The organism is Lewinella sp. W8 (genome assembly GCF_004375085.3).
GTDB lineage: Bacteria > Bacteroidota > Bacteroidia > Chitinophagales > Saprospiraceae > Neolewinella.
The window spans coordinates 113,845-171,515 of record NZ_SNAQ03000014.1; the positions used below are offsets into that span (position 1 = coordinate 113,845).

The following is a 57,671-nucleotide window of genomic DNA, read 5'->3' on the forward strand; positions in this document are numbered from 1 at the left end:
CCTCAATGGTCTCCGTCAGGGAGCCGATCTGGTTCACCTTGATGAGGATGCTGTTGGCGCTGCCCTCGTTGATACCGCGAGAGAGGCGCTCGGTGTTGGTCACGAACAGATCGTCGCCCACCAGCTGGCACCGGTCGCCGATGCTCTGGTTCAGGGCGGCCCAGCCGGCCCAGTCGTCCTCGTCCAGTCCGTCCTCGATGCTGAAGATGGGGTACTTGTCCACCCAGCCCTTCCAGTAATCCACCATGGCGGCGCTTTCGATCTTGCGGCCGTCGGATTTGTGGAAGTGGTAGACGCCTTCCTCGGCGTTGTAGAATTCGGAGGCCGCCGCGTCCATGGCGATCATGATCTGCTCACCGGGCTTGTAGCCGGCCGACTCGATGGACTTCAGCACAATCTCGATGGCCTCGTCGTTGCTCTTGATGTTGGGCGCAAAGCCTCCTTCGTCGCCCACGTTGGTGCTGTAGCCCTTGCTCTTCAGTACCTTCTTCAGGTGGTGGAAAGTTTCCACGCCCATCTGCAGGGCTTCACTGAAGGTGTCTGCCCCCAGGGGAAGGATCATGAATTCCTGGAAGTCGATGCTGTTGTCCGCGTGGCTACCGCCGTTGAGGATGTTCATCATCGGCACGGGCATGGTGTGGGCGTTCACCCCACCGACGTAGCGGTAGAGAGACATATTCTGCTCGATGGCTGCGGCCTTGGCGCAGGCCAGGCTCACGCCCAGGATGGCGTTGGCGCCCAGCTTACCCTTGTTGGGCGTGCCGTCCATGGCGATCATCGTCTCGTCGATGTAGCGCTGGTCGGTTACGTCCACGCCGAGGAGTTCTTCGGCGATCTTTTCTTCCACGTTGGCCACGGCCTGGGTCACGCCCTTGCCGAGGTAGGTGTCCTTGTCGTTGTCCCGCAGTTCCACGGCTTCGTACTTACCGGTACTCGCACCGGAGGGAACGGCCGCCCGGCCCAGCGCGCCTTCACCGGTCACCACTTCAACTTCAACGGTGGGATTGCCCCGGCTGTCCAGAATCTGGCGGGCACGGATGTCAAGGATAGAACTCATAATGCAATAGTTTTCACGTTAGTAGATGGGCTTCGGTCAGGGGGTGGGAATTGGGCGACGGAGCGCAGGTGCAGGGCTACTCGGTAAGGAGCGTGGCACCTGCGGTGATCGCCCTGATTATTTCTTTCTTGCGCGGATGGCGTCCACGAACTGGTCAAACAGGTAGGCCGCATCGTGGGGTCCCGGGCTGGCCTCGGGGTGATACTGCACACTGAAGGCGTCTTTGCCCTTGATGCGGATGCCCTCGATGGTGTCGTCGTTGAGGTTCCGGTGGGTCACCTCCACCACGTCCAGGTTCTGCTCGATGGCCTCAGGACTCACGCCGAAGCCGTGGTTCTGGCTCGTGATCTCACTCTTGCCCGTGATCAGGTTCTTCACGGGGTGGTTGATGCCGCGGTGACCGTGGTGCATCTTGTAGGTGGGGATGCCCACCGCGCGGGCCAGAATCTGGTGACCAAGACAAATGCCGAACATCGGCTTGTCTTCCTCCAGCATCGCCTGGGCGGTTTTCACGGCGTAGTCCATCGCGCCGGGGTCCCCGGGACCGTTGCTGATGAAGAGTCCGTCGGGCTGGAAGGCCATAATTTCCTCCATGCTGCTCTTGGCCGGAAATACCTTTACGTAGCAGTCGCGCTGCAGGAAATTGCGCAGGATGTTGCGCTTGGTGCCCAGGTCCAGGACCGCCACCCGGTGGGGAGCATTTTCCTCGCCCATGGTGTAAGCCTCCTTGGTGGTCACGTAGCTACTCAACTCCAGACCGTCCATGTCGGGGGCGGCCGCCAGCTGCTTCTTCAGATCGTCCAGGTCAAAGTTTTCGCTGGAGATGATGGCGTTCATGGCACCCTTGTTGCGGATGTGGCGCACGATGGCGCGGGTGTCCACGTCGCTGATGCCCACAACACCCTCCTCCTCAAAGTAATCCTGAATGGAGGCCTCCGCCTGGTGCCGGCTGTAGGGCACCGTAAAGTTCTTACAGATCAGTCCGGCAATCTTCACGCTATCGGATTCGGTGTCCTTGTCCGCCGTCCCGTAGTTCCCGATGTGGGCGTTGGTGGTAACCAGGAGCTGGCCGTAATAGGAAGGATCGGTGAAGATTTCCTGGTATCCCGTCATGCCGGTATTGAAGCAAATCTCACCGGTGGTCGTGCCGATCTTACCGGCGGCCTTGCCTTCGTAAACGGTTCCGTCTGCCAGGAGCAGGATTGCGCGTTGTTGACTCATAATTATGGGGCGGGGGTGGTCAAATTCACGCAAAGATAAGCAACCTGAGCACATCGGATTAGGTCCGCAGGATTATGTTTCGTTTAAGACACCGATGGCCCGGACGCCAAGCCTCCCCGCTCCACGCCCGGGAAGGGCCATTGCGCTACTCCCCGTCTCCCCCGCTGCCCTCCACGGCAAACTTGTGGAAATCAAAAACCAGCGGGCCGCCGGTGCTGGAATTGGTGAAGATGATGTACCCCATTTTCAGGTCATCGTACACCTCAAACTGGCAACGGAAATCTCCGTTGTTTCCGCCGTGGCCGAACACCATACCGTAGGGCGACTCCCGCAGCGCGATCCCCAGGCCAAATCCGGTCGGATAACCGTTGAGGAAGTTTTCTTCCTTCTCCAGCGTCTGCATGGTAAACATCGCCTCGGCCTGGGCTTCGGTCAGCCCTTTCCTTTCCAGCAGGGCGAGGGCAAAGGGGGCAAAGTCCTGCGCGTTGGTGTGCATACTGAAGGCCATGCCCGGCCACGCATCGTAAGATTGGCGGGTGGGCCGTCCGTCATAATGCCCGGACACCCCACGTTCCCGGAGCTGCGGATCGTCTTTGAAGTAGGTATTGGTCATGCCAAGGGGCTCCAACAGCTCCTGATCCAGCAGGCGCTGGATGGAATCCGGCAGGTGTGGGCCCACCCCTCCGGCAACCACCTTCTTCAGGTACTCAAAGCCCTCACCGCTGTACCCAAACTGGGTTCCCGGCGGGTGGAGCAACTTCGCACCCCAGTTCGGAAGGCCCGAAACGTGGGTGAGGACGTGGCGCGCGGTCATCTTCTTGTATTCCGGATATTTTTCCAGCTCCGGAAACGGAAACTGCTCGTGGAGCGGACGGTCCAGATCAAAATCGCCCCGCTGCGTCAGGCGGTTCATTACGTAGGCAAACACCGACTTGGTGATGGAAGCGGCCTCAAAAACCGACTCCATGCGCACCGGCTTCCCGGTCATGGCGTTTTCCACCCCGTAGGTTCGGTGGTAGACGAGTTTGCCATCCTGAATCAGGCCCACTGACACCCCGGGGATGTTGTAGTAGTCCATGTAGGTCCGGATGTACTCGTCTACGCGCTGGGCGGTGCCCTTGGTAAACTTCTCGTGAAGCACCCCCTTCTCTGGAGGGGCGGGCTGCGGCTCTACGGCGACCATCAGCGGGGTCGCTACGTTTTTCTCCACGTCCCGCACCCGGATGTTCACGGGGTTTCCGCCAACCATTCGATCCAGATCAAACCAATTGTTCCAGTGGTACTGCGGACGGATGGACACCTCGTAACTCATGACGGGGACGGTGAGGGCGTAATTGCCCAGAGAATCCGTGCGGGCCGTGAGGCGGAACGGATGCTTACCCCGGTGGGTGAGTTCTACCCGTTCGGGCATCCCCTCCTTCGCCATACCCACCTTCTCGATCCTCCCGGTAACCTCACTCAGCAGGGTACCCTCGCGGACCAGCACGAGGTCGCCCAGCCGGTCATTGTTGCTGAATTTCTCTCCGCCCGGGCCCCACTCCAGCGATACCGAATTCTGGCTTTCGTCCTTGTCGAAAATAACGTAGTCGAAACCCAGCGCTCGCGGCACCTCCAGGGTATCCGGCAGAACGATTTTCCATTCGTAGTTGGTCGTCCCCCCTTCCCGGAGAATTTTCACCGTAACGTTATCCCAGTTTGCCCGGGCCAGCTCGGGGTACCAGGGCATGTCTTCCTGGTGCACGATCTTGCGGTGATCCTCCGTCAGCTCGTAGGCCAGCACCCCCGATCCAGCCGGATCATGCTTGACGTCCAGGTAGAGCACCTGGAGGTCATGGGAGGCGTAGTGGTCATCGTCGGGGGTGCGTACGTAATCGTCATCCCGGACCGACACGAACACGTAAATAGCATTCTCGGCCAGGTTATGGCCCGCCATAAAGAAGGCATTGGCGTCATCCGGGTGGTCCGCCCGCGCACCGTAGCGGTAGCCGTTGATGGCATACTTTTTCAGGCCGGCAGGCCAGTCATCCATACGACCGTCAACCGTGATGTTTTTTATGGGGAAGGCAAAGGCCACCTTGCCGTTATTGCTCCACAGCGGGGTCGACGACAGGCTCGACAGAAGTACCAGTAGGGTAACGGTAGAAGTCAGTCTCATGAACTCGGTAGTTTAACGATAAAGTCGCCTCAATACGCGAAAACGTTGCAGGGCCGTCAGGATTTTCGGCGCGCTTTTAGCCACCGCATCGGCGCAGGAAAAGTCTACACCGGAAGTCCCCGGCCCCGCAACTTCTCCCGGGTTTGCTCGGGGGTTTTCATCCGGATGGCGTCCAGCCCGGCGGCGCGAGCGGCCAGTACGTTTCGTTCGCTGTCGTCGATGAAGATACAACCGGAGAAGTCGCCGAGGGAATACGTAAGGCGTAGGTGTTCGTAGATTTCCGGGTCCGGTTTTTTCATTTTGACTTCCCCCGACACCATGATGTCCTCGAAGAGTTCCAGAAAATCGAAGTTCTCCCGCGCCCAGGGAAACAGTTCCGCACTCCAGTTCGTGAGTCCGAGCAGACGATAATTCCCGGCGGCGTGCAGGCGTTTGAGCAGCTCCACGTTTCCGGGGATGGGCCCGCTGAAGTGTTCGGTCCAGCGATCGTAATAGATGCGAATTTCCCGTTCCCATTCGGGGTACTGCCGGACGAGCAATTCGGTGGCCTCGGCCACCGGTCGCCCCCGGTCCTGCTCTTCGTTCCAGTCCAGGGTGACGATGTTGTTGACGAACCAGTCCGACCGCTCCGGATCATCAAAAACCTTGTTGTACAGCAGGCGGGGATTCCAACCGATGAGGACGTTGCCCAGATCAAAAATGACCGTGTGGATGGGAGTACTTTGCATGACGCAAAGGTAGCAAGGAGGTGGGAGGATGGCGCGGGACGAACGCTAGATCAATACTTCATCCAACCGGCGACGTCCTGAGTTTTGCGATACTCGTCGGGATCGATGATTGTAGGGCACGGCAACGGAGTATCGGCCGAGCGCGAGGGTCACGACCTTTTGGCGTAGACGCAGGTGCCGTGCGATAAACCTTTCGGCAAAGTAAATCCGTAAGGGAAGGAAAAACCTGGCTTGGCGTAACGCTTGTCCGTTTTTTCGGCATAAACGGTCAAAGCATCTTCCCATGCGTTGGCTTATCTGCCTGATTTGCGGTTGTTTGGCCGCGCAAATGTCCGCTCAGGATTTTGCGCCGGAAACGGTGGTTTGCCGGCGGGGCAGCTTTACACTTTCCAGTCCGCTGACGGATGGTGTAGCTTACCAGTACGCCTGGGAACGGTCCTTTGACGGGGGCGTAAGCTGGCAGTCCACCGGGGACAATGCCCCGACGCTGACCATCAGTAGCCCCCACAGTGGCATCCGCTACCGGATGCACTATGCCCCAGCGACCGCCTGTCTGCGGGACCCCGGCTGCCGACAATCCACCACGGCTACCCTGCTTACCGTACGGATACCTTCCTATTCCCAGGGGGTTCAACTCTGCCGGGGAGACACCCTCAGGGTGGGGACGGACCGCCTGACCACGGGAGGGCTCCACCAGACGGTCTTGTCTACTGCGGGTGGTTGCGACAGCATCGTGGACACCTTCATTGACCTGCTGGAAGCCCACGAGGAGCGCTTCTTTCTGGAGTTATGTCCGGGAGAACAATTCCGGGGGCTCAGCCTCGCCGCAGATACCAGCCTGATCTATAACCTGACCAGCGATCAGGGTTGTGACAGCCTTCTGATCTACGACATCAGCATTGCCGGCGCGGAAAACTTCAACATTCGGGGGAACACCCTGATCTGTGCCGGAGAAAGCACCCGGCTTTCGGCTCCCGGGCAGTACGTCGCCTACCGGTGGACGACCGGCGAAACGAGCCGGAGCATTGAGGTTGCCGAAGCGGGCACCTACGGTTTGACCCTCACCGACCTGACCGGCTGTGAACGGGTGCTCACCGTAGACGTTGGGCGGAGTGACCTTAACATCAGTGCCGTGGACATTACACCGCCCGGTTGTCCCGGCGGTGCGGGTGCCGCAACGATCAACCTCCAGCAGGAGGGGCCGATGCTCTTTTCCTTTGACGGGGGAAACACCTTTGGGCAATCGGCGAGCAATCGCAATATGGTGGCGGGCAACTACCGGGTGGTAGTTGAGAATGACGATGGATGCAGGAGGGATACGACAATCGTCATTCCCCCCGCCCCTGCGCTCGCCCTCACCCCCATGACCGCCACCCGGCAGGAAATTGAACGGGGGGACACCGTTTCGCTGGCCGTCGCGGCCAGCTTTCCCGTAATGCACTACACCTGGTCATCACCGCAGTGGTTGAGCTGCACCGACTGCCCCGACCCCGCAGCCGCCCCACCACAAAACATGGTGTATGAGGTTACGGCCACGGCCGCCGGGGGATGCAGTGCCACGGCCACTTTTGATCTGCGGGTGAAGGACCACCGGCGGGTCTACGCTCCGACGGCCTTCAGCCCTAACGGCGACGATCAGAACGATCGCTGGCAATTATTTACCGGCCCCCGGGCCGTGGCGGTCAGCGGACTTCAGATCGCTGATCGCTGGGGTGGCGTCCAGTTCGAACAACCCGCGGCCAGCCTTCCTCCCGAAGATCTTGCCCTCCGATGGGACGGCACCCGGGAGGGAATCAAGTTGCCTGCGGGGAGCTATTACTACGCTGCCTCCATTCACTTCGCTGATGGTTCCGTGCGCCCAATACGGGGCAAGATCAGCCTCATCCGATAATCATCCCTCATTCATAAATCCCAACACCATGGCCTCTGCGATACTTCTCTGCACCCGCGCAACTGCGCCCAAAAACGCCATCTGGCTCCCTGACCAGCGACGAGCCTCCGCTCACTGGCTACTCCTACTGTTGCTGCTTTTGGGTTTTTACACGGCCGGACTTTCCGGTCAAAGCTTGAGCCAGACCGTAATTGGCAGCACCGGCACGTACTACTCGGTGGCCAACACGGGCAACCTCCATTTCACCGTCGGGGAACTCGTCGTGGACCGCACCACCAACGGATTCGTGCTGGAGCGCGGATTTCACCAGGGCTACCAGGACCTGCTGTCTACGGCCGTCTGGCTGGCTCCCGAAATTGATTTGAGCCTGCGGGTCTACCCCAACCCGAGCCTCGGCCCCGTGGTGCTGGAAGGCAGCTGGGACCCCGAAGACCGTGCCGTGATTCGGGACCTGTTCGGCCGCCCGGTACAACAACTGGTCCTTCCCCCTAACCGGGCCGAGATTGATCTGAGTTCCCATCCGGCGGGCACCTACTTCCTCACCATCTTCCGTGGCGGACGCCCCCTGGGCGGTATTCGACTGATCCGTCAGTAACAACTATCCCTCCATCCGCATAAACCCATAAATCATCATCCCATGCAACCGCTACTAAACCAATTTCAACGTCGCCTCTGCCTGTTAACCCTCCTGGCCATGCTGGCTGCGGGCAGTCTGCTGGCCCAGGCCCCCAATGGCTTTAAATTTCAGGCCGTTGCCCGCGATGCCGACAACAACGCCATGTCCGCGGAAAACATCGCCGTACGGATCAGTCTATTGCGCGACGGCGCAGCGGGAACCGTCGACTACAGCGAACGCCACGAAGTGACCACCTCCGATCTAGGCGTCTTCGATCTCCACATCGGTAATGGTGTCCAGCTCAGTGGAGACTTTACCACCATTGACTGGGGGGCTCACCCCTACTACCTGAAAGTGGACATGGACCCCGACGGCGGCACGGCCTACGTTAACATGGGGGCCAGTCAGCTGCTATCCGTTCCCTACGCCCTGTACGCAAAAGAAAGCGGAGACGGCGGCGGCGGAAACCCCACGGACGAGCTGCAGAACCTGATTTACGACCCCAACACCCAGACGCTCACCCTCACCGACGGCAACTCCGTAACGCTGCAGGTGGGCGGTGGTGGCACCGACGATCAGACGTTGAGTCTCAGCGGCACCACCCTGCAAATTGAGGACGGCAACAGTGTAGACCTTTCTTCGCTGCAAGACGGTACGGAAGACGCTGACGCCGACCCCAACAACGAAATCCAGACCATCAGCCTCAGCGGGAATCAGGTGAGCCTGAGCGGCGGCGGCGGATCCATAACGCTTCCCGCCGGGACCGTCGACACCGATGACCAGACGCTGAGCTTCAGCGGCACTACCCTCCAAATTGAGGACGGAAACAGCGTAGACCTTTCATCACTGCGGGACGGTACCGAGGACGCCGACGCCAACCCCACCAACGAATTGCAAAGCCTTTCCCTGAGCGGTAATAACCTATCCCTCAGCAACGGTGGTGGTACGGTCAACCTTAGTGGTATCGGGGGCAGCAGCCTCTGGACGGCGGCCGGATCCAACATTTACCGGAATACGGGAAATGTGGGGATTGGCACAACCAGTCCGGAAATGGACTTTAACCTGGTGGGCAATATGCTCCTCCAATCGAATATCGGCGCCTTCCACATTGGCTACCCCAACAATGGCAACCGCTGGCGGGTATCCACGACCAATTCCGGGGCAGATTTGTTGTTCCGGTCCAAGGTGGCCAACAGCTCGACCTTTAACACACGCATTGCCTTCCGCCAGACCGGTGAATTCCAGGTGGGCAACATTGGCACTCCGGAAGCTTGGGCCCATGTCCTCGGCAACACGAATATTGGCAAACCTCACATGAAGCTGGAGGAGGTTGGGAATGATTACGCACGCCTGGAGCTCGCGAATACTGTATCCAGTAGCTTCTGGCACGTTGCCGGACTTCCCGCTTCCAGTGGTGCAAGCGCACGATTGAACATGTTCTACGGCACCAGTAGTGGAGGTACTGACTTCATGACAATTACCGGTGACGGAAGAGTGGGCATTTATGGCAGCCCATCTGCCCGTCTGGAACTCTACCAGCGGGGGCAACAGGTAGGTACCGGCCTGCGCTTCGACGACGGCACCGCCAACCAGGACTGGGACATCACCCACGGCTTCTCGCTGCGCTTCCACTACGGTGGCAGCCTGCGGGGTTTTATTAACGCCAATACGGGAGCCTACACCCAGTCTTCGGACGAGTCACTGAAAACGGCCGTTGCGGGGATCGCTCCGGTAATGGACAAACTGCGGAATCTGAGGATAAAAACCTACCGGTATAAGTCCGCCGACAAGCCCGAGATGACCATTGGGCTACTGGCCCAGGAGGCCCAGGAATTGTTTCCGGAACTGGTCGCTTATTCTGCGGCCGATGAACTCTACGGCGTCAACTACGCCGGGTTCAGCATGGTGGCCATCAAGGCCATTCAGGAGCAGCAGGAAACCATTGACGCCCAGACCGAAAAAATTGAAGCCCTGGAGGCCAGGCTGGCCCGACTGGAGGCCCTGTTGAGTCCCGAAAAAGAGTAAGAATTATTTTTACGATAGCTGTTTGTTCCCCGCATCCGTTTACTGGATGCGGGGATTTTTTTGTTTCGGGGAAGGATTTTTGACCATTCAGCACACAATTCATACCACTCAGCACAAAGCGAATTAATTATTAGGTGGTCAAACACCTAATCCCATATCTTGACAATTGTCTTTATTCGAGAGATTAAGATCTATTCACCACGATAGCCAGTTTTCCTCCCCACATTCTTCGGAGTGTGGGGAGTTTGTTTTTGGTCATTTACTGTATTAAAACTGCGTGCCGAACAACTTCGGGGCTTTACCCGTACGCGGTGGACAACCCCAGCGTCAGCTAACGGTTTGCGGCGGGTTAGTGATTGGGGAGGACCGTTGGCGGAGGGGATTTCCCCATCAAATTTTCGCCTTTTTTCGACTAAGTCTACAAGTAGACTTAGTCGACAGAATTTGGCTTTTTCGTCCCGCGCTCAATCCCCGTCAGCAGCATACACAGCAGGGCGTAGCCCACCATGACCAGCATCCACTGACCCACCCCTACGGAAAGTCCCCAGGTGAAGACGATGGGCGCTGCCGCGGAAGACAGGACGACCAAAAGCCCTACCGCACTTTTGATCGCTCCCAAGAAGCGGGGGCCGTAGCGCTCCGCCCACAGGGCGGGGACCGTGACAGTCATCATCCCCGAACTGATTGCCGTCAGGCCGAAAAGAACCGGCACCGCCCAGGTGGTGGGGAACAACACAAAGCACCCGATGCCAAGGGTAGCCGGAATGAGCAAAAAGGCAAGTACCCGCCCCGGCCCCAGACCATCCACGATGAAGCCCGCCGTGAACAAGGTCACCATCCGCACAAAACCGTAGATACTGAGTCCGATGGCCATCAACTCCACGGTGTAGCCCCGCATCTCCGCCACGACACTCTGGTTGAAGACGAAGCCGGTAAACACAAAGGGGATAAACAGCAAAGTCGGCACAATCAGCTGAAACCGACGGTCGCGTAAGACTTCTCCGCGGGTCCAGGAGGCTTCCTGACTCTCCGCGCTAGCCGCCGCCACGGTGGCTGCCTTCTGGAACAAGTCCCGGCGATCAATCAACCACCAAATGAGGGGAATAAAGATCACCGCCAACATTCCCGCAGCCACCAGCCACATACTGCGGTAACCCTCTTCGGCGATGAAGGAGGTAGCAAAGGGAGGGATCACGATCTCGGCGAAACAAATCCCCACCATCGAAATCGACAGGGCCTTACCCCGGCCGGCCACGAAGAAGCGGCCGATGGTAGTAGAGCCCGTTAAAGCCAACACCCCCTGCCCCCCCAATCGTACCGCCAGGATGCCGGCCGCCAGCCACAACCAGTTGTGGGTGTAGGCCAGGATCAGACACCCGCCAATCATGACCGTAGCCGTCACCGTCGACACGTATCGCACCCGAAAGCGATCAATCTGCCGTCCGATCAGCGGCAGGCAAAAAGCAGCCACCAGCGTGACGGTGGAGTAGATGCCGGAAAAAACCTCCGTTTCCCAGCCGCGCTCCGCCGTGATGCCGGCCACAAACAAGCTGATGAAAAAGGTCTGCCCCACAAAGCTGAAGAAGTAGTGCAAAAAGCCGAAGGACAGGTAGCGCGGGTGGGTGCGCAGGAGCTGGGCGAAGTTCATTAGGCAGAATCTCTTATGGAGTGAATGTCCGAAGGCCTAAATAGTTAAGGAGCACAAAAATCTATTTTTATCCAGTTAATCATGGTGTACTTTCGGTTTTAGCCTTTTCCCCTTAACTCCGTACCGAATCCCACTTTTATGAGATTCATGCTACTCCTGTTCGCCTTGTATTCTTCTGCACTTTACGCCCAGGGCCGCACCTCCCTCGACCTGTTTGCCGCCACTGGCTTTTCTCAGGAATACAACTCCTTTCTTCGCTCCAATGGCTTTTTAGAGGGCCGCCAGATTCTCCAGGTTTTCCGGGCCGGAGCTGGAGCCACTAAAGTGCTCGGTCGGCATTTTCACCTCCGGATTGGTCTTCAGTACGCCCAGTATGGCTTCCGATTTCAAGACCGGCTTCAAATAAACAGCCCTGATCAGGGTGACCGGAGAATTACGTTTGACCAGCGACACCACTATTTGGAAACCATGGTGGGGCTCCGGTACCAGATACAGACCAGGGGAAGTTGGTCGCCCTTCGTTGAGCTCGGCACCAACGCCGCCATCTTCACGCACGCAACTGCGAAAACTACCGTTGAGCCAGAACTCACGGGACTAACCATCGGAGACGACAACCCCGATGGTGAACTCTTCAACGCCCTCAGCTTCGTAGGCCGCGCGGGTTTAGGTGCCGAGTTTTTGGTCAGCCCGCGCCTCGCTCTCTACACCATGGTCGGTTTTCAGCACCACCTGACGAAAATTCACGCCAACCCCGAAGCCCGTATCCTTCCCTGGCAGGCATCGGTGGAAGTAGGCGGAAGAATCTTCATTGACTAAGCTATCACCCCTAAAACTGCCCCATGAAAAACCTATTACTCGGTTGCCTTCTTTTGTGCCTAACGTCCGGCCTTTCCGCCCAGTGTTTTGCCTCCTTCGAAGCCCACGGGGCGCTCGGAGCATCCAACGCCGTAGTCTCTACCTCCGGCGGAAACGGCCAGTGGGGGTTCAACAATCGCTTCGGGATCGGTGGCAGCTACCGGATCAGTCCGCTCAGCTGGATCAAGGTCGGCTTCCAGTTCAACGGCTACCACATCCGGAACGCCGCCCTCGATAACCTTCGCTGGGGTACCCAGCACGACGGGCAGGGAGGCTTCGACCCCAATGCGCCGAGTGGAGAAGACTTTGATCTTCCCATGCTCAATCACCGCTACGTAGAAGGAATGGTCAGCCTGCGGCGTTACTTCAGTCAGTACGTCAGTCCCTGGTCGCCCTACCTGGAGGGCGGCATCGTCGTGGGAGGGTACGGCACCACGACCACCCAAAGCACTACCCCCGGCGACCCTCCCCGGAGTCGTCGCGACCCGGACCTCAACGGCACCGCCCTCATCGGAAGGGCGGCGGTGGGCGTTGACTGGCAGGTCAGCGAAATCTTCAGCCTCTACGCCCAGCCCACCCTGCAGTATCACCTTCGGGACATCAACCAAGCATCCAACCGCCGCGAATACCCCTACCAGCTCAGCCTCGAAATCGGGATGCGGCTTTTTGCCGTGCGGTAGGATCGGTGCCGGGCGCTCGAAGACCGACTTTTCGCGCCGCGCTTGAAAACCCGGCGCTTCGAGACCCTAGCCAGTGAATTCAAGGTCGGTGTCCAGCATTCGGGCCAGCGGCACGTCGGTTTGGTGGGCGGCAAAAAAGGCTTGGCGGCCACCAAATTTCTGAAACCCTAAGTCCACGTCGATGAAACTTTCAACCTGCGGGTTGCTGTATTCCTGATATGAAGTCCACCGGTAGTATCGAAAATCGGTTACGGCCCCGTGTTTGACGGGATTGCGATGGTGATAGACCACCAAATGACGAAAATATTGAGCGGAGGTGATTTCCTTACGCTCGTAGCTTTTCTCAAAGAGTCCACTCACCGTTCGGTACTTCTTGTTGAAGTACATCGCGTAGGCATTTTGCAAATGACCGAAAGTGTTCCCCAAAGTGTGGGGCTTCCGCAGTAGCTCCGGTGGCAGCTTCGATGTGGCGTACATCCCCACCGTCAGGTGGAAATGGTCACGCATCAAAGCGTACGAAAACACCTGTCCCACCGGCTCCATCCACTTTTTCAGTAGACTCCAAAACCTCAGGAAATCATCCTCTTCCCTGAAGATTGTCCGACGGTTAACTCCTCGGTTGTAAATATGATAATAAGTATTCGGCCGAATAATTGTTTTCGGTGGAGCGGGCATTGATTTCAGGTGTTTGATAGCAAGCTCAAGATAAGCACCGGGTCTCGAAGCGCCCGCAGGGTCTTCGAGCGCCCGGTTGCGAGCATGGCAATAGCATGTTTTTTCAGCCTCCGGCGCCCGTTCAGCGCCCGGTCGCTCGAAGACCGACTTTTCTCGCTACGCTTGAAAACCCGGCGCTTCGAGACCCTAGCTGGCAAACATGCGAGCGCCCGGTACCAAAGACGGTACCGGGCGCTCAATAGGAGTGAAATCCTCCAATAGTCAGCTAGACTACTTCCCAAACGGACTCAACTCCGCCGCCATCGCTTCCGCTTTGAATTTGGCGTAGTCGTCGTCCATGAAGGCTTCCACCTTCTCCATAAAGTCTTCGGCGGCAGCCTTGAACTGGGCCAGGGTTACCCGGGCCATCTGGCTGGCTTCTCCCTCGACCTGCCCGACGTAGCGGCGGGCGCTGAACATCTTCGACTGGAGGTTCGTCGGGTTCCGCTGGATGCCCTTGAGCCCCTCCGGCTCGGTGTAGATTTCTTCCAGCTCCGCAATGGCCTTCGTCAGCTCCTTGGCGTGCTTGCTGAGGCTGTCCTTGACGGCTTTGGGCGCATCGGCCATCAGCATCTGCACGTTTTTGATGCCCTTCCGTGCGGCCCGTAGGTCCTCCCAGGCGGTCGTGAGGTGCACCACGGTGGAGTCCATCTCCGCCTGCAGGGCGTTCCGGTCGTCAAAGCGGCCGTTGGCGTCGACGTCTTCACGGGGGTCGGCGTGAATCGTCACCGTCGTTTCGTCGGTGTGCCCCGCGTAGGTCATGATGATCTTGTAAACTCCGGGCTCCACCTGGGGCCCCGTCGGGGCGTCCGCGTCGGCGGGCCGCTCGCGGCGGCTGGGGAAGGAAACCCCGTCGCGGCGCATGTTCCAGGTCGTCCGGTTCATCCCCCAGTTGACGCGGGTGGTGTAGGTGCGGATGGTGTCGCCGGACTGGACGTCCACGACCTGCACCTTGGCCTTCTTCTTGGGACGATCATCCCGCTTTTCGTCGGCCATGGCCATTTTCTCCATGCTGTTGGCGGAGGAACCGTAGAAGCGCATACTACCCACGTCGTCCTTCTTCTTTTTGCCCTTCTCTGCTTCGGGCATCACCCAGAAGGTCAGCATCGCCCCGCCCCAGCGGTCGCGGCCCTGAAATTGCCCCTGGGCGTAGAAACGCACGCCCTGGTAGGAGCGACGGCTCCACTGGTAGGCATCGGGAGCGGGGAAGAGCTTAAAGGTATCCTGTAGGGCCTCCGCGCCTTCCTTGGCCAGGGCCCGGAAGGGACGAATGTCGTCCAGAATCCACGCCGCCCGGCCGAAGGTAGCAATGATCAGGTCATGCTCGCGGGGGTGAATTTTCAGATCCCGGGTGGAGACGCCGGGGAAGGTCCGGTTGTAGTGCGTCCAGGTATCGCCGTAGTCGAGGCTAAACCACAGGCCCTGGTCGGTGCCCAGGAAGAGCAGGTTCGGCTCCACGGGGTCCTGCACGATGGCGAGGGCGTGGCCCTCGACCTTTTTGTCGTCCACCAGCAGGCGGAAGGTTTCTCCGTAATTGTCGGTGTGGTACACCATCGGGCGACGGTCGTTGCGGCGGTAGTCGTTGACCACCACAAAGGCCTCGGCGGCATTGTGCGGGCTCGCCTCAATGTAGGGGATCCAGCTACCGGCCTTCATGCCGGGCAGGCGGTCGCTCAGGTCGGTCCAGCTCTCCCCGTCGTCAGGACTAAGGTGCAGGCGGCCATCATCGGAAGACACCCAGAGTGCCTGGGGGGTATTCCAGACGGGCTTCGCGGGCACAATCGCCAGCAGAGTCGTGTGGTTCTCCGCCTGGGTGGCGTCAATGGTCAGACCTCCACTTTCCATCTGGCGCTGCTTGGTGGAGTCGTTCGTGGTCAGGTCCGGACTGATGATCTCCCAGTTCAGGCCACAGTCCGTGCTCTTGTGCACGAACTGGCTGCCCATGTAGATGGTGCAGTCACTCTGAGGACCCTGAGCGATGGGCGCGTTCCAGTTGAAGCGCAGGAAGGTGCCGTCGGGGTGCACGGGTTTGATGAAGGTCGTCTTGCCGGTGCGGCGATTGACGCGCCCCAGCGAGCCCCCCTGACTGGCCGCGTACACGGTATTGGGGTCACCGGGCTTGAAGATCAGGTCGAAGCCGTCGCCGAAGTAGACTTCCTGCCAGTCGGCGTCGGTGATTCCGCCGGACTTCAGTCCCTGGCTGGGCCCCACCCAGCTGCCGTTGTCCTGCATGCCACCGCCCACGTTGTAGGGGTAGCTCATGTCGTAGTTGATGTGGTACAACTGCGCCAGGGGGAGGTTGGCGGCAAAGCGCCAGGTTTCCCCGGCGTCCCGGCTGATGTTCAGGCCACCGTCGTTGCCGTCAATGAGGAACTCCGGATCATTGGGGTCGATCCAAAACGCGTGGTGGTCGGGGTGAACCGAGTTGCCGTAATCGGCGATCTCGCGGAAGGAGCGGCCGCCGTCGGTACTCTTGGACACGTAAGTGTAGATGTTGTAGATCGTATTTTCGTTGGTGGGGTCTACGTAGAGCTCGGCGTAGTAGAAGGGGCGGTTACCGATATCCTTCTTGCTCACCAGACTCCAACTGGCACCCCCGTCGGTACTCTTGTAGAGACCGTTTTCTTTGGCCTCTACCAGGGCGTACACCACGTCGGGATTGCTGGCGGCGATGGCCAGTCCGATCCGGCCCAGGTCCCCCTTGGGCAGTCCGTCTTTGGCCGTGCGACGCGTCCAGTTATCCCCCCCGTCGTGGCTCACCCAGATGCCGGAGCCAGGGCCGCCAGAGTTGAAGAAATCCGGGTCTCGGTCGAAGGTCCAGGTGGCGGCGATGAGTTTGTTCGGGTTGGTGGGGTCCATCACCATTTCGGCGATGCCCGTACCCTCGTCAACGTAGAGTACTTTCTTCCAGGTTTTACCGCCGTCTTTGGTGCGGTAAACGCCCCGTTGCTTGTTGGGACCCCACATGGAACCCATGGCGCCAACGTAGGCCACGTCGGGGTCGGTAGGGTGCGGAAGCACGCGGTGGATGTGGCGGGTGTTGGTCAGTCCCATGTGCTGCCAGGTACGGCCACCATCGAGGCTCTTGTAGATTCCGCCGCCGTAGTTGGCCGAATTCCGGGGGTTTCCCTCGCCGGTACCGGCCCAGACGATGCTGGGGTTGGCGTCGGAAACCGCCACGGCACCGATGCTGAGGTACTGTTGTTTGTCGAAGACGGGATCAAAGCTGATGCCGCCGTTCTCGCTCAGCCACAGGCCGCCACTGGCGGTACCCGCGAAGATGCGGTCGCGGTCCGTTGGGTCCACGTCGATGGCGGTGACCCGGCCACTCATGCCGGCGGGGCCGATGTTTCGGGGGGCAAGTGCGTCCCAGTACTTCAGGTCGATTTGGGCGTGGACGCAGGTGCCGAGTATTACTCCGAGGAGCAATAGCGTGTAGGTTCTCATGGTCTTTTTGGCTTCTTGTTTAGGACGCCCAAGATACGTATCCCCGAACAAGAACCTAACCAAAAGGCGAGGAGTGGCCGAATCCGCCTAGGGAAGGCAGGCCAGGCGCTCCCGAATGAGCTGCCGATCCTGGTACACCCGGTAGGTAACGCCCAGACATGCCAGTACGCAGAGTAACATGATGTGGTGGGACTCCCCCGCCGATAAAAAGCGGTACCAGTATGCGGCGGTGGCGATACCGGCGCCGATCCAGCCCGTCCACAGGGCAGTCGTGTAAAAGCGAAATTGCCGGCGTAGTGAGGTTGCTTCCGAAGGCATAATGAATGGGTGCTGGTGATTGTCCGGCAAGGTGGTACCAATCCTGCTTCCCCGCCCCACCGCTCCGACGAACCCGGAGAATTATTGGACCAATCCATCCCGCAGCACCGTCCCACCCGCCCAAAAACGGGCGGGCGTGGCTCCTCCCCCACTGGCCCGGCACCTGCGGTCCCCGCCCAAATTCAACTCCCCCCTACCCCTTATTTTTTGCCCCGGGGGAAGAATCGCCCCCATTTATCTCCACAATTTTCCTCATTTTGCCACGGGGAACCGCCAACATTGAACTTGCCGCGTTCTAAGGCCTTACATAAGGGCGTATCAAAACCACAAGCACCAGCACTAATATGGAACACCAACTGTATGACTTTGGCATGATCGGCCTCGGCACCATGGGCCGCAATTTTCTGCTCAACGTGGCCGACGATGGCTTTGCCGCCCTGGGCACGGACATTAACGAAGCCTCGGTTAAGGCGCTGAACGAAGAGGGAGAAGGCATGCGCGTTCGTGGGGTGCACACCCAGGAAGAGTTCGTCAGCCTGCTCAGCAAGCCCCGCAAAGTCATGCTGCTGGTGCCCGCCGGCAAAATCGTCGATAAAGTCATCGAGGGCCTCCTTCCCCTGCTGGACGAAGGAGACATCATCATCGACGGCGGCAACAGTCACTACGACGATACGAACCGCCGCTACGAATACCTGAAAGAAAAGAACATCCGCTTCCTCGGCACGGGAGTCTCCGGCGGCGCCGAGGGCGCTCGCCGCGGCCCCAGCATCATGCCCGGCGGAGACCGTTCGGCCTGGAACGACGTCCGGGCCGTGCTGGAAACCGTCGCCGCCAAAGTGAACGGCGACCCCTGCGTGACCTACATCGGGGAGAGCAGCTCGGGCCACTACGTAAAGATGGTCCACAACGGCATCGAATACGGACTGATGCAGTTGATCGCCGAAGCCTACGACCTCCTGAAGCGGGTGGGCGGCATGGATAACGACAGTATGTCCGCCCTGTTCGACCAGTGGAACAAGGGGCGCCTGAACAGCTACCTGATCGAAATCAGCGCGGACATCCTCAAGCAACGCGATGACCTGACGGATGGCCACCTGATTGACGCCATCCTGGACAAGGCCAAGCAAAAAGGAACCGGCAAGTGGACCAGCCAGACGGCCATGGACCTCGGTGTCCCCGTGCCCACCATCGACAGTGCCGTGACCATGCGGGGTATTTCGGCCTTTAAGCAGTTCCGGGGGGAAGCCGCCAAGGTGTTCCCCGTCCTCCACACGGACGAGCCCCGGCTTTCGGGAACGGCCTTCGCCGAAGCCGTGGAGGAAGCCCTCTACTTCAGCTTCATCATCTGCTACGCGCAGGGTATGCACCTGCTGGCCGAAGCCAGTGAGGAGCTGAACTACGATCTGGACCTGGAGGGCATTGCCCGCATCTGGCGAGGAGGCTGTATTATCCGGGCCGAACTCCTGGAGAAAATCCGCCTGGCCTACCGCGGTGACGACCAGCTCCGTAACATGATCATGACGGAGCAATTCAGTACGTTGCTGAACGATTGTCGGGAGTCCGTGGGGTCCGTGATCCGCCTGGCCTCCGAACGGGGCATTCCCACCATGTGCATGTCGTCGGCCTTCCAGTACTTCGAGGCCTTCCGCAGCGCCCGCCTGCCCCTAAATATGGTGCAGGGCCAGCGCGATTACTTCGGCTCGCATACCTACGAGCGCGTGGACCGGGAGGGGATTTTCCACACGGAGTGGGGCAAGTAAGCCCCGAGCATCGTCGCGATTGCCGTTTGACGGGGGCAAAAACGGCCTTTTTCGTTAAAATTTGGTGTACATACACGAATTCGGGCAAGAAAATGCCCCCTTCACTTAACAAGTGGCGGTTTCCGGCGTTATTTCCGTCGTTAACCAATGATCGCCAATGTAGTTGGCGACGTAAAATCCTTACTATGAAACGCTTTTTTTATCTCCTCCTCGCAGCGGTAGTTACCGCCTGCGGAGGTCCTGAAGGCACCAAAGTTGATTCTACCGAAGCGGTAGAAGAGGCCGACGGTATGGTTGCCTCGGCCCAGTACGTCGTAGATCCCGCCGCCAGTGTCATCAACTGGGAAGGCGCGAAGATTGCTTACAGCCACACGGGCACTATGCCCATCTCCGAAGGGAAGATGATGGTTGCCGACGACAAGATCGTCGGTGGTATGTTCACCATCAACGTGGCCGGCATGGAAAATACGGATATTGAAGATCCCGAAAAATCCGCCAAGCTCGTTGGTCACCTGAAGAGTGCTGACTTCTTCGATACGGAGCAGTACCCCGTGGCTACCTTCAACATCACCAGTGTGTCTCCCGCTCCCGAAGGGTCAGACTTTACGCACAACGTGAGCGGTAACCTGACCATCAAGAACACTTCCCGCAACATCAAAATTCCCGCTACCGTAGAAATGGACGGTGACATGGTGAAGGCCACGACGCCTCCCTTCGTTATCGACCGCTACCAGTGGGGCGTGGAGTACGGCTCGGGCAACCTGGCGGATATCGCCAAGGACGACATCATCAATGACGAAGTCGGCCTGACCCTGACGCTCGTTGCTAAGAAGCAGTAAGCGCTCGTAACTTTTGAAACGAAAAAGCCCCCGTTGCCGTCGTGCAGCGGGGGCTTACTTTTTTGGGCAAACGAAGATTACTTCGAAGAGTCTTCTTTCTCCTTGAGGTAAATTTCAATGACCCCGGCTGCCGCCTGCACGCCGTACATAGCCGTCTCACTGGGGTTTTTCAACACCCGGACCCGGCGAATGTCCCGGGGGTTCACGGCATTGTAGATGTTTGCGTATTCGTATCCCTGCTTGATGCCGTTGACGACGAACAGGGGTTTTTGCTGACCGTTGAAACTGATGGGACCGCGAATTTTGATTTCCGCGTTGGCCCCGTTACCCCGGACGGTTACCCCGGATACCCTTTCGAGGAAATCGGTCAGATCTACCGGATTGGTAACCGATTCGGACGTTACCTCGTTTTCGTTGAAGTTGTCGCCGGCCACCGTTCCCGTGCGGGTACCCGCACAGGCCAGGGTGAGCATGAGCAGCAATACGTAGCCGCCAAATAGTGATTTTTTCATAGTTACTTTTTCTTTAGGTAAATTTCAATAACGCCATTCCCTCCCCGGATTCCATACTCGTTGGTTTCGCTGGCGGTTCTCAGAACCTTGACTTTATCAATTTCATTGATGTCGACGGTCGAATAAACCTGCGCGAAACTATTTCCGAGAATGGTACCGTTCACTACAAAAAGTGGGGTGGTATCCCCCTGAAAACTAATACTGCCGCGGATTCGGATCACGGCCGAGGGGCCAGAGCCTCTGACCATCACGCCCGGCACTTGCCGAAAGTAGGAGGTCAGGTCAAGACTGGCGTCTCTGTCCCCCACCTTGACGGTATTGGTTTCATTATCCCGCTCCATTTTCATTCCGTCATCCATGGAGGTTGATTTCGTAGTGGAACACGCGGGGAGCAATAAAAGCGATAGTATGAAGAGCAGACAGAAACGCATGATCAAAGTTTTCAGTGGTTTAACCCGTGAGGTTGCTTTTCGTGGTATCACGAAATAATTCAAAGCACTTAAAGATACGGTTAATCCTTCACTACCTTTGCCCCCCGTAACCGCCTTCGTTCGTAGGAAGGCAAACAAATGACAAATGATAAACATAACTTTCCCCGACGGTAATGTCCGTCAGTACGAAGCCGGCGCTTCCGCGCTCGAAATTGCCAAAAGCATTAGCGAGGGTCTGGCCCGCAACGTACTTTCCGCCCGCGTAAACGGCGAAGTCATCGACGCCGATCGCCCCATCCACGAAGACGCTAAAATTGAGCTACTGACCTGGCGTGACCAGGGCGGCAAAGAAACCTTCTGGCACTCCACCGCCCACCTGATGGCCGAAGCCCTGGAGGCCCTGTACCCCGGCATTAAGCTGGGTATCGGTCCTGCCGTGGAAAATGGATTCTACTACGACGTGGACCCCGGTGAAGGGCGCAGCATCAGTTCCGACGATCTTCCGCAGATTGAAGCGAAGATGCTGGAACTGGCCCGACAAAAAAATGAATACGTCCGTAAGGAAGTCAGCAAGGCCGACGCCATTGCCTACTTTACCGAGAAGGATGATGAATACAAATTAGAGCTCCTCGAGGGGCTCGACGACGGCACCATCACCTTTTACACGCAGGGGAACTTCACGGATCTTTGCCGTGGGCCCCACATTGCCAATACCGGCAGCATCAAGGCCATCAAACTGATGAAGGTGGCCGGTGCTTACTGGCGCGGAGACGAAACCCGTAAGCAGCTTACGCGGATTTACGGCATCTCCTTCCCCAAGGCCAAAGAGCTCAAGGAATACCTGGAACTACTCGAAGAAGCCAAGAAGCGCGACCACCGCAAGCTGGGCCAGGAACTGGAGTTGTTCATGTTCAGCGAGAAAGTAGGTGCGGGTCTTCCCATGTGGCTCCCCAAGGGGACTCAATTGCGGGAAAGGCTGGTCAATTACCTGCGTGAGCGGCAGGAGAATGCCGGTTATCTGCAGGTCACCACGCCCCACATCGGGAAGAAGGAACTGTACCAGACCAGCGGTCACTGGGACAAGTACGGGGAAGACAGCTTCCAGCCCATCAAGACGCCAAAGGAGGGAGAAGAATTCCTGCTGAAGCCCATGAACTGCCCGCACCACTGCGAGATGTTCAAGTTTCGCCCCCGCAGCTACCGTGACCTCCCGCTTCGCCTCGCCGAATTCGGCACGGTGTACCGCTACGAGCAATCCGGAGAACTTCACGGACTCAGTCGGGTGCGTGGATTCACTCAGGACGACGCCCATATCTTCTGTACGCCCGAACAGGTGAAGGGGGAATTCCTCAAGGTGGTAGACATCGTGCAGGAGGTTCTCAGCATGATTGGTTTCGACGACGTAACGGCCCAGATTTCTCTCCGCGACCCGGAGAAGCCCGAGAAGTACATCGGCTCGGAAGAAAACTGGGTGACCGCCGAACAGGCCATCATTGATGCCTGCGCCGAAATCGACATGCAGACGGTCACCGAATACGGAGAGGCTGCCTTCTACGGCCCCAAGCTTGACTTCATGGTCCGGGATGCCCTCGGTCGTCAGTGGCAGTTGGGTACCGTACAGGTGGACTACAACCTCCCCGAGCGGTTCCAGCTGGAGTACACCGGCCCGGATAACGAACCCCACCGTCCGGTGATGATTCACCGTGCGCCCTTCGGCTCGCTGGAGCGGTTCACTTCCATCCTGATTGAGCATACCGGCGGTAAATTCCCGCTCTGGCTGACGCCCGAGCAGTTTGCCATCCTGCCAATCAGCGAGAAATTCAACGACTACTGCCACGATCTGGAGAAGAAGCTCGCGGCCCACGACATCCGTGGCCTCGTGGACGTACGCAACGAAACCATCGGCCGGAAGATCCGGGATACGGAACTGAAACGGATTCCCTTCATGCTCATCGTCGGCGAGAAGGAAGTCGAGGCTAACGCCGTTGCCGTGCGCGTGCAGGGCGAGGGAGATAAGGGTACGATGTCCATCGATGAGTTTGTCGCCTTTTTCCAGGAACAACTCTAGTGGTTTGCCCGCAAAACGAAGAAGCCCCGCCGATCGGTTGATCGGCGGGGCTTTTTTCGTTACCCGAATCCTCGGCTTTAAAAATCCAGCTCGATCGTATCCCCGGGCTTCAGCTTATCGTCGTCAGTTGTTGCCGCATCTGATGACGCTTCGTTGGCGGCCTTAGGAGGCGGTTTGGCTGCTCCTTTCTCCTGCTTGGGCGCAGGGGGCGTGTAGGGTTCATTCAATTCCTTCACCCCGATCAGTTTGCCGTCATAGAGCTTATTCCCCAGCGACTTCCAGCCCTTAACGTCGATGAAGTCGGCCAGGGCCACCGTTTTGGTTTTCTTCTCCCGCTTTACCCGGAAGGCGATCTCTACTTCCGGAGTCGGGTGCACCGTAGCGAAGTAGAGCTTCGTTTGCCGGTCTTCGGTCAGGTACTGGAAGCGTTGGCCCGGAGAACTGGTTTCGATCTCGAAGCGCTTCACCAGGGTGTATTTGCGCTCCCCTTCGTAATAGATGGCCGAAACGACCATCCCCTCCGCATACTTACCAATGAAGAAGATATCGTTGGGTTCGTACTTCCGGGTCAGGTCGAGCTCTTCCCGCTCGTAGGAGCCGTCCTTGTAGAGGACCAGCACCAGATCGCCGGTGTCAAAGCCGCCCAGCAGGAGGCCCCGTTCTTCGGTGTTCAGTCGTCCACTCACTTCGTCCATCCAGACCTTCAGCGCACCCAGGGTGGATTTTCCAGCCTCCTTCAGGCTTACCTTCCGCACCGGGTAGCGGGTAACAATGTTACCGGCGGAACCCCGTCCCTTGATGGCCAGTTCCGCAAAATCAAAATCGAAGGCCTTCGTCCGGGCCTTGCAGGCCGGACTCAGCTGCAGGTGCACAATCTCCGCTTCGCCGTTGGGGTTGGCACTGAAGTACAGCACCTTCGAGCCCTTGGCGCCCTTGGTCAGGTCGTACTCCCGGTCGCGGGTGATGGCCGTCACGTTGAAACGCTTGCCCATGGCCCGACCGGTTTTCCCGTCCAGGTAGATCAGGTTGTAGGTCGTGCGGTCGTCTCCCTTTTGCCAGACGCCAACGTGCAGGATATTTTTTCCCACGAAGGTCTTGTCGGAGATGCGGGTAACGACCATTTTGCCGTCACGGCGAATGACGATCACGTCGTCCAGATCCGAGCAGTCCGTTACGAACTCTTCCTTCTTCAGACCGTAGCCCACGAAACCTTCCTTGCGGTCCACGTAGAGCTTGGCATTGTTGGCCGCCACCGCCGCCACGGCTACTTTCTCGAAGCTTCCGAGCTTGGTTTTCCGCTCCCGTCCCTTACCGTATTTATCCAGCAACATCTGGAACCAGGCAATGGCGTAATCCGTCAGGTTCGCCAGGTGGTGTTTCACCTCTTTGAGTTCTTCTTCCAGGGCGGCGATGCGTTCGTCGGCCTTAAAGCTGTTGTACTTGGAAATCCGCTTGATACGGATTTCCGTCAGGCGCACAATGTCTTCTTCGGTGATGGCCCGCAGCAGCGGCAGGCGGGTGTCTCCCTTAGCGGCTTTGTCTTCGGGTTCCCGCACGTATTTCTTCAGTCCGGCCCGGATGATCTCCAGCACCTGTTCGAAGTTTTCGGCTTCCTCGATGTCGCGGTAGATCCGTTCCTGAATGAAGATTTTTTCGAGGCTGGCAAAGTGCAGCTTTTCTTCCAGCTCCTTCTGCTTGATGAGCAGTTCCTGCCGAAGTAGCTCTTTGGTCTGAAGGGTGTTGTGCTCCAGAATATCCAGGACGGAAACGAAGTGGGGTTTATCGCCGCTGATGATCACGCAGGCGTTGGGAGAAATGGACTGTTCGCAGTTTGTGAAGGCGTACAGCGCATCAATGGTCACGTCAGGGCTTATCCCACTGGCCAGCTCCACCAGAATTTCTACTTCCGCGGCGGTATTGTCCGTTACCCGCTTGATCTTGATCTTCCCCTTATCGTTGGCCTTCAGAATACTGTCGATGAGCGACTGCGTCGTCATGCCGTAGGGAAGCTCCTTGATGGCGATGAACTTACTGTCAATCTTTTCGATCGTGGCCCTCACCTTGATCTTCCCGCCGCGCTTGCCCCACTGGTAATCGCTAACGTCTACCGTACCACCGGTCGGAAAATCCGGATAGAGTTTCGGTTTTTTGCCCTGCAGCACCTTGATGCTTTCCTTACACAACTCGATAAAGTTGTGGGGCATAATCTTGGTGCTCAGTCCCACGGCGATCCCCTCCGCTCCCTGGGCCAGCAGCAGCGGGAACTTGACCGGAAGATTGATGGGTTCCTTTTTCCGACCGTCGTAGCTGACCTGCCAGTCGGTCGTCTGGGGGTTGAAAACCACTTCGGTGGCGAACTTGGTCAGGCGGGCCTCGATGTACCGACTGGCCGCCGCGGAGTCACCGGTAAGGGTATTCCCCCAGTTTCCCTGGGGGTCGATCAGGAGGTCCTTCTGCCCCATGTTCACCAAGGCATCGCCGATGGCCGCATCCCCGTGGGGGTGATACTGCATCGTCTGCCCGATGACGTTGGCGACCTTATGGTAGCGGCCATCGTGCATCTCGTTCAGGGCGTGAAGAATCCGACGCTGCACCGGCTTCAGGCCGTCCTCAATCGTGGGGACCGCCCGCTCCAGGATCACGTAGGAGGCATAGTCGAGAAAATAATCCTCATACATTCCCTTCAGGGTCGTAATCTGGTCATCATCGGAGGCGTGTTCCCCGGGCGGGGTGTTGGCCTGGTCACTCATACGGTTATCGTTTTGCCATGCTTGGCGACTCAATCAGTTTGGGCGAAAAATATAGCACAATCTCCGCTTTTGCTTTGCTCGTCGAGGTCGTCGAATCAAATTGATTGCGACGGGGCGCAGGTGCAATGTACCCAAATCCTCGTGCTTATCCGGAAGGCAAAGGTAGCACGCAGCGCCATGTTCTTCTCCCAGCTTTTCAGCCCGGCGAAGATACAAAGCACCCAACAATTAACAAAATGTTTTAAATTCTTACGGAGGCAACAATCCGGGCCGGTGTCGCCTCCGTTAGAATCGCCTTTATTCCGCTCCGACGCCGTGCAACGAGAGCGGGTTTGAATCCGCTATCTGCCAAATTGATTACCTCCGATGACCGTCGGGAATGGGGTTTGGTGCCGGAGTAAACACCGGGGGTAAAACCTTATTTTCGGCCCATGGAACACCTGAACATGCTGGAGGAAGTTACCCGGGAGATCCTTCGCGATCCCGTCGATTATCGGCGGTTGCATCGGGCCATCCAGGGCTTTGACGGACTGATGGCTGCGACTTCCAGCCTAGATCTTGATGCGGAAGAGAATCGGGACAACCTCCACTTCACCAGCGGTAAGGCCCTGGGCACCACCTGGGCCGCGATGTGCCTGCGGGAAATCCAGCGTACCCGCCAGTTCGTTCGTGGCCTGCACCGGGCCGTCCGGGAGTGCCGGCAGCGCCATTCCCGACCGGTTCACCTGCTCTACGTGGGCACCGGCCCCTACGCCACACTCCTGCTCCCCCTCACCACGCAGTTTCGCCCGGAAGAGCTCCGGGTCACTTTGATGGAGGTTAATCCCCGAACGATTGATTCCCTGAATAGGGTGGTTGAGCGGCTGGACCTTGCTCCATACGTAGTTGAGATTATTCAGGATAATGCGGTTACCCATACCCTGCGGGCACCACGGCAGTACGACATCTTCCTCAGCGAAACCATGCAGCAGGCCCTGGTCAAGGAACAGCAGGTACCCATCATGCTGAACCTCCTTCCCCAACTCCGCCCCGACACCATCATCATTCCCGAAACTATGCGACTCACCCTGGTCTCCGACCGCTGGGAAAAGAGCGGCCAGCCGCATACCCTGGCCCCGCTCCTTGACTTTAACGCGGACTACGTCAGCGCCTTCCGCCGGCTCCCGGCAGCAAGCCGGGAGCGGGAGGAGTTTCTTCTCCTCGACCACCATCCGCTGAGTGCCCTGAACCTGGAGGCACCGGACGCGCTACAGGTCGCTACGGAAATTCAGACCTACGGCCCGAACTGGATCCGACACCAGGAATGTTCCCTGACCCTCCCCTGGCCCCTCGTACCCGTCCAGCGCATCCCGCCAAACGCAACCCACCTGACCCTGAAGTACCACTGGCGGGACGTCCCGGGTTATCGGGTATTGTTTACGTAAAATCACTCACCTTCGGTCAGCGGACGAACTTGTCCACGGAGTTTTGTAGCGTACATCGGATGCCCCCCGAGCAAAGCAGAGGTCATTCAATGTAGGGTGGGCACTTAACGAAGCAACTAACTCATGCAGTAGCGCCGGATTTATCCGGCGAGATATCCCGTGACCGGCTGAAGACGTCGCTACGAAAATCCCTGAACCACGTCGTTGAAGCGCCCGGAAGCTAATCAATCAAAGGGCAGCAGGTCCGGCTCCAGAAAGGTCACTTTTGCCCTGGCGGAACCGTAAATGTCAAAACCGTAGTGAGCGGCCATTAAATCCCGGAAGTTGTGCTTGAGGCGGGGAAATTCCGTCATGAATTCCGGGAAGGTGTTCGCGCGGGAGCGGCGCAGGAAGTGGTCCACGGCCTTCGTCGCCGCAACGGTCAGGGTGAGGTTGAACTTATCTTCCGCGCCCAGGTGGGCGACGTACTGCCGGATGAGCCGGGGGACGGTCTCCACGGCCCCCGCGCTTCCTGCGGAACGCAAAACCAACCAGGCGAGCCGCAGGTGCGCCTCGTGGGTAAACAGTGCCGGATCGAGGGTGCAGTTACGAAACTGACGGATAAATTGGTCGTTGGAGAGGAGGAGGTGCGCTTGCATTGGTCGGAGGAATGATCGTCCTCAAGATAAGGGAGAAGCTACGTAGAAAAGTTGCGGCCTTCACCGCTTCCTTGGCCCTACCCACAGGCTTTGCATCCCGCCGTCAGGCCCAAAAGAAATACTTCTCGCGGCAAAATCTCCTGCTCTATCCAAGAAACCCATGGCTTCGTCGATTGAAGCGGGGGAACCCTGAAATCACCAATTACCTTGACGACCTAAACCACCCAATGATGACAAAGAACCTACTCCTACTGCTGTTTTTACTGGTTAGCATTGCCTCCTTTGGGCAGGTAAGTGAGTCCACCTTCGACGCTACCATGGAAGCCGTTTATGCCCCCAACGGTCCCGGCGGCACGGCCATCATTGTCCAGGACGGCAAGGTGCTGTACCACAAGGGCTTCGGCAAGGCGAGCCTTGAACTGGACGTGGACATGCAAGCCGGGCACGTTTTCCGCATCGGCTCCATCACCAAGCAGTTCACCGCCGCGGCCATCCTGAAGCTGGCCGAAGCGGGAAAGCTGAGTCTGGAGGACCCCATCACCAAATTCATCCCCGACTACCCCACCCACGACCACACCATCACCGTCCACCACCTGCTCAACCACACGTCGGGCATTAAATCCTATACGGGGATGGAAAAGTGGGACGCCGAAGCGCGCAAACGGGACTTTACGCCGCTGGAGTTGGTGGACTACTTCAAAGACGAGCCCATGGATTTCGCCCCCGGCGAAGAATACCGCTACAATAACTCCGGCTACTTCCTCCTGGGGTACATCATCCAGAAGGCCTCCGGCCAGCCCTACGATGCCTACTTGCGGGAAACCTTTTTTGAGCCCCTCGGCATGAAGCACACCGCCTACGGCCACAACTCACCCATCGTGGAGGGTCGGGTGGCGGGCTATCAGCCCAGTCCGTTCGGCGGCTACCAAAATGCCGACTACCTGAGCATGACCCAGCCCTACGCGGCCGGCTCCCTGCTGTCCAACGTCGAGGACCTTTCCACCTGGTACCACGCCGTGGCCGCCGACAAAGTGATCTCCGCCGCTTCACGTCAACTTGCCCACACCCCCACCACCCTGAATGATGGTGAAGTACAGCAATACGGCTACGGCTGGAGCCTCGGCGAGCAGGAAGGCAGCGCCTTCTGGGGTCACGGTGGCGGCATCAATGGTTTTACGACCGCCTCCCGGTACTTCCCGGAAGAGAAGCTCTTCGTCGCCGTTTTTTCCAACTGCAATTGTAACGATCCCGGAGCGGTGGCCAGTAAACTCGCCCTGCAGGCCCTGGGAAAATACAAGGAGATTAAGGTAATCTCCCTGAGCGATGACTTGCTCGATAAGTACGAGGGGAAATTTGAACTTAATCCAAGCCTGATTCTTACCGTGACCAAGAAAGACGGGCAGTTATCCGTCCACGCCACCGGCCAGGGCAGCGTGATGATCGAAGCCTACGAGGAGCACAAATTCTTCAACGAGGCCCTCAACGCCAAGATTCACTTCAACTTCGCCGACGACGGTTCCGTAGAAAGCCTGACCCTCCTGCAGGGTGGTGAATACGTGTGTAAACGGATCGAATAGGCAGGGTTAAAAAAAATGCGTCATCCCAAAGTTTGAGCCTCCGTCAATAAGGGGTTAGGCGATGGCCATGCTAAATAATCAGAGCGGTACCGAAGTAAATCGGTACCGCTCTGGTCATTTCCTGCATGCACCGTGATGGGTGCCCGCGCGATTCCGGGGGAATCGCGTCCGCTTTTTAGGGGCCTCAGGAGGCGGCAAGGCATGTGTGGGATGGCATAGAGTTATACCCCTTCCAGAAACTATGGCTTATTCTGTAATAATTAAGTCCAAATTCTCTAAGTCCTGGGCTTCTTGAAAATCATAATCACCTGAAAGTCGAAATCACCCACCCCGGGGACATGCACCTGGTGTCGCCTTTCCCCGAAAGGCGACCACTCCATCAAAGTAGGAAGGATTGTACAAGATCGATTGGCCACATTCTTACGCGGAAGGTCCTTTAGTTATCCCGGGCTGATTCGGTTTCCTTTCGGGGAAAGGAAACACCACCTGCCTCCAATTATTTGTTATTTCCTTAACTGGGAGTCAAGATAAGTCTGTAGTCTGTCAGACTACTGGCTACAAACCTAAAGGTGAAAAAAGATATTCGTGGGGCACAGATTACAAAGCATACAACGGCCGTAACTCTACGCCATTGTAAGGGTTACAACTTTGCGCTAACCCACACATGCCTTGCCGCTACCTTCCTACCCCAAAATCAGTCTTCCTATTTCATATCGTTCATCATCTCCACGACCGCCGCACTATCCGGGAAGATATTGGCCGTCAGGGACCAGGCGAAGTCCGCCCGGAGTTTGTTCGTGTAGAAGGTATCGGCGAGACTGATGTAGGTATCGGCCGCGTAGAGAAACATTTCTCCGGTTTTGGCCTTTGCGGGATCGTAGTTGGCCAGGATGTGGCAGCTCATACAGTTGGTTTCCACCCCAAATTGATTGACGATTTTCTCGCCGTTGGGGCCCGTAATTTCACTCTTCCAGCCGAAGACTCCGGAGTCGAAGGGAGCTTCCAGGTAGGCATTGTAGGCGTAAACGGGTTCGCCGACGCTTTGCCCGCCACGGGTTGGCTGAGCGGGCCACACCATACTGTAGGCGGTGGTCATGGCGTAGTGGCGCGGAGCGCCCACCAGTTCAGCGGGCCGCAGGTCCGCAATGGCTTCACTACTCGGGGCGTTGGGGCTGTCCGGGTTGGGGGCCCACCAGAAGGACTGCCACGTCCAGCGCTCAATCTCCCGGCTGGCCACGTGCATTCCGACGAGCACGGCATAATCTCCCACCTTAATTTTTTCGGCGCTGCCGTCAAAGAATTCGGATGCGAAGTACGCGGAGTCTGCGGCCGTCAATTTGAAGTGGATAAAGTCTTCGACCTTATAGGTAGTCTGCGGCGTTGCCGTTCCGGTGCAGTTTACGTCTACGGAGCCGTCTCCCTGACCGGTGCCGTCCGTGCTGACGTAGGCGCAGGATGTCCAGGCCGTTTCGTGGTAGGGTTGTGCGGGACTGGGCGGGCCGGGCCAGACCTTTACGGAATAGGCCGTGGCGCCCTGGGGAATGATGCGGAATACCGGCTTGATGGTGATGGCATCGTTCGGAAAGACTACGGACCGCACGCCCGAAGCGTAGAGCGCGTTGAGTTTATCCCGTTCGAAAATTCGGTTGTCCAGCGCGTAGGTGGCCGCCGCGGGACTGTAGGCTACCGATTCGTACACGACCGTGTCCGGTGATTCTCCGCCCACCATCATGGGGACGTGCCCGAGCTGGGTGGGTACCGTCAGGGGGGCACGACCGCAGCTCATGGCCGGAGGGTTGGCGTTACCCTTCAGGGCGGCTACGATGTCTTCGGGGGTGGTCCAGGTTTCGAACACCCGCAGGGTGTTACCGTCGCAATCGGCGTCTACGACGTCGGTCAGTCCCGTCCAGATGCCCCAGGCATGGCGGGTGATGGACTCCCAGTCTTCTTCGGCCAGCCAATTGTTGATGACGTTGCTGTCTTCGGGGAAGGAGAATCCGGCGATTCCGGGATCGGGGAAGGGGACGGGGGTGACGTCTGCCGTGGTAACTTCTTCTTCGATGACTTCACCGCCGGTATCTTCCGGTTCCGTTCCACAGGAGAACAGCAGGGTCAGGCCGGCAAAAGCCAGCAAAAAAATATGGGTGAGGTTTTTCATGATGGGTTGCGTATGTGTGAGGGTAAAAATAGCATACACATTTATCATATGTAACAAGTGTAAACACCTGTTTACCCCCGCTTAAACCCCTAATTTGACCCATTTGCAATGTAAAGGGTGTGCAATGAGAGGAGTAGTCATGATCTATAAAAATCAGGTTGCTAGTCTCCATTCCTGAGGGTTAAGGATTACGAACGCCCAAAGTCCAATCGTAAAAATCAAATTGGAGTCCGGTAAGCGGAATAGTAACTTGGCGGGATGAACCACCCCACCGGCCTTGCGCCAATTCACGTACACGTTTTCTCTCCCGGTGGCCGGACGGAAAAGCCCGATGACCTCGCCATCGAAGAGCCGCTGGACATCCGGCTGGGCACGCCGGACACCAAGGCGCGTTCGGTGGCCATCACGATGCGGACGCCCGGTGCCGACGACCAGCTGGCCCGGGGATTCCTCTTCACCGAAGGGATTATTCCCGTAGCGCTTCCCCTAAGCATTACTGCCGACAAAGAAAACGTGGTTACCGTGACCTGCCCGGCCGGACACGCCATCGACTGGCAAAAACTCCAACGACACTCCTATACCTCCAGCAGCTGTGGCGTTTGCGGGAAAACTTCCCTGGAGCAGGTTTTCAATGCCCTTCCCTTCGGCACCCTGCCCGGGCGGTGGCAGGTCCCCTTTGACCTGATCGGGCAGTTACCGGAAAGGCTCCGGGAAGCCCAGGTGCTCTTTCACCGGACGGGAGGCATCCACGCCGCCGGTCTCTTTTCCGCATCGGGGGCCCTCCTTCACCTGGCCGAGGACGTCGGTCGCCATAATGCGCTGGATAAACTGATCGGGCACTGCCACGCTGCGGGACTACTCCCTTTGGACAAACACGTGCTGGTACTCAGTGGTCGGGCGAGCTTCGAGCTGGTCCAGAAAGCCGCCATGGCGGGAATTGCCTTCGTCGTGGCGGTGGGGGCTCCGTCCAGTCTGGCCGTCGCGTTGGCCGAAGATCAGGGAATGACGCTCTGTGGGTTTACCCGGCGGGATCGGGTGAATTGCTATGCGGGCGTGGAGCGGGTGAGGGGAAGTAATTAGTCTGTTGGTCCGTTAGTAATTTAGTCTGTTGGTATTTTAGTTTGTTGGTTCGTTGGTTTTTTGGGGCGTTGCTGGTCGGGTGACCGGTACCCTTAAACCTGGCCAATTATCCGACGCGATGTCGGTGGAGGCGTTCATCCAGAAAAAAAAGCGTCAGCCATTCATCATGCCCGTTGCGGTGGGGATAATGAATGACTGACGCTTACAAGTTGTGGCCGCGCGAGAACGTTCGTTCCGGTCTACTTGATGAGTACGCGGCTAACGCCGCGGCCCTCGGCGGTTTGCCAATCCATGATCAGCATTCCCGACGGTAATCCATCGGTGCTGAGTTCGATGGCTCCGTCAAATCCCGGTAGCCGCAGTTCCTTGACCAGCCGGCCATTCATATCGATGAACTTCAGGGTACTTTCGCGAGCGGTGGTACCGTCTAGGTAAAGGACCTCCCGGGCGGGATTAGGGAATACATCCATGCGGATGGTGGATAATTCATTGTCGCGAATGGAGGTGGGGTTACCGTTACCGATCCCGTTCCAAACGACGAACTGCCCCATCATACCGTTGTCTTCGTGGGGGAGAATGTGACAGTGATACATATACGAGCTGTCGGGCGCTACCTGGGTTCCGAAATCCGGGAAGGAAGCGATGTAGGTCAGTTTCCAGCCGGGCTGCACGAGGACGTTGTCCTTAGGCCCGCCGAAAATTTCCGGGTAATTATTGGGGTTAAGCGCATTGCCGCCAGCATCAATAATTTCCGTTACCCAGAAATGCGTATCGTGAATGTGCCAGGGATGCCCCCGGTTGGTCGTATTGTCGATGGTCCACAGTTCCGTACTGTCAACCTTTACCACGTCGTTAACGACCATCATGTCCATCAGGGTGCTGTCGATGTTGAACAGTGGGGTGGTGCTCACGTCGAATAGGTCCCGGCGGAAAGTCTTCGTGCGGGAGCGGGTCACCGCCGACATGGGTGGCTCTTCCGAAGGATGTAGGTTTAGGGGAAAAGCGATGATGGGACTAATTGGCGCATCGTCTTCTTTAACGACAATCTTCAGCAGGTTACGATTCTGGGCGTATCCGTTGGTCAGGGTACTATTCCCAATAATTCCGGCGGGAATACCGTCTACGCCGTTTTCGATAAAGAGCTCCGTCCCCACCGCAAGCCCCCGCAGGTCAATCAAAAATTCCGTCCGTTCTCCGGGAGACATCAGGATGCTGTCCAGTTGATACGTCCGGGTGGTGTAGCCGGCATCCGTTGCGATCAGATGCGCGGGGTAGCGGTTTCCGTTGGCGTCCTTAACCTTAAAGTTGAAGGAGAATTTTCCGTCACCATTGAGCAGCCGCAGGCGGATCATGCTGGCCGGCGCCCGTAAGACGGGATCGACGATTCCGTTGACCATGTAATAGTAGCCGTTCTTGAAACCATCATCGGCCTGAATCACGATGGCGCCACTGTCATCCCGCTTAAACTTCTTGGTCTGAAAAATCAGGGGGAAGTCGTTGACGCCATAATCAACGGGCATGAACCGATGTATCTGACTAAGGATTGGATCGTCCTGGCCGTCCACGGGATCCTCTACGATAATCATCCCCGACAAACCCATCTGCACGTGTTTGTAGGTAAGGCCCATCGCGTGGGGATGGTACCACATGGTAGCGGACTTATCCAACACCTTAAAGAAAGGGTTCCAGGTATCACCGGGCTGAATCCGCTGGTGGGGGCCACCATCGGCAAACTGGGGCACGTGGGCCCCGTGCCAATGACAGGTGGTGACTTCCGAAAGGTTATTGGTCACGCTTGGCGTCAGGTCCTTCAGGTAGCCCCAGGTCAACGTTGGGCCGAGAATGGTGGTGGTGCCGGGATTGTTCGCATCCTCAAAGGCGAAAGTCCGTACCATCGTATTCAGGGTGTCCGTACCATTGGGGTTGAAGTTGTGCTGCGTTTCAATGGCGTTCAGGTGGTAGTTGTCGTCGTTGATCAGTGGAGGGATCAGGATTTCATTGACGAACTCCTGGGCCTGCAGGCCAGTCCCGTAGAGGAGCACGAGGAAGAAAGTTAGGTAGGTGAGTTTCATGTAAGTGAGTTGATATGGGGCCTACTCTGTTCAGGATTTTCGGCGTCCTCCTGGTCATCCCTCCTAAGTCGATAAAAACCTAAAGTGTGGTTCTTCAGCAGAAGGATCTTTGTTTTGAAGCTTCACATAAAATAAGGCACTGCCATCCAATGAGGCAGACAATGCCAATAAATCAGGTAAATATACCTGGGACGATTAGGTGTAATCGCCACTACTTAATCTGACGGTCAGTCCCAAGGTCGTTGATCCGTTAGCTTTTCGGTTCCCTGGTCTTTTGATATTTTAGGGCGATGCGTAACTGAGGATTGGACCGATGGTCGCTCCAAAAACCGTTACTTCATTTTTTCTTCTTCCTTCTGAATCCATTTCACTATGCTCCTAACCTCAATCCATGGCACCAGTCCCGGTTGCACCGAGGATTTCATTGCATTCCACGCTCCGTCGCCCCAATTTACTTCTCGATCCTACCTGCGGTTGCTGTGCCTGATGGTGGCCATCGTTTTCCTTTTCCCCAATCGATCGGCGGCCCAGTCGGGCTACGTGAACGATAACCTGAACGTCAAGAGCGAGATTCTGGAGATGGAGCGCAAATTTGCCGTCTACCTACCCCCGGGTTACGACAAGTCGGACCGCAGCTATCCGGTGCTGTATCTCCTGCACGGTTACGGCGACGATCAGACCGGCTGGGTACAATTCGGGGAGGTGGCGCACATCACCGACCGGGCGATCCGGAAGGGAACGGCCACGGCCATGATCATCGTGATGCCGGACGCCAACACCGGGCGCATCGGGTACTTCAACAGTCCGGACGGTACCTGGCGCTACGAAGATTTTTTCTTTGAGGAACTGATGCCGGAGGTGGAGAAACGGTACCGGATCAAATCCGGCAAGCGCTACCGGGCCATCGCCGGGCTTTCCATGGGGGGTGGGGGCACCTTCGCCTATGCCCTGCACCGCCCCGACCTGTTTTCCTCGGCCTGCCCGCTCAGCGCCTGGGCCGGTGGCATGAGCGTGGAAGAGGTGAAGGCCCGCTACGCCCGGGAAGACCTCAATTACACCGACGAGCAACTTCAGCGGCACTACGAAAACTACAACTTCGTGGAACTGGTCAAGCAGGGCGAGGTGGACAAGATGAAGTCCGTCCGCTGGTACATTGATTGCGGTGATGACGACTTCCTCTACACCGAAAACAGTATGGTCCACCTGGCCATGCGGCAACGGGAAATTCCCCACGAATACCGGGTGCGGGATGGGGCCCACAACTGGACCTACTGGCGGGAAGCCCTTCCGGAGGTACTGGCCTTCGTCAGCCAGGCTTTCCATCAGTACTGAGCGAGAAAATTACTGCTCCAGCAGGGCCAGCATCTCGGCGACCATCATGGCGGTTGCCCCCCAGATGGCCTCTTCTTTGACGATCCAGTGGGGGACTTTGGTGAGCCGGAGCCCCCCCATCAGTTCCTTGTCCCGGAGTTGCCGGGCGGAGGGGTGAAGGAAGTCCTGCAGGGGCAGTTCCAGGGTGCGGGCAACTTCGGTTTCCTGCACCTTGAACTCCGGCCGTTCGGGCCGGAAACCCACGTAGGGATGCACGAGGAAGTTACTGACGGGAATATAAAGGTCGGATAGCCCGCCGAGCAATTCGACGCTATCGCGGAAAACGCCAACTTCCTCCTCCGTTTCCCGCAGTGCCGTTTCGGCGGGGGAATTGTCGGCGGGTTCGGCGGATCCTCCGGGGAAGGAGATTTGTCCGGCGTGGCGATCGTTGGCCGGGCTCGTCCGTTGGATGAAGAGCAGGTGGAGGCGAGCCTCGATGGGATACAGCAGCGCCAGCACCCCGGCCCGGCGGGCGTCCGCGGGCGCGGCGCCGTAATTTTGGCGCAACTGGTGGGCCATGCGGTATTGCGCTTCGGCACCGGGCAGCTGGCCTTCGGCCAGTCGGTTACGCAATCGGTCAAGTACCCTTTCTTCTTCGGAGATCAGCACGGGGGTACTTCCTACTTGTTCGAAATTTTCATGTAGTTATCGAGCGCCATTTCCATGGAGGGCACCTCCGGCGGATTCGGAGCGATGTTCACCGTCAGGCCACGTTCTTCGCAGGCCTTGGTGGTTTTCCGGCCGGCCACGGCCAGTCGGGTTTCCAGCTGCTTGAAGTCGGGGAAGTTCTCGTAAAGAGAATCGATGCCGAGGGGGGAGTAAAAGATAAGTACGTCGTAGAAAACGTCTTCGAGGTCACTCAGGTCGGCGGCTACGGTACGGTACATGAGGGCCGGCTGCCAGTCGAAGTTGTTTTCCGTCAGGTAGTTGGACACAAATTCCGACCCGAGGTTACTACAGGGGAGCAGGAATTTTTCCTTGCTGCGGTGCTTCTTCAGGGTGGGAGCCAGGTCCTGGATGGTCCGCTGACCAAAGAACACCTTCCGCTTCCGGTACACGATAAATTTCTGCAGGTAGTTGGCGGTAGCCTCCGTCATGCAGTAGTATTTCGTGTCCTGACTCATCTCAATCCGCATGGCTTTGCACAGGCGGAAAAAGTGCTCGATGGCGAGCTTTGAGGTGAAGATGATGGCCGAAAATTCGTCGGGGCGGACCCGCTCCTTGCGGAATTCTTTTTCGGTAAGTCCCTTCACTTCAATGAAGGGGCGCCAGTCAATCTGGAGATCGTACTTCTTTTCCAGTCGTGCGAAGGGGCTACGCTCTGGTTGGGGTTGGGACACTAGAATAGTGCGAACGGGTTTGTACATTTCTTCCTTGTTCTGACGATCAGCGGCCGTGCTCATAGGTTGCGTCGCTCTTTGTTGTACAGAGGTTTGCCAGCCGAATTTCCCGATTTATCAGGCAACGAGTTGATCGCTTAAATACCGGTAAATCAGCAGCAAAGGGGCTATTTCGATGGCGCAAATATACAATAAAATATGCACCGGCCTTGATCCGATGAGGCGACTGGCGATAAATCCACCACGAAGTAAATGCAGGAGATAGATTAGGGAAAACAAGATTACACCGCTGTAAAGAAAGGTCATCCGCCACTCCGGCAAAGCGTAACTGGCCAGCAAGTTGACGGGCATAATGAAGAGACCCGCGAGGATGGAAAACACCATCAGCACGAAGGCATATCGGGAGACTTCCTTGCGTACGGGAAAGACCCGTGCGTAGAAGAAAAGCACCCAGTGTTTCAGCCCTACGGCGGCGGCAATACCCAGGGCGTAGGTCAGCCAGCTGCCCCAGATACCCTGTCCGATACTGATGTCGTGGTTGAGCGCAAACAGGTGGATATAGTGTCCGCCGGCAAGAAAGAAGAAGATGTAACACATCCACAGGGCACCGAGCTGCCCGCCCGAACGACGGGTGTAGAGCTGGGTCATGATGCCGTCGTTGACCGTGGCCGCCAGACACTGCCGCAGCAGGCCACCGAAAAGTAACCACAAACTGGCCGCCAGCACCCAGAGCAGGATGTGAATGGCCAGCATACTGCCCTTGCCGACGTTGGGGTCCGTAGCACTGATGATGGTGGGAGTTTCTTCCCGGGTCGCGCCCGGGGCGACGGTGCGTTCTGCGTCGCGGATGGCCGCTGGTTTGGCCGAAATGGCGATGCCCGCATCGGGGTAAATATCGAAAGGATTACCGGTAATTCCCGAAGCTTCCTGGGTCCGCTCACTCGCGGGCAGCCGATCAATGAGCTCAAAGGGGTTATTGCGCTCCTGCGCGGTCAGCGCCAGCGTGCCCAAAAACAGCCCGATGAAAAGCAGATTTTTCAAAAGCTCTTGATTCCAGTTTTTCAAAGATAGGGCATACGGGGATAGGACGGAAAGAATTGAGGAACAGGACGGTATTCCTCCGGAAATTAGGAAGTAACGGCGATGGCCTGAGTTCCGCAGCGTTCGTTGGGGGCGACGGTGCGCGGGTGCCGGGCTGTTCCCAAAAGTGAGCCGTGAAGGTTGGTCCACCGTGGTAATCCCTCGCCTTTTCCGCGGTTAATGCGTTGTTAATGGGAGATTATGTACCCATTCACCCCGTTTTTCGTTCAATATTTACCCTAACACTCCGGCGAACCATGCACCAGCGCGTCATTCGGCAGGTTATCGTTCTTGGGCTCGTGGCCATCTTTGGCATCGTGGGCATGCAGACCTATTGGGTAGCAACGACCTGGAACCTCAACGACACCGAGTTCAGCCAGAAGGTCCAGCTGGCCCTGTATGAAGTCGCCCGCCAGCTTGCCGACGCCAACGAGAGCGATCTGCCCAGCCGCGACATCGTCCGGCAGCGCACCAGCAATTACTTCATCGTCAACATTGAAAGTGAGATCAATGCCGCACGGCTGGAAGCCATCATGCAGCAGGAGCTGATCCGACTCGGTCTGGACATCCCCTTTGAGTACGCCATCTTTGACTGCACGTCCGACCAAATGGCCTACGGGGGCTACTGCCAGGCCACCACCGACGTAAGCACCGTCGTCAACCCACCCACGGAGGGCTATCTGCCGCCAGACGAAAACCTCCTGTACTATTTCGGCGTCAAATTCCCCACCCGCACGGGTTACATCTGGCAGAAAATGCAGTTGGTGGTCTTTCTCTCCGTCATCCTGTTGGTCACGGTGGCCTTCTTCGCCTACAGTCTGATCATCATCCTGCGGCAGCGGCGGCTGGCAACGATGCAAAAGGATTTCATCGACAACATGACGCATGAATTCAAGACGCCCCTGTCCACCATCCGGATTGCGGCCAGCGTCTTCATGCGGGACGATAACGTCCAGAAAGACCGACGGCTCACCCGCTACGCCCGGCTCATTCACGAGCAGTACGAGCGGCTGAACAAGCAGGTCGAGAAGGTGCTGCAAATCAGCAAGATTGAACGGGGAAACTTTGAAATCAAGAAGGAGCGGGTGGACCTCAACGCCATTTTCCCGCCCATCATCAGCAGCGCCCAGGCCCGGGTGGAAGATGCTGGCGGAGAATTGGCCGTGGAATTCCCGGAAAGTGCCCTGACCGTACTGGCCGACCCCCTGCATCTCTCCAACATCCTGTACAACCTCCTCGACAATGCCATCAAATACAGTGGTCAGGCTCCTAACATTCGGGTAAGTGGAACCGTCGTCGGGCGTACCTTCGTGATTTCCGTGGCGGACCGAGGGCCGGGGATTGCCCCCGAGCACCAGGAAAAACTCTTCGAAAAATTTTATCGGATTCCCACCGGCGACGTACACGACGTCAAGGGATTCGGCCTTGGCCTTTACTACGTTGCCCACATCTGCCGTTCCCACGGCTGGCCCATCAAAGTAGAAAGCAAGCTTGGCCAGGGGACTATCTTTACCATCCGCATCCCATTATTATCCGTGACGAAAGTCGCTACGCCCGCCCGACATGAGTAAAGCCAAGCTGCTGTACGTAGAGGATGACGAAAGCCTGAGCTTCGTCACCCGCGACAACCTGGAATTGAGTGACTTTTCCGTCCACCATTGTCCGGACGGACAGACGGCCCTGGACTGCATCGAGAAAAAGCCCTTCGAATTTGACCTGTGTCTGCTGGACGTGATGCTCCCCGGAGTCGATGGCTTCGAGTTGGCCCGGCGCATCCGTGAGAAAAACCGCGACGTTCCCATTCTCTTCCTTACGGCGAAGAGCCTCAAGGAAGATCGCCTGCACGGCCTCCGCATCGGGGCGGACGACTATATCACCAAGCCCTTCAGTATCGAAGAGCTGATCCTGAAAATTGAGGTCTTCCTGCGCCGGAACCGCGTCCGGCCCTCGGGGCCGGAGTTCGACCCCGGGCGCATCGGTCACTACACCTTTGATCCCGATAAACTGCTCCTGCAGTACCGCGACGAAGCGCCAAAGCGCCTCACCCGGCGAGAAGCCGAACTGTTGGCCTTTCTCAATTCCCGGCGGGATCAGGTCGTCGAACGGGGAGACATTCTCGAGAAAATCTGGGGGGAAAATGACTACTTCCTTGGCCGGAGCCTGGACGTTTTCATCAGCCGACTCAGGAAATACCTCAAACAAGACGAAAACATCAGCATTGAGAATATTCACGGGGTCGGTTTTTCCCTAACGCTGAAGTGATTCCCTCCAAAATGCATGTTGCTACAAATAACCCGTGATTTCCTGAACACTTTTCTGACCCAGGACGTTTTTCGTTGCAAACGCAACTAACTTGCGCGCGTACGACCCCCACAATAACCTCATTTACCTCACCAATCGCGTTGCCCGGCAGCTCTCCAACCTACTGCTCTCGCGGATGGATCACGAAGGCTACCTTCCCCAGGGTTCGCACCTGGGTATCCTCGCGGACCTGGTCATCAAGGATGGCCCCCGGCAGCAGGATCTGGCACTTTCTGCCATCATCGACAAGGCTACCGTAGCCCGTGCGATCGGCAACCTGGAACGGGAGGAAATGATTCGCCGCACGGTGGACCCCGAAGACCGTCGGCAAAAGCGCATTTACATCACCGAGCGGGGACGGGATTTATGGCGCCAAGCCCGGGACTTCAGTCAGCAAACCATCGCCATCGCCCGCCGGGGTGTATCGGAAGAAGAATTACTGACCTGTACCCGCGTCCTGCAACGCATGTACCACAACCTTAACGAGCAGATTACCCAGCCCCAAAATTTGTCCAATGAGTAATAAGAATTTACAACGAATCCTCGTAGCCCTGATCGGGATCGTCATCCTGGCCGGAGGGTACTTCGGCATGAAGTACCTGCAGGGCATGAAGCAGGATACGCCCCAGAAGGAAATCCCGAAGCGCATCAAAACGGTGGAAACCCAGGCGGTTGTCAACGCCAATATCGCCACCGAACTGGAAGTGCAGGGTCGGCTGGAGGCCTACAATAAAATCGCCCTGTTCAGCGAAGTCGGTGGCACCGTAGAGGCCACGGGACGCCCCTTCAAGAAGGGGGTTTACTTCAAGAAAGGGGAAGTACTGCTGCGCATGGACGATGACGAGGCGCGACTGAACCTGCAGGCCCAGAAGGCTTCTTTGCTCAACGCCATCGCCACCCTCATGCCGGACCTGAAGATCGACTACCCGGAAAGCTTCCCGGCCTGGGAAGAATATCTCAGTGGCTATAGCGTCGACGGCGCCCTACCGGCGCTACCCACCCCCGTCAACCAGCGGGAAAAACTCTTCATTGCCGGAAGGAATCTGTACAGCCAGTACTACAGCATCAAGAGCCTGGAAGAACGTCTGAGTAAGTACACCTTGCGTGCACCCATCTCTGGCGTTCTGACCTCCACGGCAATCGACGAGGGTGCCGTGGTCCGGGCCGGGCAGCAGCTCGGCGAACTGATGGCCACCAACTACTACGAACTGGTCGCTACGGTCCCCCTTTCCCAGCTGGAATACCTCAAGCCCGGGGGTAAAGTTGAACTGTACAGTGAAGACGTCAACGGGAGCTGGACGGGTAGCGTAAAGCGCATCAGTGACCAGATTGATCCGGGGTCACAGACCGTGGATGTATTCATCGGGGTAAGTGGCAAGGGACTGCGGGAAGGCATGTACCTACGCGGCGCAGCGGACGCCAAGACCATCGAAAACGTGGTGGAGATTGACCGCGACCTCCTCCTCAACGAGCAGGAGGTTTACGTTGTGGAAAACGATACGCTCCTGCGCCTTTTCCCCGTGACGGTAGAGAAATTCAACCGCAGCACGGTCATCATCAGTGGCCTGCCCAACAACACCCAGTTACTGGTAAGTGAAGTAGCCGGCGCCTTTGACGGCATGCGCGTCAACCGTAAGGACTCCAACACTTCCCAGGCGTCCACCAGTGCTTCCGCTCAACCCGTTTCTAAATAAGCTACCACCATGAGAGGATTCATTGCCTATTTTGTCAAATACCCGGTGGCGGCTAACCTGATTATGGTTGGTCTATTCATCCTGGGGCTCGTTTCTCTGAGTCAGATGAAGGCCACCTTTTTTCCCGAGTTTCCCAGCCGCACCATCAGCATTCAGGTGATTTACCCCGGAGCCAGTCCGGAAGAAGTAGAAGAGGGAATCATCAACAAGATTGAAGAAAACCTCAAGGGGCTTACCGGCATCGAACGCTACACCAGCGTTAGTTCCGAAAACTCCGGAAGGATCACCGTCGAGGTGCTCAAAAATTACGATACCGACCTGATCCTTCAGGACGTCAAAAACGAAGTTGACCGCATCAACAGCTTCCCCGTGGGGATGGAACCCCCGGTAATCTACAAACAGGAACAGCTGGGCCGGGCCATCAGCTTTGCGCTGTCGGGAGATGGGGTAAGCCTGTCCGCCCTGAAGCAGGCCGCCCGCCAGGTGGAAGACGACCTGCTGGCCATCGATGGACTGTCCAAGGTGGAGCTTTCCGGCTTCCCGGACGAGGAGATTGAGATTGCGTTTCGCGAAGCGGACCTCCAGGCCTACGGCCTGACTTTTCAGGACGCCGCCGATGCCGTACGCCGCACCAACGTCGACGTTACCGGCGGTACCGTTAAGGGCAAGGACGAAGAACTCCTGCTGCGGGCCCGCAACAAGGAATACTACGCCGATGGCCTGCGGGACATCGTGGTGAAAACCACCGCCTCCGGCGGGGTGGTCCGACTTTACCAGGTAGCCACCGTGCGGGATCGCTGGGCGGACCAGCCCAACCGGGCCTTCCTCGACGGCTCCCCCTCTGTGGCAGTGAACGTGCAGAATACGCTCGAGGAAGACATGCTCTACATTACCGATCAGGTAAAGGAGTACATCGAGCAATTCAACGCCGAGAACACCAACATCCAGGCCAGCGTCGTCAGCGACGCCAGCGTTACCCTCCGGCAACGGATCAATACGCTGCAGACGAACGGCATTCAGGGTTTCCTGATCGTCTGTCTGCTGCTGGCCGTCTTCCTGCACTGGCGACTGGCCTTCTGGGTGGCCCTGTCCATTCCCATCAGTTTTGCCGGGATGTTCATCATCGCCAACGCCCTGGACGTCACCCTTAACGTCATCAGCCTCTTCGGCATGATTCTCGTGATCGGTATCCTGGTGGATGACGGCATCGTCATCGGGGAAAATATCTACAGTTATCACGAGAAGGGGATGCCGCGCATCAGGGCCGCCATTGAGGGCACCCAGAACGTGCTCGGCGCCGTATTTGCGGCCATCATCACCACGGTCATCGCCTTTTGCAGCTTCTTCTTCATCGACGGAACGCTGGGCGATTTCTTCCGGGAAATGGCCATGGTGGTCATCTTTTCGCTGGTCTTCTCGCTGGTGGAAGGTGCCATCATCCTGCCCACCCACGTGGCGCACTCCAAAGCTCTGGACGCCGACGCCAAACCCAACTGGGTGCAACGGCAGTTCGACAACCTAATGAACTTCCTCCGCGACCGCCTCTACGGCCCCGTACTGGCCTGGACGATGAAGTACAAGTTCATCTCCCTCTCCCTGTGTATTGCCATTCTGTTTCTCAGCCTCGGCATGGTCCAGGGAGGCTTCGTGAAAACGACCTTCTTCCCCATCATCGAAGGAGACGACATCAGCGTCACCCTTCAGCTCCCCGCCGGCACGCCGGAAAACAAGACCAAGGAGATCCTTGATCAGATTGCCCGCGGCGCCGAGGCCGTCAATGAGCGGATGAGCGCCGAGGCCTTCGACGGTCAGCGCGACCTGATCGAAAGAGTAGAAGTGAAAGTAGGCCCCACCACCTATCAGGGTACCGTCAACATCGCCCTGCTGCCCGGAGAAGAGCGGGGTGACGTTGCCCTGCGTAGCGTAACGAATGCCGTGCGCCAGGAGGTAGGGCCCATCGATGAGGCCGAAATCATCTCCTACGGCGCCCGCTCGTTCTTCGGAAAACCCGTCAGCGTCAGCCTCGTGGGCAGCAACATCAACGAACTAGAGCAAGCCACCCAGGAACTCAAAACGGAACTGGAGCAACTCTCCGACCTGACGGACGTCGTAGACAATAACCAGGAGGGTCTGCGCGAAATCAACATCTCCCTCAAGGAGAAAGCCCGTTACCTCGGACTGGACCTCCAGGACATCGTAGGGCAGGTGCGTTCGGCCTTCTTCGGTAGCGAAGCCCAGCGGCTCCAGCGGGGAGAAGACGAAGTGCGGGTGTGGTTGCGCTACGGCGAAGACAGTCGCCGCAGTGTAGCGGACCTGCAGTCCATGCGCATCCGTCTGCCGGACGGCTCCGAATATCCGCTCTCGGAGATCGTGCAGCTCGAGCCCCAGCGGGGCGTGATCGCCATCAACCACGTGGACGGAAAGCGGGAAGTCAAGGTGGAAGCCGACGTCTCCAATAATGCCGTTTCGGTAACCGACGTCAACGCCAAGGTGCAGGAAGAAATCCTCCCGGCCGTACTCAGTCGCTACCCCGGCGTTTCCACCGTTACCGACGGTCAGGTGAGAAACCAGCAAAAAACCGCGGCCTCCGGTGCCCTAGTAATTCCGGTTGTGCTCGCTCTGATGTTCTTCGTGGTCGCCATCACCTTCCGGTCCATCGGTCAGACCCTGGTGCTGTTCTCCCTCATTCCCTTCGGCATGATCGGAGTGGTCTTCGGACACTGGCTCATGGGTAAGCCCATTTCCCTGTTTTCCGCCCTGGGCATCATCGCACTGGTGGGCATCATCGTGAACGACGGCCTCGTTTTCGTGGCCAAATACAACGACAACATCCGCCAGGGGATGAACATGATGGAGGCCCTGCAGGACGCGGGCAGAAGTCGTTTCCGCCCGATCTTGCTCACCTCCGTAACCACCTTTGCCGGACTGGCTCCCCTGCTGCTCGAAAAGAGCCGGCAGGCGCAGTTCCTGATCCCCATGGCCATTTCGGTTGCCTTCGGGTTGCTGGCGGTTACCCTGGTGCTGCTGATTCTGCTGCCGGCCCTGCTGGTACTGCTGAACCGTTTCCGCCGCCTCATGGCCAACGCCCGCTACGGCACCTGGCCAGACTACCGCGAGGTGGAGCCCGCCTACAAGCAGATGGGCTTCGGAGACGGTGTCGATCCGGAACGCCCGATCGGCATTCGTCCGCACGAAGACGTAGAAGAACAGGAACCCGCAGAATAACCGACCAGTCGCATGAAACGTATCTGTATCGACATGGACGAGGTGCTCGCCGATACCTACGCCAAGTTCGAGGACATTTATGCCGAGCGCTTTGGCCGGCGGTTGCAACCCGAGGACTACCGGGGCATGAAAATCTATGACCTTCCCGGAGCGGCGGACATCCGTAACGCGATGTACGAACCCGGCTTTTTTCGGGACTTGCCGGTCATGGAACATGCCCGGGAGGTGGCCGAGGAACTCTACGCCAATTACGAGGTATTCATTACCACGGCGGCCACGGAGTTCAAGCACAGCCTGATCGATAAATGGGAATGGTTGCACGAGCATCTGCCCTTCATCCATCACCACCGGATCGTCTTGTGCGGCGATAAACGCATCGTACACGGTGACTTCATGATCGACGACAAAGTCCGGAACCTGTCCGGATTCAACGGTACCGGACTGTTGTTTACCGCCAGCCATAACGTCAACGACGAAGGCTATTACCGGGTGAACAACTGGCTGGAAGTGCGGGACTACTTCCGCCGCGAACGCAACGATCACCAAGGACTGGCATGATGCAATCGCTCTGGGCATTTATCCGGGAAAAAATTCCCTTTGCCATGACCGGGCTGGTGGCTACCGGCATCAACTACGGCATGTACCTCTTCCTGGTTGACCGGGTATTGCCGCCGGGCCCGGCCACGGTAGTGGCCTATTCGAGCAGCGTCATCCTGAATTTTTTTCTCCAGCGCTACTTCGTTTTTGAGCTGCGGCGATCCCTGCGCAGTGCCTTCGTCCTGAGCATGGGCGTCAGCGTTGTGGGACTGTTTCTGGACTGGCTCATCGTGGTCGGCCTGCACCGGTTCCCGCTGTTCGGCGACCAGGAATGGATCATCAAACTCGTAGCCACCGGCATCGTCTTTTTCTATAATTTTTACGCCAAACGCAGGGTATTCGAGGGGCCCAGAAGGGCTATAGTAGATGGCGGGCGACGGCGCGCAGGTGCCGGGTCCGGCCCCAAAGCAGCGTCTTCCCCCGAAACGCTCGACGACCATCTCCTCTCCCCTCCGGATGGCGATACTACCCAAAAAACTCAGGCGTAGCCCGGGCACCCCACCGGCCTACCCGTTAAAAGTAATGACAAGCATGCGAATCACTCTACTTTGCGCCCTCGCCATATTTCTTGGCACCAGCGTCCTCGCCCAATCCGGTCCCGACCTCAGCCTCAGTGACGCCATTCAGCTCGGCCTGAAAAACAATTACCAAATCCGGCTGGCCGCGAACGACCTGGAGGTCGCCCGCAGCAACGATGACTACGCCCTGACGGGTAAACGGCCCACCATCACCCTGGGGCTGAGCCCCGGTGTGAGTTACCGCAACAACACCAACCCCGCCAGTATCGTCAGCCAAAGCTCCACCTTCTCCTACAACGTATCTCCCAACGCCAACCTCAACTGGACCCTGTTCAATGGCGGCCGGGTTGAAATCGCCAAGGATCAGCTGAGCACACTGGCGGACCTGAGCGCCGGACAGCTGCAACTCCAGGTGGAGAACTCCATCCAGTCCATCATCCAGGCCTACTACAATGCCGTCGTGCAACGGGAGCAGGTGGACGTCCTGCAGCGGGTGCTGGACCTCAGCCGGGATCAGATTGAATACCAGGAAGTCCGCCAGGAATTCGGTCAGGGTGGCAGCTTCGACGAGCTGCAGGCCCGGGACGCTTACCTCACCGATTCTACCTCTCTGGTCGTGCAGGAAACCACCTACCGCAACGCACTACGCAACCTGCTGCAGCTCATGGGCGAAGAAGACCTCAGCCAAGACTTCAACCTCACCACCGAACTCACCTTCACCCCCGAGGCCTACGACCGCCAGGCACTCGAGGATCAGATGCAACGCACGAATAGTCAGTTGCGCAACCTTCAGATCAACCGCGAACTGGCCCGCATCAACACCCAGCTGATCGAGACCGAATACAAGCCAACGGTGAGTATCAACGCCGGTGCTGCCTACGACATAAACATACAGACCGGGTCCCAAACCTTTGATTTCGGCGGTGACCAACCCACCCGCGAACAGGAACTCCCCGGCGTAGCAGCACGGACCCTATCGGGCAACCTCGGCATTCAGGCTAATTACCTTCTCTTTGACGGCGGCGCCCGTAACGTACGCACCCAAACGGCCAAGCTCCAGGAAATTACGGCCCAGCTCAACTATCAGAGTACCCAACAGCAACTGAGTGCGGCCCTGCAGAACAGCCTCCAACTCTACGAAAATCAGGTCCAGATCGTACGCATCACCGAAGAGCTCATCAACAACGCCGAACAGAACCTGACGGTGGCCGAAGAACGGTTCCGCGGCGGACGCATCAACAGCTTTGATTACCGGGCCATTCAGGTTAACTACATCAACGCCCAGTTTCGCCTGCTCAACGCACTGCTCAATTTGAAGAATACCGAGACGGAGCTGCTACGACTGACGGGGCAGATTGTGGACTAGTTCCTGGTTGCTAATTGCTGGTTGCTGGTTGGCTGGTGGAGCCGGTTGGGAAAGATTCGTCCCCAGAAGTCATCACTGGCCTACGATCACCCGGTGGCTACGGCTCCCCCCCCGGGCGCCGTCAAGGGTGAAGAGGAGTACGCCCGTTTGCGGCGCCCGCAGGGGCCGCTCCACGGAGAACTGGTTAAAGCCCCGCTGAACGGGCAGTTCACGCTCCTCGTACAGTCGGCCGTCGGGGCCGGTGACCCGTAGTGTGATCGCTTCGGTAGCCGGCCAGTCGAAATCGAGGACCGCGCGCTCGTAGAAGGGGTTGGGGTATACCGCCAACCCTTCCCGAAGTGCGAAATTGCCTTCCTCCTCCCGCAGGCGAATCCGCAGGTCATAGACTTGATAGTCCGTGCCGTACACTTCCGGACGCAATCCTCCGCGGCGGGTCGTCAGGGCTGGCAGCGGGGCGCCGGCTTCTCCGACGATGGAAAGTAGCGCGCGCTCCGGATCGATGGGGTTGCCCGCTTCCGGCACAAAGCTCACCGATAGCTGATTTTCCACCCGCCGGTAACTGCTCTCCCCGATTTGGCCCGGCACCACCGTGGTTCCGGGACTGAGTTCCAGCGTAAACTGCATACCCGCCGTCGGTAGCGTATCGTCGGCAAAAAGGGTAACCGTTCCGGCCGCTGGCTGCTCCACGTTGAGGGCCAGCACGGGCCGGGCAATCCGACCTTCTTCCTCACCGGGGAAACCGAGCAGGGTCGTCGGCTCGGCGCTTCCGTTGACGTCTCCTACCTTAACGGCCGTGAATTCTACGAATTCGTTTCCGAAGAGATTGTTGAAGTTGGCGACTTCCGGGAAGGTTTCCTCCCAGGGATCGCGGGGGTTCGGGAAGAAGTAATCCGTCGGGATGAAACGCCAACTGGTGTTGTTGTCGAAATCGGCGTCCAGGCCCAGAATGACTCTCCGAATCTGGATGAGATCCAGAATGGTTACCGCTCCGCTGCGGTTGGCGTCAGCGGCGATGAGCTGATAAGCCGTCAGGTTGTCATCCTGTTCCAGGAGGTAGCGACCGATGAGGAGGATATCCAGGGTCGTTACGCCGTTCAGCATGTCAAAGTTGTAGTAGGGCTGGATGGTGTAATCATTCCCTTCGCGAAGTCCGGTGAAGGAAAACTCCCCGTTTCCGTCCGTCTGCTGAAACTCCAGGTTCAGGCCCGCATTGAGGATTTCAATATCCGCCATGGGGTCCCCTTCCAGGTTCAGGATTTGCCCGGCGATTTGCCCCTGCCGGTCGGCACAAATGCTTTCGTCATTGGTGGCCACCGTAACCGATACGTTGCAGTAGTCGTTGCGCCCGTTAACCGCCGAGAAGGCGTAGACCCGGAGGATGACTTCCCCCAGGTTCGCACAGTCGAAGGTAATCTGATTACGGCCCGTTGCGGGCGTAAAACCCGGTGCGCTGGCTTCTGCTTCCGTGTACAGGGAGTAGGCGATATCCGTACTCGTACACACTTCGGGCGGACTGGCAACGAAGTCCGTTGCCCACAGGGTAGCGATGCCCCCGTCCCCGCCGTTGGGCGACAGCGTAGCCGTCAGGAAGCCCAGGCAGGAGGGGGTCGGAGCCTTTCCGTCCTCCACCTCAAAGGGCACGTAGCGGTTACGGGTGTTGCCGCAATCATCGGTGGCCGTCAGGCGCGCCAGATGGGTGCCGATGGGCAGGTTACCCACCTCCACCTCAATGCCCGTCTCGGCGTCGCCGGTGAAGTCCGCGGCATCCACCACCCGGTCTTCATCAAAATCTACACCCGACCACTGTCCGTCTTCGTTTACGTCCACCGCATCCAGGTCAATACTCAGTCTGGTGGTGGCGGTAGAACAGTCATCCAGCGCGGAAAAATTGAAGGTTACCTCTGCGGTACAGTCGAGGGTAAAGGCCAGCCCGTTTTCCGGGGCCACCACCTCCAGCGCTGGCGCTTCTTCATCGTACACCCGAACGAACTGGACGTAGCGGAAAAAGCCCCGCTGGGTGGAGTTCCCGTAGTTCGGGATCAGTTCTCTGATTTCGTTACCGCTGTTCGGGTCCAGGTCCTGATCCAGCACCAAACGGTCGTCCGTCAGGTCGTTGTCCGTTACGGGTAACACGTGCAGGATGGTCGGCTGCAGGAGGTTGCCGTCCCCATTAGCGTCGCGGGGGACGTTAATGGCGGAGGTGTTCCCGTTGTATTCACACCAGTTAATGACCTCGTGCGTCAGGCGGAGTTTGTAACACGAACTGGCGTCGGCCACCAGGGTGTCGATGGCCGTGTTCAGGGTCAGCAGTTCACAACCGGACTCCGTCAGGAACAGCTCTTCCGGACTGGGCAAATCGCCACAGGCGTAGGCTTCATCGCCAGGGAACCGAATGCTGTAATCGTGCAGCGACACCACGTCCACCCGTTGCAGACAAACGTCGGTCTGCGTCAGGCCACCGCCGTCCCGCACCGTAAACGAACGGGTAAAGCGCCCCGTCCCGCATTCATTCAGGGTACCACTGAGGCCCTGGGTGATGGTATCCACGGGACAGTTATCGCGGCCCCGTGCGGCCCCGAAAACGGCATCTACCACCGAAGCGTAGCGAACCGGGTCAAGGGCAAATTCGGTGGCCAGGTTGGAAGGGAAATTATCGTTGAAGGTCTGGCAGTTCAGCCTAAAGTTGGGGGGCGCAAGACATTCCGGGGCCAACTTATCTTCCACCGTCACGGTAGTCCAGCACAGGTTGGCGTTGTTCTTATCGTCCCGTACTTCCAGCGCCAGGCGCACCGTGCCCAAATCCGCACAGAGGAAGGAAGCGGTATTGGCCAGGGGCGAAATGATTTCATTGTTCTCGTTGGCACGGCCAATCCGGAAGTTCAGCGTCGGGCTACAATCGTCCACCGATCCCGCGTCCAGTTGTGCCGCCGTGATGATGGCAAAGCCGTTGGTGTTCAGGCTCACCGTCAGTCCCGCTTCGCAGAGGGCCGTCGGCGGAGCGCCGTCAAATATTTCCACCCATACGTCCACCCGGGAATCGTTCTCACAGGGATCGCTGGCGACGTAACGGATCAGGTGTTCTCCGACGGGTAGCGGTGCCGTAAGGGAACTTTGAACGTTTTCCCCGAACACTTCGTAGGGGCCCAGGGCCGGACCCTGCACGTTTCCGTCGGGGTACACGAAGGCCAGCAGTTCCGCTTCTCCCGTACAGGCGTCGGTGGCCGAGACGCCACCGGTCCGCACGCTGATGATGGCCGCACAACCTAAATTGGTAGAGAACTTGAGGGGGCCTTCATCCGGAATCCCGTCAAAATCCAGGTCCTGCACCGGAACGGTGATCTCCGGCCCCTGCCGGTCGCCCACCTGAACGACCTGGGTGAATACCCCTTCCTGCCGACCCGAGCACCAGTCAATCACCCGGTAGGTACGGACGAAGGCGTAGTCTTCGCCGCAGCCCTCCCAGGGGGTACCGTCCGAAACGGTCACCTGATACTGGCAGAATTGCGGGGAAAGATGAATGAGCCCGGAGGGCGTCAGAAAGAAGGGATAGTCTTCTGCTTTGGGCGGGGGCACGCCGTCCAGCTCGCGGCTCGTTCCGCAGCCCTCAAAGGACACATTGGGGACGCCCTGAAGGTTCGTCAGCTCCGGACGAATAAATCGGATGACCTGTCCGGCGGAGCGGACCAGCTCGTCGCCCTCCACGTTAAATCGCCGGGCGGTGAAGGTCCGGACGATGGTCGTGGTATCACGGCATTCCCCCGATTGTTCCGGGCTTTGATTTTCGGTGACGCAGACTTCTATTTCTCCTCCGCAGGCGTCCGTAATCACGGGAAGTTCCTGCGTGCGGGAGATGTTGGCCAGCAGCACTTCATCCAGGGTTCCCGCGATGACCGCCCCCGTCGCTCCGTCGACCCGGTAACAGTAGCTGCTGGGGGCCGGTAGGGGAATGAGTTGATCACAACCAAAATGCAGGGGAGTGGCGGAAAGCCCCGTGATGACGGGGGCCGTGTTGTCTTTGGTGTTCACCGTGCCCCAGCAGGTAAAACCCGCCAGATCGGGGTTCCCCTGTCCCTGAATGCTCACCTGAAATCGCCCCTCGCCGTCCACGATCGGACCATTAGTGGGGTTACTGTCCTGAACGACTACCGCAAAATTATCTTCCGTCAGGCAGGAGGGCGCACCCGTGACCAACATGGCAAAATTCACTTCGGCCTGACAGTCCTCGTTGAGGGTCAGGTTGAAGGAAGCCTGGCAACCAAGATTGAAGGGCCCTTCACATTGACCCCGCAGCATCACCGGGGCGGCGATGGCCAGCAGCACAATCAGCCACTGCTTTCTCAGGTCGTACAAAAAGCGGTTGGTCATCAATGGTAGATAGCTGACTTCCTGGGGAAGGTAGTTCAGTCAAAGCGTTTAAGGCCACAAGATACGGACAATTAGCGCCTTAGGAGTTAATATAAAGCTAATTCCATAGATGTAATTGTGCAGAATGGCCGACAGTATGCACAAACGTGCATTTTACCTACGATGCCCAAGGTTTTAGGGTGCCCTCACTACACTGCTAGACAAATGCGTTTCTCCCTCTCCTAACCTCTCCATTTCGCTACGCTGGAGAGGACCTGAAACAGTCATTTGTCTAGCTAGTGCTGTCACCATGGGAGTATTTTCCGCAGACAAGGGTCGTTTTGAGGGCGCGGAGCGCAGGTGCCATGAAATGGAACCCTCGTGCTCAGCCGGCGATTCCACGGGAATCGCACTCGCATTTAAGGATGTTTAGTAGCGACAAGGCATGTGTGGGTTAGCGCAAAGTTGTAACCCTTACCGTGGCGTAGAGTTACGGCCGTAGTATGCTTTGTACTCTGTGCCACACGAATACCTTTTTCACCTTTAGGTTTGTGGCCAGTAGTCTGACAGACTACAGACTTATCTTGACTCCCACTTAAGGAAATGTCAAATGATTGGAGGCAGGTGGTGTTTCCTTTCACCGAAAGGAAACCGAATCAGACTGGGATAACCAAAGGACTTTCCGCCAAAGGATGTGGCCAATCGATCTTGTACAATTCTTCCTTCTTTGATGGAGTGGTCGCCTTTCGGGGAAAGGCGACACCAGGCATTTACCCCTAGGGTGGATGATTTCGACTTTCAGGTGATCAAGATTTTCAAGAACCCCAGAACCCAGAAAATTTGGACTTAAATATTACGGGACAAATTATAGCTTCTAGAAGGGGTATAACGCTAATGTCATCCCACACATGCCTTGTCGCTACGGAATCCCCCAATTATTTGGCCTTCATTTCTCCTTATTCCAAATTTCCAAACTCCACTGGTCGGACCAGAAACCGCTTGGCTCGCACCCGCACAGTTCACCGTTCCGACCAGGGTTCCATCCGTCATTCAATCCTTCCGTCATTCAATCCTTCCATCCTTCAGTCATTCCCTCCTTCCCCCTTCGCCCGTAGGATAAACGCCCCGTCTTCCCAGGTCAGGTGGACGGAGTGGCCCGATTCCCGGCCCAGTTTTCGCCAGGCTTCCCCGCGCCAGGGAGGGTTGCTGCCATCAACGATGATCGTCACGGGCGGCTCCAGGGCGGGGAAGGAGCGGGGCCTGAAGTCGTTGACCACCAGAACGAATTCCGGGGTGTGGTCGGTGGCGACCCGCTCCGTTTCGCCATCCAGTACCAGCCAATGGTACCCCAGAAGGGCCATCTCTCCCCGCCCGGCAAAGGTGACGGGGCCGAGGATGGTATCCCGGGTCGTCAATGCCAGGGTGGGCAAGCTATCTACCCCGAAGCGCCGGCGGCTGGGGCCCGCCGACCAGGCCAAATCCTCCGGCTCCACCGCCTGCCCCAGCGCTACCGCTCCGGAAGGGGTGAAAACGTCAACGAGGGTTTGTCGTGACTGGTGATACACGATGGCCTGGCTTTCGGAACGAAAAGTTTGCACCTGCGTCCCCGCCCAAACGAAGGAGGTCACCGACAGGCAAAGAGCCAGGAGGAGTGCCCCCCGCAGCCGCCAGCGCGTCCAGGTTGCCAGACCAGAGATGCCGACCAGCAACAGGAGGGCCGGAACCCAGCCGAAGTCCGCCAGTTCCAGCCGGGCGAAGGGCAGCCGGCGAAAGTAAAAGACGCTGGCGTTCTGCATCGACACCACCAGCCCCAGGAGCCACCCCGTGATGTTGGCCCCGAACGCCCAGCCCAGCATGCCCGCCGTCAGGCCGTGCAGGATGCCAAAGATCAGGGCGAAGTAGGCCGTGATCACCACCACGGTTCCGCTCAGCATGAAGTAGAGGGGGAATTGCTGAAAATAATGCAGCGCCAGGGGCAGCGTGCCCAGCTGGGCACCCACCGACGCCGATACCGCCGACCACCCCTTGCGCAACAACTTCCAGGGAAGGAAGAACCACTTCTCCACGGAGCGGGTGAACAGCACGATGCCCACCAGCGCCGAAAATGAAAGCTGAAAGCCCACCGCAAAAAGCTGCTGCGGATCCACCAGCAGCATCAGGATGGCCGCCAGGGCCAGGGAATTGAATACGTCCATTTTGCGGTGGCTCAGTCCGCCCAGCACGATGGCCGAAAACATGATGGCCGCCCGCTGCACCGAGGGGCTCCAGCCCGTCACCGCCGCGAAGGCCCAGATGCCCAGGATCGATAAACCCGCCAGGACAAACCGCCCCCAGCGCCAACGCCGCAGCCACCCCAAAACACTCAGGAGCAAGAGGTAGACGATGCCAACGTGCAGCCCCGAAACCGCCAGCACGTGCATGGCGCCCGTGTCCGCGTAGGCGGAGCGGATATCGTCGGTCAGCAGGTCCCGTTTCCCCAGTACCAGCGCCGTGGCTACGGCCAGTTCATCACCCGTAAGGTGGGTGCGAAAAGTGTCGAACCAGGCCTCCCGCCAGGAAGCGAAGCGTTGGTGCCAACTCGATTCAGTGGCCACAATAATCTGGTACTGCGATGAATCGCGTAAAAACGCCTGATGGTAGACCCGCTGCCGTTTCCAGTAGTTGCGCAAATCGAATACGCCCGGGTTCAGCGGACCGCGCAGGGGAGCTATCTCCCCCCGAAACACGATACCGTCACCGGGTTTCAATCCGTTGGATCGCTCATCCGGAGGAACGTAAAGCAACATTCTACCGAGTACGGGAGTCGAACCCGCTGAGTCGGCAAAGTGGTGCTGAAGCCCGACCGTCAGGCGGAGGTTACGCCCACCCGGGCGGACGGCCTCCACGACGCCCGAATAGCTGCCTTCCTCCGCCAGGGCATGGGCGAAGAAGGCCGACTGGTTCGGCGGGTAAGTATCCGCGCTGCGCCAGGCCGCCAGCGCAAAAATGGCCAGCAGTAAGAAGATGGAGTGGGTGACGGCAAACCACCGACGGGCGGCGGTAAACCAGAGCATAGTTCCCGAAAGCAGCAGCAGGACCGTCATGGCCCACCACCAGGAATTTTGGCCGACGTAGCCGGTCCAGTCTGCCGTCAGGACGCCCAGCACGATCGCCAGGGCAACGGGGAATAGGGGTACCCGCCCCCAGGCCGGGGGAGGCACGTTAATAGGTGTCAGAGGGTTCATTCTACCGACAAATTAGTCCCCAGAAAAGAAAATCAAAAATTTAACGGGGCGAAAGTTCCCCGATCACTAGGGCCGGGCGTAGGGCAGCCGCTTGCTTTTGCCCACCTCGTGGTAGGTGTCCAGACCGGCCACACTCATGGTACGCAGCAGCTCGTGGTCAACGTGGCCGCTTTCCAGCACCGCCTCGTCGGGCACGAACACCTCCTGGACGCGACCGACGATGAACAGGGTCTCGATACCGGAGATGAGGTGCTCCTCCTCGAAGGTCAGCCCGAGGCGCACTTTACTCTCCGCCACGTAGGGGGCCTTGCAGGCGTCGCTGTACTCCGGCGTCAGCCCGGTGGCGGCGAATTCCGATTCCGTTTCACCGTACTTGGCGCTCGTCTGGTGGGCGGACGAGAGGAAGTCGGGGTGAATGGTGTTGACGGTAAACCAGCGATTGGCCTTGATGTTGTGGTAGGTCTGACGGGGCACCGTCAGCGGCCGCATGATGAACCCCAGCAGCGGTTCCACGGCACTGATGTGCACGAAGGAGCTGAACACGCCGAGGTTTTCCGTGCCCCGGTAGCTTTTGGTGCCGACCAGATGAACGTTCCGGGGCCCGGGCAGGGTGTTCATAAAGTTGCGGCGATACATGGAAGCCAACTCCTGAATGTCGGCATTGCTTAAATGCATGGTGGGGCTTTTCCGTTCCTAACGTGAAAGCCCCACCACGGTTTGCCGTCTTGAAAAAAATGTGCGCTCCAAGCAAGATTCGCAGAACGTGCGGGATGGCTACATCCCTCCGCAGCCGATCGGGCTGCCGTCGGGCAGCCCCGGAGCCGTGCTGATCTTGACGCTCGTGGGATCATTGAAGAAGGTGCGGATTTGGAGGTCCAGATAGTCCCGGTGCCCCCGCAGGGCATTGTAATTATCTCGCTCTCCGGTGTAGAGGTCTTCTTCCAGGCGCTTCAGTTCGGCCATCGCGGCCGCCCGCACCCGCTCGCTGATGTCGTCGTTGGCCGCCAGTTGGATCAGGTGCGCCACCAGGCGTTTTTGCACCAGCAGTCCAATTTCCAGCGCGTACTCATCCTGACGGTTTTCCTGGACGTTGCGGTCCAGGGTGCGGGAAACTTGCTGCAGCATCCGCTCCAGCGAAGTAAATTCCTGATCGGGATACAGGGCGTGCTGCTCCGCGACGCGGGCCAGTCGATGGGGTTCCAGCAGGAAGCGCAGGGAGTTGTCGGCGGCCGCCTGGGCCATGGCCAGTGGGTCAAAGCCCCCTCCGTTCTGGGTTTTGAAGAGCTCCCGGTCCCGTCCGTAGCCCGTCGCCGGCGGCGGAATGTAGGCCAGCAATTCGTCGGGCACCATGAGTTGATCGGGGCGCAGGGTGGCCATCAGGGCACTGAAGGCCGACAGCTGCTCTCCCTGCGGAACCGGGAGGACGTTGGCGTTCTGACCGGCCTGCCGCGCGGCGTAGCGGTAGTAGTAACCGCCGATGGACTTACTGACCGCTTCCACCTGATAGCGGTGCATGAGGTAAACGGGCACAAAGACTTTCTCCATTTCCGCCATGGGTGCACCGAGCGGAACGTTCCAGGGGCCAAAATTTTCCATGGCGTGCCGACGCAGGGCGAGCATGCGGCGCATTTCGGCCGCCGCATTCTTTCCGTTGTCCCACAGGTGAGCCTGCGGCTGGGCGCTTCCGGGCGGGCGGGCGTCGCTGTCGCTGAGGTAGTGCAGTCCCATCCGCTCATTCTCCTCAACGATCTCCCGCAGAGCCGTCGCTTCGTTGGTGCCCGCGGGAAAATCCTGGTAGCCGTACAGGATGGTCCGCTTGTCCCATTCGCCGATGCCGGTATCGTAGGCCTCACTGAAATCGACGACACCATCTTTGAGTTGGATGTAGGGGTGGGGGTAATCCATGACGGAGGCGCGGTCGTTGACCGAAGCGGCGAAGTTGTGGGC

At 58.1% G+C, this 57,671-nt stretch carries 41 protein-coding genes (2 of these 41 only partly in view); 20 read left to right on the top strand and 21 right to left on the bottom strand.

From position 1 onward, the window contains the following. The 4 genes from eno to E1J53_RS15890 form a co-directional block, all read right to left on the bottom strand. Window positions 1-1,057, bottom strand: the 5' portion of a protein-coding gene (eno, locus tag E1J53_RS15875; RefSeq protein ID WP_134273353.1) for a phosphopyruvate hydratase. 239 nt of this gene lie to the left of the window's left edge; only the first 1,057 of its 1,296 coding nucleotides appear in the window; its start codon is at window positions 1,055-1,057; its stop codon lies off the left edge, out of view. 117 nt (window positions 1,058-1,174) lie between these two features. Then, window positions 1,175-2,278: a glutamine-hydrolyzing carbamoyl-phosphate synthase small subunit gene (gene carA, locus E1J53_RS15880; RefSeq protein WP_134273354.1), complete on the bottom strand. Its 1,104-nt coding sequence runs from the start codon at window positions 2,276-2,278 to the stop codon at window positions 1,175-1,177. A gap of 145 nt (window positions 2,279-2,423) precedes the next feature. Continuing rightward, on the bottom strand, window positions 2,424-4,433 hold the full coding sequence (locus E1J53_RS15885; protein WP_134273355.1) for a serine hydrolase: 2,010 nt from the start codon (window positions 4,431-4,433) through the stop codon (window positions 2,424-2,426). 104 nt (window positions 4,434-4,537) lie between these two features. Then, window positions 4,538-5,161: an HAD family phosphatase gene (locus E1J53_RS15890; protein ID WP_134273356.1), complete on the bottom strand. Its 624-nt coding sequence runs from the start codon at window positions 5,159-5,161 to the stop codon at window positions 4,538-4,540. 283 nt (window positions 5,162-5,444) lie between these two features. On the opposite strand from E1J53_RS15890, the gene E1J53_RS15895 reads away from it, so the two are divergent. The 3 genes from E1J53_RS15895 to E1J53_RS15905 are packed head-to-tail and all read left to right on the top strand — an operon-like array spanning window position 5,445 to window position 9,693. Next, the gene (locus E1J53_RS15895; protein WP_134273357.1) at window positions 5,445-7,052 is read left to right on the top strand and encodes a T9SS type B sorting domain-containing protein; all 1,608 of its coding nucleotides are present in this window, start codon (window positions 5,445-5,447) and stop codon (window positions 7,050-7,052) included. A 28-nt stretch (window positions 7,053-7,080) separates the two neighbouring features. Further along, window positions 7,081-7,647 carry a T9SS type A sorting domain-containing protein gene (locus E1J53_RS15900; protein ID WP_173021519.1) on the top strand — a complete coding sequence of 189 codons (567 nt, stop codon included), beginning with the start codon at window positions 7,081-7,083 and terminating at the stop codon, window positions 7,645-7,647. Between the two features lie 42 nt (window positions 7,648-7,689). Beyond that, the gene (locus tag E1J53_RS15905; RefSeq protein WP_134273359.1) at window positions 7,690-9,693 is read left to right on the top strand and encodes a tail fiber domain-containing protein; all 2,004 of its coding nucleotides are present in this window, start codon (window positions 7,690-7,692) and stop codon (window positions 9,691-9,693) included. A gap of 430 nt (window positions 9,694-10,123) precedes the next feature. Here E1J53_RS15905 and E1J53_RS15910 read toward each other — a convergent pair whose 3' ends face one another. Then, a complete protein-coding gene (locus tag E1J53_RS15910; protein ID WP_134273360.1) occupies window positions 10,124-11,341 on the bottom strand; it encodes an MFS transporter in 1,218 nt (405 codons plus the stop codon). A gap of 138 nt (window positions 11,342-11,479) precedes the next feature. On the opposite strand from E1J53_RS15910, the gene E1J53_RS15915 reads away from it, so the two are divergent. Both E1J53_RS15915 and E1J53_RS15920 read left to right on the top strand, forming a co-directional pair. Beyond that, window positions 11,480-12,157, top strand: a complete 678-nt coding sequence (locus E1J53_RS15915; RefSeq protein WP_134273361.1) for an outer membrane beta-barrel protein — start codon at window positions 11,480-11,482, stop codon at window positions 12,155-12,157. Window positions 12,158-12,180: 23 nt separating this feature from the next. Beyond that, window positions 12,181-12,876, top strand: a complete 696-nt coding sequence (locus E1J53_RS15920) for a hypothetical protein (protein WP_134273362.1) — start codon at window positions 12,181-12,183, stop codon at window positions 12,874-12,876. A 66-nt stretch (window positions 12,877-12,942) separates the two neighbouring features. Here the strand turns inward: E1J53_RS15920 and E1J53_RS15925 are convergent, their stop codons facing one another. The 3 genes from E1J53_RS15925 to E1J53_RS15935 form a co-directional block, all read right to left on the bottom strand. Beyond that, a complete protein-coding gene (locus tag E1J53_RS15925; RefSeq protein ID WP_134273363.1) occupies window positions 12,943-13,383 on the bottom strand; it encodes a hypothetical protein in 441 nt (146 codons plus the stop codon). 438 nt (window positions 13,384-13,821) lie between these two features. Next, on the bottom strand, window positions 13,822-17,037 hold the full coding sequence (locus tag E1J53_RS15930; RefSeq protein WP_154640219.1) for a hypothetical protein: 3,216 nt from the start codon (window positions 17,035-17,037) through the stop codon (window positions 13,822-13,824). 87 nt (window positions 17,038-17,124) lie between these two features. Next, entirely contained in the window at window positions 17,125-17,355 is a 231-nt protein-coding gene (locus E1J53_RS15935) for a hypothetical protein (RefSeq protein WP_134273364.1), read from the bottom strand. Between the two features lie 344 nt (window positions 17,356-17,699). Between E1J53_RS15935 and gndA the strand changes: the two genes are divergently transcribed. Together gndA and E1J53_RS15945 are read left to right on the top strand one after the other, a co-directional pair. After that, a complete protein-coding gene (gene gndA, locus E1J53_RS15940; RefSeq protein WP_134273365.1) occupies window positions 17,700-19,115 on the top strand; it encodes an NADP-dependent phosphogluconate dehydrogenase in 1,416 nt (471 codons plus the stop codon). Window positions 19,116-19,300: 185 nt separating this feature from the next. Then, on the top strand, window positions 19,301-19,954 hold the full coding sequence (locus E1J53_RS15945) for a YceI family protein (RefSeq protein WP_173021520.1): 654 nt from the start codon (window positions 19,301-19,303) through the stop codon (window positions 19,952-19,954). A gap of 77 nt (window positions 19,955-20,031) precedes the next feature. Here the strand turns inward: E1J53_RS15945 and E1J53_RS15950 are convergent, their stop codons facing one another. Both E1J53_RS15950 and E1J53_RS23995 read right to left on the bottom strand, forming a co-directional pair. After that, window positions 20,032-20,466 carry a TonB-dependent receptor plug domain-containing protein gene (locus E1J53_RS15950; RefSeq protein ID WP_134273367.1) on the bottom strand — a complete coding sequence of 145 codons (435 nt, stop codon included), beginning with the start codon at window positions 20,464-20,466 and terminating at the stop codon, window positions 20,032-20,034. A gap of 2 nt (window positions 20,467-20,468) precedes the next feature. Beyond that, a complete protein-coding gene (locus E1J53_RS23995; RefSeq protein WP_173021521.1) occupies window positions 20,469-20,825 on the bottom strand; it encodes a TonB-dependent receptor in 357 nt (118 codons plus the stop codon). Window positions 20,826-21,042: 217 nt separating this feature from the next. Here E1J53_RS23995 and thrS point away from each other — a divergent pair, with 217 nt between their 5' ends. Then, window positions 21,043-22,965 carry a threonine--tRNA ligase gene (thrS, locus tag E1J53_RS15960; RefSeq protein WP_134273369.1) on the top strand — a complete coding sequence of 641 codons (1,923 nt, stop codon included), beginning with the start codon at window positions 21,043-21,045 and terminating at the stop codon, window positions 22,963-22,965. A gap of 77 nt (window positions 22,966-23,042) precedes the next feature. On the opposite strand, the gene E1J53_RS15965 is transcribed toward thrS, so the two are convergent. Then, on the bottom strand, window positions 23,043-25,715 hold the full coding sequence (locus E1J53_RS15965; RefSeq protein ID WP_134273370.1) for a DNA gyrase/topoisomerase IV subunit A: 2,673 nt from the start codon (window positions 25,713-25,715) through the stop codon (window positions 23,043-23,045). 431 nt (window positions 25,716-26,146) lie between these two features. Here E1J53_RS15965 and E1J53_RS15970 point away from each other — a divergent pair, with 431 nt between their 5' ends. Further along, window positions 26,147-27,139 (top strand): hypothetical protein, encoded by a 993-nt coding sequence (locus E1J53_RS15970; RefSeq protein ID WP_134273371.1) that lies wholly within the window; start codon window positions 26,147-26,149, stop codon window positions 27,137-27,139. A 224-nt stretch (window positions 27,140-27,363) separates the two neighbouring features. Here E1J53_RS15970 and E1J53_RS15975 read toward each other — a convergent pair whose 3' ends face one another. Next, window positions 27,364-27,777 carry a hypothetical protein gene (locus E1J53_RS15975; protein WP_134273372.1) on the bottom strand — a complete coding sequence of 138 codons (414 nt, stop codon included), beginning with the start codon at window positions 27,775-27,777 and terminating at the stop codon, window positions 27,364-27,366. 227 nt (window positions 27,778-28,004) lie between these two features. Here E1J53_RS15975 and E1J53_RS15980 point away from each other — a divergent pair, with 227 nt between their 5' ends. Further along, entirely contained in the window at window positions 28,005-29,354 is a 1,350-nt protein-coding gene (locus E1J53_RS15980; protein ID WP_216650064.1) for a serine hydrolase, read from the top strand. A gap of 703 nt (window positions 29,355-30,057) precedes the next feature. Here E1J53_RS15980 and E1J53_RS15985 read toward each other — a convergent pair. Continuing rightward, entirely contained in the window at window positions 30,058-31,512 is a 1,455-nt protein-coding gene (locus E1J53_RS15985; protein ID WP_134273374.1) for a hypothetical protein, read from the bottom strand. A 258-nt stretch (window positions 31,513-31,770) separates the two neighbouring features. On the opposite strand from E1J53_RS15985, the gene fdhD reads away from it, so the two are divergent. After that, the gene (fdhD, locus tag E1J53_RS15990; protein WP_134273375.1) at window positions 31,771-32,592 is read left to right on the top strand and encodes a formate dehydrogenase accessory sulfurtransferase FdhD; all 822 of its coding nucleotides are present in this window, start codon (window positions 31,771-31,773) and stop codon (window positions 32,590-32,592) included. A 239-nt stretch (window positions 32,593-32,831) separates the two neighbouring features. On the opposite strand, the gene E1J53_RS15995 is transcribed toward fdhD, so the two are convergent. Next, entirely contained in the window at window positions 32,832-34,664 is a 1,833-nt protein-coding gene (locus E1J53_RS15995; protein WP_134273376.1) for a multicopper oxidase family protein, read from the bottom strand. A 486-nt stretch (window positions 34,665-35,150) separates the two neighbouring features. Here E1J53_RS15995 and E1J53_RS16000 point away from each other — a divergent pair, with 486 nt between their 5' ends. Continuing rightward, window positions 35,151-35,996, top strand: coding sequence for an alpha/beta hydrolase-fold protein (locus E1J53_RS16000; RefSeq protein WP_134273409.1), 846 nt, complete (start codon window positions 35,151-35,153; stop codon window positions 35,994-35,996). Between the two features lie 9 nt (window positions 35,997-36,005). Here E1J53_RS16000 and E1J53_RS16005 read toward each other — a convergent pair whose 3' ends face one another. From E1J53_RS16005 to E1J53_RS16015, 3 genes are read right to left on the bottom strand one after another with little or no spacing between them, the layout of a single operon-like run. Beyond that, window positions 36,006-36,644 carry a CoA pyrophosphatase gene (locus E1J53_RS16005; protein WP_368671761.1) on the bottom strand — a complete coding sequence of 213 codons (639 nt, stop codon included), beginning with the start codon at window positions 36,642-36,644 and terminating at the stop codon, window positions 36,006-36,008. Window positions 36,645-36,655: 11 nt separating this feature from the next. After that, window positions 36,656-37,438 carry a uroporphyrinogen-III synthase gene (locus E1J53_RS16010; protein ID WP_134273377.1) on the bottom strand — a complete coding sequence of 261 codons (783 nt, stop codon included), beginning with the start codon at window positions 37,436-37,438 and terminating at the stop codon, window positions 36,656-36,658. Window positions 37,439-37,492: 54 nt separating this feature from the next. Next, on the bottom strand, window positions 37,493-38,416 hold the full coding sequence (locus E1J53_RS16015; protein WP_134273378.1) for a DUF4271 domain-containing protein: 924 nt from the start codon (window positions 38,414-38,416) through the stop codon (window positions 37,493-37,495). A 296-nt stretch (window positions 38,417-38,712) separates the two neighbouring features. Between E1J53_RS16015 and E1J53_RS16020 the strand changes: the two genes are divergently transcribed. The 8 genes from E1J53_RS16020 to E1J53_RS16055 all read left to right on the top strand — a co-directional run bounded on the left by E1J53_RS16020 (window position 38,713) and on the right by E1J53_RS16055 (window position 48,156). Further along, window positions 38,713-40,026 (top strand): sensor histidine kinase KdpD, encoded by a 1,314-nt coding sequence (locus E1J53_RS16020; protein WP_134273379.1) that lies wholly within the window; start codon window positions 38,713-38,715, stop codon window positions 40,024-40,026. Continuing rightward, entirely contained in the window at window positions 40,019-40,717 is a 699-nt protein-coding gene (locus tag E1J53_RS16025) for a response regulator transcription factor (RefSeq protein ID WP_134273380.1), read from the top strand. Before E1J53_RS16020 ends, E1J53_RS16025 begins: the two co-directional genes overlap by 8 nt. A gap of 91 nt (window positions 40,718-40,808) precedes the next feature. Continuing rightward, window positions 40,809-41,279 carry a MarR family winged helix-turn-helix transcriptional regulator gene (locus E1J53_RS16030; protein WP_134273381.1) on the top strand — a complete coding sequence of 157 codons (471 nt, stop codon included), beginning with the start codon at window positions 40,809-40,811 and terminating at the stop codon, window positions 41,277-41,279. Continuing rightward, complete coding sequence (locus E1J53_RS16035; protein ID WP_134273382.1) at window positions 41,272-42,450, top strand: efflux RND transporter periplasmic adaptor subunit; 1,179 nt, start codon at window positions 41,272-41,274, stop codon at window positions 42,448-42,450. The genes E1J53_RS16030 and E1J53_RS16035 overlap by 8 nt, the downstream gene beginning before the upstream one ends. Before the next feature lie 9 nt (window positions 42,451-42,459). Then, entirely contained in the window at window positions 42,460-45,675 is a 3,216-nt protein-coding gene (locus E1J53_RS16040; protein WP_134273383.1) for an efflux RND transporter permease subunit, read from the top strand. A gap of 12 nt (window positions 45,676-45,687) precedes the next feature. Then, the gene (locus E1J53_RS16045; protein ID WP_134273384.1) at window positions 45,688-46,233 is read left to right on the top strand and encodes a 5'(3')-deoxyribonucleotidase; all 546 of its coding nucleotides are present in this window, start codon (window positions 45,688-45,690) and stop codon (window positions 46,231-46,233) included. Then, window positions 46,230-46,760: a GtrA family protein gene (locus E1J53_RS16050; protein ID WP_134273385.1), complete on the top strand. Its 531-nt coding sequence runs from the start codon at window positions 46,230-46,232 to the stop codon at window positions 46,758-46,760. The genes E1J53_RS16045 and E1J53_RS16050 overlap by 4 nt, the downstream gene beginning before the upstream one ends. 43 nt (window positions 46,761-46,803) lie before the next feature. Next, window positions 46,804-48,156 carry a TolC family protein gene (locus E1J53_RS16055; RefSeq protein WP_173021523.1) on the top strand — a complete coding sequence of 451 codons (1,353 nt, stop codon included), beginning with the start codon at window positions 46,804-46,806 and terminating at the stop codon, window positions 48,154-48,156. 72 nt (window positions 48,157-48,228) lie between these two features. On the opposite strand, the gene E1J53_RS16060 is transcribed toward E1J53_RS16055, so the two are convergent. The 4 genes from E1J53_RS16060 to E1J53_RS16075 form a co-directional block, all read right to left on the bottom strand. After that, window positions 48,229-52,521, bottom strand: coding sequence for a dockerin type I domain-containing protein (locus tag E1J53_RS16060; protein WP_134273387.1), 4,293 nt, complete (start codon window positions 52,519-52,521; stop codon window positions 48,229-48,231). Window positions 52,522-53,582: 1,061 nt separating this feature from the next. Continuing rightward, a complete protein-coding gene (locus E1J53_RS16065; RefSeq protein ID WP_134273388.1) occupies window positions 53,583-55,724 on the bottom strand; it encodes a ComEC/Rec2 family competence protein in 2,142 nt (713 codons plus the stop codon). A gap of 66 nt (window positions 55,725-55,790) precedes the next feature. Beyond that, complete coding sequence (locus E1J53_RS16070; RefSeq protein WP_134273389.1) at window positions 55,791-56,399, bottom strand: flavin reductase family protein; 609 nt, start codon at window positions 56,397-56,399, stop codon at window positions 55,791-55,793. Between the two features lie 99 nt (window positions 56,400-56,498). Further along, window positions 56,499-57,671 carry the 3' end of a zinc-dependent metalloprotease gene (locus E1J53_RS16075; RefSeq protein WP_134273390.1) on the bottom strand. The gene runs 1,290 nt beyond the window's last position, so only the last 1,173 of its 2,463 coding nucleotides appear in the window; the start codon falls outside the window, past its right edge; it ends in the stop codon at window positions 56,499-56,501.

Bases quoted from the DNA above. Each gene is read 5' to 3' on its own strand.
- carA (WP_134273354.1), bottom strand. From the start codon at position 2,278: ATGAGTCAACAACGCGCAATCCTGCTCCTGGCAGACGGAACCGTTTAC.
- E1J53_RS15885 (WP_134273355.1), bottom strand. From the start codon at position 4,433: ATGAGACTGACTTCTACCGTTACCCTACTGGTACTTCTGTCGAGCCTG.
- E1J53_RS15890 (WP_134273356.1), bottom strand. From the start codon at position 5,161: ATGCAAAGTACTCCCATCCACACGGTCATTTTTGATCTGGGCAACGTC.
- E1J53_RS15895 (WP_134273357.1), top strand. From the start codon at position 5,445: ATGCGTTGGCTTATCTGCCTGATTTGCGGTTGTTTGGCCGCGCAAATG.
- E1J53_RS15900 (WP_173021519.1), top strand. From the start codon at position 7,081: ATGGCCTCTGCGATACTTCTCTGCACCCGCGCAACTGCGCCCAAAAAC.
- E1J53_RS15905 (WP_134273359.1), top strand. From the start codon at position 7,690: ATGCAACCGCTACTAAACCAATTTCAACGTCGCCTCTGCCTGTTAACC.
- E1J53_RS15910 (WP_134273360.1), bottom strand. From the start codon at position 11,341: ATGAACTTCGCCCAGCTCCTGCGCACCCACCCGCGCTACCTGTCCTTC.
- E1J53_RS15915 (WP_134273361.1), top strand. From the start codon at position 11,480: ATGAGATTCATGCTACTCCTGTTCGCCTTGTATTCTTCTGCACTTTAC.
- E1J53_RS15920 (WP_134273362.1), top strand. From the start codon at position 12,181: ATGAAAAACCTATTACTCGGTTGCCTTCTTTTGTGCCTAACGTCCGGC.
- E1J53_RS15925 (WP_134273363.1), bottom strand. From the start codon at position 13,383: ATGCGTGACCATTTCCACCTGACGGTGGGGATGTACGCCACATCGAAG.
- E1J53_RS15930 (WP_154640219.1), bottom strand. From the start codon at position 17,037: ATGAGAACCTACACGCTATTGCTCCTCGGAGTAATACTCGGCACCTGC.
- E1J53_RS15935 (WP_134273364.1), bottom strand. From the start codon at position 17,355: ATGCCTTCGGAAGCAACCTCACTACGCCGGCAATTTCGCTTTTACACG.
- gndA (WP_134273365.1), top strand. From the start codon at position 17,700: ATGGAACACCAACTGTATGACTTTGGCATGATCGGCCTCGGCACCATG.
- E1J53_RS15945 (WP_173021520.1), top strand. From the start codon at position 19,301: ATGAAACGCTTTTTTTATCTCCTCCTCGCAGCGGTAGTTACCGCCTGC.
- E1J53_RS15950 (WP_134273367.1), bottom strand. From the start codon at position 20,466: ATGAAAAAATCACTATTTGGCGGCTACGTATTGCTGCTCATGCTCACC.
- E1J53_RS23995 (WP_173021521.1), bottom strand. From the start codon at position 20,825: ATGGATGACGGAATGAAAATGGAGCGGGATAATGAAACCAATACCGTC.
- thrS (WP_134273369.1), top strand. From the start codon at position 21,043: ATGATAAACATAACTTTCCCCGACGGTAATGTCCGTCAGTACGAAGCC.
- E1J53_RS15965 (WP_134273370.1), bottom strand. From the start codon at position 25,715: ATGAGTGACCAGGCCAACACCCCGCCCGGGGAACACGCCTCCGATGAT.
- E1J53_RS15970 (WP_134273371.1), top strand. From the start codon at position 26,147: ATGGAACACCTGAACATGCTGGAGGAAGTTACCCGGGAGATCCTTCGC.
- E1J53_RS15975 (WP_134273372.1), bottom strand. From the start codon at position 27,777: ATGCAAGCGCACCTCCTCCTCTCCAACGACCAATTTATCCGTCAGTTT.
- E1J53_RS15980 (WP_216650064.1), top strand. From the start codon at position 28,005: ATGATGACAAAGAACCTACTCCTACTGCTGTTTTTACTGGTTAGCATT.
- E1J53_RS15985 (WP_134273374.1), bottom strand. From the start codon at position 31,512: ATGAAAAACCTCACCCATATTTTTTTGCTGGCTTTTGCCGGCCTGACC.
- fdhD (WP_134273375.1), top strand. From the start codon at position 31,771: ATGAACCACCCCACCGGCCTTGCGCCAATTCACGTACACGTTTTCTCT.
- E1J53_RS15995 (WP_134273376.1), bottom strand. From the start codon at position 34,664: ATGAAACTCACCTACCTAACTTTCTTCCTCGTGCTCCTCTACGGGACT.
- E1J53_RS16000 (WP_134273409.1), top strand. From the start codon at position 35,151: ATGGTGGCCATCGTTTTCCTTTTCCCCAATCGATCGGCGGCCCAGTCG.
- E1J53_RS16010 (WP_134273377.1), bottom strand. From the start codon at position 37,438: ATGAGCACGGCCGCTGATCGTCAGAACAAGGAAGAAATGTACAAACCC.
- E1J53_RS16020 (WP_134273379.1), top strand. From the start codon at position 38,713: ATGCACCAGCGCGTCATTCGGCAGGTTATCGTTCTTGGGCTCGTGGCC.
- E1J53_RS16025 (WP_134273380.1), top strand. From the start codon at position 40,019: ATGAGTAAAGCCAAGCTGCTGTACGTAGAGGATGACGAAAGCCTGAGC.
- E1J53_RS16035 (WP_134273382.1), top strand. From the start codon at position 41,272: ATGAGTAATAAGAATTTACAACGAATCCTCGTAGCCCTGATCGGGATC.
- E1J53_RS16040 (WP_134273383.1), top strand. From the start codon at position 42,460: ATGAGAGGATTCATTGCCTATTTTGTCAAATACCCGGTGGCGGCTAAC.
- E1J53_RS16045 (WP_134273384.1), top strand. From the start codon at position 45,688: ATGAAACGTATCTGTATCGACATGGACGAGGTGCTCGCCGATACCTAC.
- E1J53_RS16050 (WP_134273385.1), top strand. From the start codon at position 46,230: ATGATGCAATCGCTCTGGGCATTTATCCGGGAAAAAATTCCCTTTGCC.
- E1J53_RS16055 (WP_173021523.1), top strand. From the start codon at position 46,804: ATGCGAATCACTCTACTTTGCGCCCTCGCCATATTTCTTGGCACCAGC.
- E1J53_RS16060 (WP_134273387.1), bottom strand. From the start codon at position 52,521: ATGACCAACCGCTTTTTGTACGACCTGAGAAAGCAGTGGCTGATTGTG.
- E1J53_RS16065 (WP_134273388.1), bottom strand. From the start codon at position 55,724: ATGAACCCTCTGACACCTATTAACGTGCCTCCCCCGGCCTGGGGGCGG.
- E1J53_RS16070 (WP_134273389.1), bottom strand. From the start codon at position 56,399: ATGCATTTAAGCAATGCCGACATTCAGGAGTTGGCTTCCATGTATCGC.